Annotated in this window: 47 protein-coding genes and 1 riboswitch (1 of these 48 running past the window's edge); of the genes, 7 read left to right on the forward strand and 40 right to left on the reverse strand. The window is 42.5% G+C overall.

The window, feature by feature from the left end; all coding sequences use genetic code 11:
• Window positions 1-63: 63 nt before the first annotated feature.
• The 9 genes from KHM83_RS13150 to KHM83_RS13190 all read right to left on the reverse strand — a co-directional run bounded on the left by KHM83_RS13150 (window position 64) and on the right by KHM83_RS13190 (window position 9,334).
• Entirely contained in the window at window positions 64-282 is a 219-nt protein-coding gene (locus tag KHM83_RS13150; RefSeq protein ID WP_213237488.1) for a hypothetical protein, read from the reverse strand.
• Between the two features lie 1,231 nt (window positions 283-1,513).
• On the reverse strand, window positions 1,514-1,972 hold the full coding sequence (locus KHM83_RS13155; protein WP_213237489.1) for a DUF4279 domain-containing protein: 459 nt from the start codon (window positions 1,970-1,972) through the stop codon (window positions 1,514-1,516).
• 218 nt (window positions 1,973-2,190) lie between these two features.
• Window positions 2,191-3,501, reverse strand: coding sequence for a tyrosine-type recombinase/integrase (locus KHM83_RS13160; protein WP_213237490.1), 1,311 nt, complete (start codon window positions 3,499-3,501; stop codon window positions 2,191-2,193).
• 541 nt (window positions 3,502-4,042) lie between these two features.
• Entirely contained in the window at window positions 4,043-4,903 is an 861-nt protein-coding gene (locus tag KHM83_RS13165; protein WP_213237491.1) for an AraC family transcriptional regulator, read from the reverse strand.
• Window positions 4,904-4,923: 20 nt separating this feature from the next.
• Window positions 4,924-5,307 (reverse strand): hypothetical protein, encoded by a 384-nt coding sequence (locus tag KHM83_RS13170; RefSeq protein ID WP_213237492.1) that lies wholly within the window; start codon window positions 5,305-5,307, stop codon window positions 4,924-4,926.
• 95 nt (window positions 5,308-5,402) lie between these two features.
• Complete coding sequence (locus tag KHM83_RS13175; protein WP_213237493.1) at window positions 5,403-6,956, reverse strand: DUF4153 domain-containing protein; 1,554 nt, start codon at window positions 6,954-6,956, stop codon at window positions 5,403-5,405.
• Window positions 6,957-7,524: 568 nt separating this feature from the next.
• Entirely contained in the window at window positions 7,525-7,737 is a 213-nt protein-coding gene (locus KHM83_RS13180) for a helix-turn-helix domain-containing protein (RefSeq protein WP_213237494.1), read from the reverse strand.
• A 13-nt stretch (window positions 7,738-7,750) separates the two neighbouring features.
• Window positions 7,751-8,200, reverse strand: a complete 450-nt coding sequence (locus KHM83_RS13185) for a DUF2975 domain-containing protein (RefSeq protein ID WP_213237495.1) — start codon at window positions 8,198-8,200, stop codon at window positions 7,751-7,753.
• 513 nt (window positions 8,201-8,713) lie between these two features.
• A complete protein-coding gene (locus tag KHM83_RS13190) occupies window positions 8,714-9,334 on the reverse strand; it encodes a carboxymuconolactone decarboxylase family protein (protein ID WP_213237496.1) in 621 nt (206 codons plus the stop codon).
• Window positions 9,335-9,595: 261 nt separating this feature from the next.
• Between KHM83_RS13190 and KHM83_RS13195 the strand changes: the two genes are divergently transcribed.
• Entirely contained in the window at window positions 9,596-10,681 is a 1,086-nt protein-coding gene (locus tag KHM83_RS13195; protein ID WP_213237497.1) for a glycerol dehydrogenase, read from the forward strand.
• Window positions 10,682-11,429: 748 nt separating this feature from the next.
• Here KHM83_RS13195 and KHM83_RS13200 read toward each other — a convergent pair.
• From KHM83_RS13200 to KHM83_RS13255, 12 genes are all read right to left on the reverse strand, one after another.
• Window positions 11,430-12,686 (reverse strand): aspartate aminotransferase family protein, encoded by a 1,257-nt coding sequence (locus KHM83_RS13200; RefSeq protein ID WP_213237498.1) that lies wholly within the window; start codon window positions 12,684-12,686, stop codon window positions 11,430-11,432.
• A complete protein-coding gene (locus tag KHM83_RS13205) occupies window positions 12,683-13,429 on the reverse strand; it encodes a creatininase family protein (protein WP_213237499.1) in 747 nt (248 codons plus the stop codon). The genes KHM83_RS13200 and KHM83_RS13205 overlap by 4 nt, the downstream gene beginning before the upstream one ends.
• A gap of 753 nt (window positions 13,430-14,182) precedes the next feature.
• A complete protein-coding gene (locus KHM83_RS13210) occupies window positions 14,183-15,862 on the reverse strand; it encodes a peptide ABC transporter substrate-binding protein (protein ID WP_213237500.1) in 1,680 nt (559 codons plus the stop codon).
• Between the two features lie 571 nt (window positions 15,863-16,433).
• A complete protein-coding gene (locus tag KHM83_RS13215) occupies window positions 16,434-17,423 on the reverse strand; it encodes an ABC transporter ATP-binding protein (RefSeq protein WP_213237501.1) in 990 nt (329 codons plus the stop codon).
• Window positions 17,420-18,415 (reverse strand): ABC transporter ATP-binding protein, encoded by a 996-nt coding sequence (locus KHM83_RS13220; RefSeq protein WP_213237502.1) that lies wholly within the window; start codon window positions 18,413-18,415, stop codon window positions 17,420-17,422. Before KHM83_RS13220 ends, KHM83_RS13215 begins: the two co-directional genes overlap by 4 nt.
• Window positions 18,416-18,424: 9 nt before the next feature.
• Window positions 18,425-19,588 carry an ABC transporter permease gene (locus KHM83_RS13225; RefSeq protein WP_246543096.1) on the reverse strand — a complete coding sequence of 388 codons (1,164 nt, stop codon included), beginning with the start codon at window positions 19,586-19,588 and terminating at the stop codon, window positions 18,425-18,427.
• Window positions 19,589-19,894: 306 nt separating this feature from the next.
• Window positions 19,895-20,815, reverse strand: a complete 921-nt coding sequence (locus tag KHM83_RS13230) for an ABC transporter permease (protein ID WP_213237503.1) — start codon at window positions 20,813-20,815, stop codon at window positions 19,895-19,897.
• Between the two features lie 13 nt (window positions 20,816-20,828).
• A complete protein-coding gene (locus KHM83_RS13235) occupies window positions 20,829-21,554 on the reverse strand; it encodes a GntR family transcriptional regulator (protein WP_213237504.1) in 726 nt (241 codons plus the stop codon).
• A 968-nt stretch (window positions 21,555-22,522) separates the two neighbouring features.
• The gene (locus KHM83_RS13240; protein ID WP_213237505.1) at window positions 22,523-23,977 is read right to left on the reverse strand and encodes a MerR family transcriptional regulator; all 1,455 of its coding nucleotides are present in this window, start codon (window positions 23,975-23,977) and stop codon (window positions 22,523-22,525) included.
• 457 nt (window positions 23,978-24,434) lie between these two features.
• Window positions 24,435-25,259: a MerR family transcriptional regulator gene (locus tag KHM83_RS13245; RefSeq protein WP_213237506.1), complete on the reverse strand. Its 825-nt coding sequence runs from the start codon at window positions 25,257-25,259 to the stop codon at window positions 24,435-24,437.
• A gap of 439 nt (window positions 25,260-25,698) precedes the next feature.
• Window positions 25,699-26,169 carry a 4Fe-4S cluster-binding domain-containing protein gene (locus KHM83_RS13250; RefSeq protein WP_213237507.1) on the reverse strand — a complete coding sequence of 157 codons (471 nt, stop codon included), beginning with the start codon at window positions 26,167-26,169 and terminating at the stop codon, window positions 25,699-25,701.
• A 4-nt stretch (window positions 26,170-26,173) separates the two neighbouring features.
• Entirely contained in the window at window positions 26,174-28,306 is a 2,133-nt protein-coding gene (locus tag KHM83_RS13255; RefSeq protein WP_213237508.1) for a ribonucleoside triphosphate reductase, read from the reverse strand.
• A 111-nt stretch (window positions 28,307-28,417) separates the two neighbouring features.
• Window positions 28,418-28,587, reverse strand: a riboswitch (cobalamin riboswitch).
• A 227-nt stretch (window positions 28,588-28,814) separates the two neighbouring features.
• On the opposite strand from KHM83_RS13255, the gene KHM83_RS13260 reads away from it, so the two are divergent.
• A complete protein-coding gene (locus KHM83_RS13260) occupies window positions 28,815-30,155 on the forward strand; it encodes a carbohydrate-binding domain-containing protein (RefSeq protein WP_213237509.1) in 1,341 nt (446 codons plus the stop codon).
• A gap of 183 nt (window positions 30,156-30,338) precedes the next feature.
• Here KHM83_RS13260 and KHM83_RS13265 read toward each other — a convergent pair whose 3' ends face one another.
• Both KHM83_RS13265 and KHM83_RS13270 read right to left on the reverse strand, forming a co-directional pair.
• On the reverse strand, window positions 30,339-30,821 hold the full coding sequence (locus tag KHM83_RS13265; protein ID WP_213237510.1) for a hypothetical protein: 483 nt from the start codon (window positions 30,819-30,821) through the stop codon (window positions 30,339-30,341).
• A gap of 54 nt (window positions 30,822-30,875) precedes the next feature.
• On the reverse strand, window positions 30,876-31,637 hold the full coding sequence (locus KHM83_RS13270) for a SanA/YdcF family protein (RefSeq protein WP_213237511.1): 762 nt from the start codon (window positions 31,635-31,637) through the stop codon (window positions 30,876-30,878).
• A gap of 229 nt (window positions 31,638-31,866) precedes the next feature.
• Between KHM83_RS13270 and KHM83_RS13275 the strand changes: the two genes are divergently transcribed.
• A complete protein-coding gene (locus tag KHM83_RS13275; protein WP_213237512.1) occupies window positions 31,867-32,397 on the forward strand; it encodes a PadR family transcriptional regulator in 531 nt (176 codons plus the stop codon).
• A gap of 9 nt (window positions 32,398-32,406) precedes the next feature.
• Entirely contained in the window at window positions 32,407-33,063 is a 657-nt protein-coding gene (locus KHM83_RS13280; protein ID WP_213237513.1) for a class I SAM-dependent methyltransferase, read from the forward strand.
• A 260-nt stretch (window positions 33,064-33,323) separates the two neighbouring features.
• Here KHM83_RS13280 and KHM83_RS13285 read toward each other — a convergent pair whose 3' ends face one another.
• From KHM83_RS13285 to KHM83_RS13320, 8 genes are all read right to left on the reverse strand, one after another.
• The gene (locus KHM83_RS13285; protein ID WP_213237514.1) at window positions 33,324-35,264 is read right to left on the reverse strand and encodes a GGDEF domain-containing protein; all 1,941 of its coding nucleotides are present in this window, start codon (window positions 35,262-35,264) and stop codon (window positions 33,324-33,326) included.
• A 302-nt stretch (window positions 35,265-35,566) separates the two neighbouring features.
• Window positions 35,567-36,301, reverse strand: a complete 735-nt coding sequence (locus KHM83_RS13290; protein WP_213237515.1) for a gamma-glutamyl-gamma-aminobutyrate hydrolase family protein — start codon at window positions 36,299-36,301, stop codon at window positions 35,567-35,569.
• Between the two features lie 180 nt (window positions 36,302-36,481).
• Window positions 36,482-37,444, reverse strand: coding sequence for an ABC transporter ATP-binding protein (locus KHM83_RS13295; RefSeq protein WP_213237516.1), 963 nt, complete (start codon window positions 37,442-37,444; stop codon window positions 36,482-36,484).
• Window position 37,445: 1 nt separating this feature from the next.
• Window positions 37,446-38,432 carry an ABC transporter ATP-binding protein gene (locus KHM83_RS13300; protein WP_213237517.1) on the reverse strand — a complete coding sequence of 329 codons (987 nt, stop codon included), beginning with the start codon at window positions 38,430-38,432 and terminating at the stop codon, window positions 37,446-37,448.
• Window positions 38,433-38,446: 14 nt separating this feature from the next.
• Entirely contained in the window at window positions 38,447-39,331 is an 885-nt protein-coding gene (gene nikC, locus KHM83_RS13305; protein ID WP_213237518.1) for a nickel transporter permease, read from the reverse strand.
• Entirely contained in the window at window positions 39,328-40,311 is a 984-nt protein-coding gene (gene nikB / locus KHM83_RS13310) for a nickel ABC transporter permease (protein WP_213237519.1), read from the reverse strand. Before nikB ends, nikC begins: the two co-directional genes overlap by 4 nt.
• A 100-nt stretch (window positions 40,312-40,411) precedes the next feature.
• Window positions 40,412-41,974, reverse strand: coding sequence for an ABC transporter substrate-binding protein (locus tag KHM83_RS13315; protein ID WP_213237520.1), 1,563 nt, complete (start codon window positions 41,972-41,974; stop codon window positions 40,412-40,414).
• A gap of 13 nt (window positions 41,975-41,987) precedes the next feature.
• Window positions 41,988-43,166, reverse strand: a complete 1,179-nt coding sequence (locus KHM83_RS13320) for a MalY/PatB family protein (RefSeq protein ID WP_213237521.1) — start codon at window positions 43,164-43,166, stop codon at window positions 41,988-41,990.
• A gap of 254 nt (window positions 43,167-43,420) precedes the next feature.
• On the opposite strand from KHM83_RS13320, the gene KHM83_RS13325 reads away from it, so the two are divergent.
• Both KHM83_RS13325 and KHM83_RS13330 read left to right on the forward strand, forming a co-directional pair.
• Window positions 43,421-43,939, forward strand: a complete 519-nt coding sequence (locus KHM83_RS13325) for a MarR family winged helix-turn-helix transcriptional regulator (protein ID WP_213237522.1) — start codon at window positions 43,421-43,423, stop codon at window positions 43,937-43,939.
• Between the two features lie 38 nt (window positions 43,940-43,977).
• Window positions 43,978-45,342, forward strand: a complete 1,365-nt coding sequence (locus KHM83_RS13330; RefSeq protein WP_213237523.1) for a Sapep family Mn(2+)-dependent dipeptidase — start codon at window positions 43,978-43,980, stop codon at window positions 45,340-45,342.
• 427 nt (window positions 45,343-45,769) lie between these two features.
• Here the strand turns inward: KHM83_RS13330 and KHM83_RS13335 are convergent, their stop codons facing one another.
• Window positions 45,770-46,171, reverse strand: a complete 402-nt coding sequence (locus tag KHM83_RS13335) for a hypothetical protein (RefSeq protein WP_213237524.1) — start codon at window positions 46,169-46,171, stop codon at window positions 45,770-45,772.
• A 301-nt stretch (window positions 46,172-46,472) separates the two neighbouring features.
• On the opposite strand from KHM83_RS13335, the gene KHM83_RS13340 reads away from it, so the two are divergent.
• Complete coding sequence (locus KHM83_RS13340) at window positions 46,473-47,204, forward strand: DUF554 domain-containing protein (RefSeq protein ID WP_213237525.1); 732 nt, start codon at window positions 46,473-46,475, stop codon at window positions 47,202-47,204.
• A 237-nt stretch (window positions 47,205-47,441) separates the two neighbouring features.
• Here the strand turns inward: KHM83_RS13340 and KHM83_RS13345 are convergent, their stop codons facing one another.
• From KHM83_RS13345 to KHM83_RS13380, 8 genes are all read right to left on the reverse strand, one after another.
• Window positions 47,442-49,463: an FAD-dependent oxidoreductase gene (locus tag KHM83_RS13345; RefSeq protein WP_213237526.1), complete on the reverse strand. Its 2,022-nt coding sequence runs from the start codon at window positions 49,461-49,463 to the stop codon at window positions 47,442-47,444.
• A 268-nt stretch (window positions 49,464-49,731) separates the two neighbouring features.
• Window positions 49,732-50,418, reverse strand: coding sequence for a hypothetical protein (locus tag KHM83_RS13350; RefSeq protein ID WP_213237527.1), 687 nt, complete (start codon window positions 50,416-50,418; stop codon window positions 49,732-49,734).
• Between the two features lie 33 nt (window positions 50,419-50,451).
• On the reverse strand, window positions 50,452-51,228 hold the full coding sequence (locus tag KHM83_RS13355) for an enoyl-CoA hydratase/isomerase family protein (protein WP_213237528.1): 777 nt from the start codon (window positions 51,226-51,228) through the stop codon (window positions 50,452-50,454).
• Between the two features lie 122 nt (window positions 51,229-51,350).
• Complete coding sequence (locus tag KHM83_RS13360) at window positions 51,351-53,990, reverse strand: ATP-binding cassette domain-containing protein (protein ID WP_213237529.1); 2,640 nt, start codon at window positions 53,988-53,990, stop codon at window positions 51,351-51,353.
• Window positions 53,972-54,859, reverse strand: a complete 888-nt coding sequence (locus KHM83_RS13365) for an energy-coupling factor transporter transmembrane component T (protein ID WP_213237530.1) — start codon at window positions 54,857-54,859, stop codon at window positions 53,972-53,974. Before KHM83_RS13365 ends, KHM83_RS13360 begins: the two co-directional genes overlap by 19 nt.
• The gene (locus KHM83_RS13370; protein ID WP_213237531.1) at window positions 54,860-55,675 is read right to left on the reverse strand and encodes a DUF4430 domain-containing protein; all 816 of its coding nucleotides are present in this window, start codon (window positions 55,673-55,675) and stop codon (window positions 54,860-54,862) included.
• A gap of 4 nt (window positions 55,676-55,679) precedes the next feature.
• Window positions 55,680-57,329 (reverse strand): S-layer homology domain-containing protein, encoded by a 1,650-nt coding sequence (locus KHM83_RS13375; RefSeq protein ID WP_213237532.1) that lies wholly within the window; start codon window positions 57,327-57,329, stop codon window positions 55,680-55,682.
• A 144-nt stretch (window positions 57,330-57,473) separates the two neighbouring features.
• A protein-coding gene (locus tag KHM83_RS13380; protein WP_343213155.1) for a leucine-rich repeat protein crosses the window boundary here: on the reverse strand, window positions 57,474-57,671 show its end. It continues 8,925 nt past the right edge of the window; the window shows 198 of its 9,123 coding nt (coding positions 8,926-9,123); the start codon falls outside the window, past its right edge; it ends in the stop codon at window positions 57,474-57,476.

Here is a 57,671-nt window from a genome sequence, read left to right on the forward strand (position 1 = left end):
TCACTTGCTTCTCTTCAACAAAGAGAGCTACAGAAAGCGGTATGCATTAACCAAGTAAAGTCGTTATCTGGCAATTGTATTTTTAATTGCCATTTCATGTATTTTATTATTGCCAAATACAAACCATCCTTTTACATCGCCATCGACATTAACTAATTTAGATTTTATTAAAATATTTGAATAAATTTTAGAAATTTCAAATATCTCTTTAATTCCAATTCCAATGGATGTAATGTAATCAATATGTTCCTTAGTCATTTTATTAATAAAATTTTCGTACATATTGTCTCCTCTCTTTTGATGATAATTTTACCTAACGTTCCCGCGATTCCCGATGTTCCTCTCTTTTAACGCCTCAGCGGAAAAAGTGGCGTATGACTTGCCTCGCAAGGCATGTGACATCGAGAGGAATGTTGGGAATCGGCGTGTTAACTGACGTGCACATGTTTTATCAAATTTTTCAGAACGACTCCATGTTGAACCAAACCTTTTTTAGACGACACTCAGCGATTGTCACTGCGCTTCTAATTGTGAGCTGAGTGGCGGCGACACCCTAGACTCTAAACCAAAACTTCCGGCATCGCACAGCTCAACCAATTCTGGTAAACAATCTGCTAATGACTCCATTATTTCTCAAGAGAAAAACAAATTCGCTTTTCTATTTCTATGTATATATTCGCGAATCACTTCGGGAATCCGCCTGATTATTGATATTTTCATCATATTAACCCCGCATGTTAGTTAACGTTCCCGCGATTCCCGATGTTCCTTCCTTTTAACGCCTCAGCGGAAAAAGTGGCGCGGTGCTTGCCTCGCAAGCGACGTGTCATCGGAAGGAATGTTGGGAATCGGCGTGTTATATGATGGACAAAGTGCATTATTCATTTTTTCTCCAATACAATTTAAATATTGATAATATAAAAATTGTTAGCGATGATATGGATAACACATCTATATTATTCAACAAATAGCCATTCATCCATTGTATAATTACCGGAAAAATTTCAACTAAATAATACTGCAATCTTAATGTACCAAAAAAGAATGATGGAACTAATATTAGTACTATAATCTTATATGAATTAGTATTTCTTTCAATTAACTTTGACAATATTATCCACATACTTGAATATAAGAATATTAAAATTACACATAAAAACTCATAACCCAGTCCTCGTATCAAATTTGGGATTTTATGAGTTGCATAAAAAAATAATGCTGCCAAAGAATAAAAAACTACATTCCAAATTAATAGCTCTATTATGTCCTTTTGATTTTTCATATCCTTGTCCTATTCTATGTATTAATTAATTTTCCATATCAGGAATACAGTTATGTAGGGCCCAACTGACTTTGTCTTTCATATAACGTTCCCGCGATTCCCGATGTTCCTTCCTTTTAACGCCTCAGCGGAAAAAGTGGCGCGGTGCTTGCCTCGCAAGCGACGTGTCATCAGAAGGAATGTTGGGAATCGGCGTGTTAGCTGAAGTGCTACCTTATACAAAATATATTGTCATCCTTTATCGTCCTCTTTGAAGATATACATATCCATATTTATCGTTGTTCCAGTGATATAACAGAATTCTATAATTTCCTTATTGAAATAAATAATAGGTTGCTCTTCTCCGTAAATATATGGAACTACAACAATTACATAATTTACATCAAACTTCTCTTTGATTTCTTTTAAAATTTCAATTTTCCCTTTCAAATTTTTAATAGTGTCCATACATTGAGCTTCCACATCAAGCCTATTGATTTCTGATCTTTCAGCATCCCATGATGAAAACATGTATTGAGTTCTATTTTTTCTAAAATCACCTTTTTTCCAGAATTTGAACGGTTTTATTCCAAGTCGCTCTGTAATGTAATCAGGATCAAAGTCTCCATTTTCATTTGCCACTAATCCACGGTTGCCAATCACTCCATTACTTTCGATGCCAAAATAAGTATATGTCTTTGTTTTCTCCATATTATACCTCTTTTTTACTAACTAGTTTTTAATATCATTAGAAGCGAAGTTCCCATTAGGTAGCATTTTAGCTAACTCCCATATTCCCGAATCACTTTTTAATGAATCCAATATCCAGTGGAAGTACGATGTAGTTCGGGAAAAACCCATGTGTAAGTATTCGACAAAAAAAGACAAACTCCTTCCACATCCTGTAACTTTCTGAATTTTATGCAAATTTATAAATCATCTAGTGGATTGGCAATTTTCTGTATGGTTTGTGTCGTTACATGTGTATAAATCTCAGTCGTTTTGCTGCTAGCATGCCCTAAGAGTTCTTGAATTATGCGAATATCAACGCCTGTATCCAATAAGTGTGTCGCAAAGCTGTGTCTTAAACTGTGAAAAGTAGCTTCGTGTGTTATTCCAGCTTTTTCTTTTGCATCATTGAATACCGTCTGTAAAGTTCTCGATGTAATCCCACCAGAGCGGTTTTGATTTTCAAAAAGCCACTCATATGGATGATATTTTTCTTCGTAACGTTCTAACTGTACCGCCATCTTTTTCGACAGCGGCACAATACGATCTTTCCTTCCCTTTGACTGTCTTATGGTAATAATCCCGCGCTCCCGATGAATATCTGAAACTTTTAAATTGGCAACTTCACTAACACGCATGCCGCATGAATAGCCTAACATCAGTACGGTTTGATGCTTAATGTTTTCAGTCACATCAATGATTGCTTTGACCTCCTCCTTGCTCAAAACCTTTGGTAACTTAAATTCTCTTTTCGGCCGTACAAGCTCCAAATAGCCGTCACTTAGCAAACCTTGCTGTTTAGCAAATAATTTCAAGGCATTAATTGCTTGGTTGCAATATGCATGGCTACACTTTCTGTTTTCAAGCAATTCAATCATATATGTATTGACTAACGTCACATTCATTTGACCTTTACTGAATGCTAGAAAACGATCGACATTCGTCACATAATTTTTTATGGTTTGCCGGCTATATCCTGCCTGCATCATATAACGCCGCATTTGCGTCAGCGACTTTACAATGCGTATTTCAAGCGTGGTATCTTTGTCCATTTCACGATTAGGATGATAGGCATGCCCCCTCTTACTCAATGATTTCTCTGCATAACCATTCCCGCCACGGTTTTTCATCTTCTGCTGCTCAGTAAAATGATCTTCAGAAACACGATTATCATTACGGCTAATTTTATTATTCATATGATGTGCTTTGTTCATATTTGGGATATCATCATCCCCAGAATCAATCGTTCGATAAGCACGTAAATAGCTATCTGAATTTTCATTCTGATAATATCCATCTGAATGCAACGATTTCACACTTCGCATGCCTATGCGATCTCCATTGACCTCTGATTGGAGCGCCTTTAATACACTAAACTTTTTCATTGGAAATGTCCAAACACACCTTATGGCATCCCAACGCCCGCCTCCAATTTCCCTTAATGCATCAACGACATCAGCCTGATAAGGAAATTTAACAACAACTAAATTTTTCTCTTTCCAAATATCCATAACAATAATCCTTTCATCATCAAAATATCGAACAAAACCTCACAATCTATCGCTATTGCGAATTGAAACACAGACAAATTGCAAATCAACAAATGCTTTTCCATATTATACCATTTATTTCTTTTTGATTCTATTTAATCAATGCGTTAATCAATACATTTAGATATATTTCAACACTATTTCATGTTCAACACATTTCAAGTTCAACACTATTTCAAATGCGTTAGACAATTGCATTATAATTATAAGTTAATCCTTTGCCGCAAAATTTTGAATTAGCGTCTATAATAGGATCTACATATCAGGGCAAAAATATTAGAATTTGAATGACATATAACACCTCACATAGCCTTTGAAGCATTGTTACTTTAGAAGCCAATGTTCATACACATGAATCCAAATAGCATCTTTGGACATCACTTCATACGCGAGCACCAACGATTAACTAAGAATCAAAAAAATAGATCATCGTAACACGATGGCCTATTTCTTAACACTATGTTATTTTGTTTTATTTTTAATCTGATTTTTTTCGTTTGGTTTATTTTTCGTCAGGTTTCTTCATAACGGGAATCCAAACTTCATAAAGTGCATTCTCCGGGTCAGCATTAAAGTAGACTTCAATGTCAGGGGCATTAGCATATTCGTATCCGGAAGTCGGAAGCCATTCTGTTACAATGCGTTTTTCAAGCATCTGTATAGACTGTGCATTGCCTTTTCCCGGAAAAATTGCCCACGTCGCTTCCGGTACCGTATAAGCCTCATATGCGTCGCCAATGTCTGCGGAACTCGCAACGCCGATATAGTATCGCCAAGCTTCCAGTTCATTGCAAACACTTACACCTAATACCGCTTTTGGTTCAGCATCCATCAATGTGACTAAGTGGCCGACGGTTCCGTCCATTGCCATTTTCTGCCACATCCCCGGCACAATTTCAAAATTCTCTTCAATATTGCTCAAAAGTGGGTGCGAAATGCCAATCATTCTAAATGGTTCTTTCTTTTCAATCCTATACGTCATTTCAGCTTCTCCTTTAATGATTATTTTGAAGCTGATCGCTGGGAATGCTTTAATCTCAACGCCCTCGTCCCTTGCTTTTGACGGTGTGATCCCGTGAATATTCTGAAAGGCACGCGTAAATGCCGTCGGCGATTCATAACCGTATTTCAGCGCAACATCCAAAACGCGCACTTCCCGATTTTTCAAATCCACTGCAGCCAGAGACATCCTGCGTCGCCGTATGTACTCAGAAAGAGGCATGCCAGCCATGTAAGAAAACATCCGCTGAAAATGATATACTGAACAGCACGCTTTTTGTGCAAGCACCTCATATGCAATTTCACCTGTCAAATGTGCTTCGAGATACGCCATCGCATCATTTAATCGATCAATCCATTCCATCTCATCAACTCCTGTACTCATCATACTAAAAGGCCATGTCTATGTCCTCTCAATCCATGCACCAAAATGCGCGTTTGCCGTATAGATTCTAACATAATAATCATTTTAGAATACTTAAGCTCACTTAGATCACTTAGATCACTTAGATCACTTAGATCACTTAGATCACTTAGATCACTTAGATCACTTAGATCACTTAGATCACTTAAATCACTTAGATCACCAGATCGCCTAGATCGCCAGATCGCCAGATCGCCAGATCGCCAGATCGCCAGATCGCCTAGATCGCCAGATCGCCAGATCGCCAGATCGCCAGATCGCCAGATCGCCAGATCGCCAGATCGCCAGATCGCCAGATCGCTTAGATCACCTAGATTGTTTTGATCCGTAAGACCCTCGATCACTTTTTGATAGTTTTAGACTATTTTATCATTTTTGCAGGTTTACAGGTATTGCTTCTGATGATTTACAATTTAAATGGGAGTGATCGCTTTTAATCTCACGGCGTTTTTTTAACTGCCAGCAGCTTTTGCCTTGCCATAACGTTTTCTAGCGTATCTTGAAGTGTCCCTTCTGTGCTGGATAACACATTACTCTGGTCAAAGAGATAGGTTGACAGTTCATTTTTCAGCCTGATATCATCAGTTGCATCACGGAGTGTCATCGCTGTCGAAATACCGCCTGCACGTGCGCGATAAAGCATTTCTACATCAAACTTATTAAGGGTTCCCGCTAAATAGCGATTGGCATTATATTGAACCACTAGACTGTCAGGATTGGCAACCAACAGCGCACAAAACATCAGAACACCTGAGATCACACCAATTCTAAATAGATCAAATGATCGCCTCTGATAGATAATAATACCAATAAAGATACCCACCATCCAAAACATCAGAACACATGGCAAAAGTCGTTTCATCGAAAGACCATAAGCATTAATATACAAAATCATTTTGCTCAAAGCAGTAATGATAAAAACGAGTGTCATTACCGCCATCAGTGCATTTAGCCATTTTAAAACATTTTTTTTAACTTGTTCCACCGCTGATAGAGCGTTGGCAAAACCCAAAATTATCAAATTGATCATAGCAATTTTAACGAGTTCAAAAAAACCTTTGCGCGCATATTCAGAGTAGATTTCCATACCATCCGGTAGTTTCCCTGAAAAGGCAGAAAAATAATAGGGCAACTGACTGCCAATGAAAACAGCATAAAGCAATACAACCATCCCAAGTGTCAAAAAAACAGTCATCTGCGGAATCATTCTGAAATCTTTGTAATTAGACTCAAGCTTTTCAAGCTTAAGCATTTCAGCATCACGCCAATAATAGCTGCCCGCCAGTAACCCGAAAAAATAAAACGAAACTGGAACCGCCAAGATCAAGTTAAGTACATTGCCCATTGCGTCATCTTCGAACCATGAAAACTGATCGATCACGCCACCAACAATCTTTGCAAAACCACCACTATCAGCTGATAATAACAGAGGTACCACAATGATAAAAATTAAACCCGTTATCGCAATTGCCAATACAAAAGATCCCAGCTGTTTGTGATTTGTCTTTGTTTTCCCTGAAAACTGTGTTAAAGTCCGCATCTGCAAATCCATATGCCGAAATGGCGTTCGCACCAAACTCTGCACACCATCTGTTAAAAACCATGAACCCGTTTGTCCCGTTACAAGCCTTCCCGCAGCAGCCGTTACAGCATACGCCGCACTGCATATAAGAAAAAATCCGGACCACGGTCTCAATCCCGGATTGCCATAAACGCCAAAACTCATTCCCGTGAGCAAAACGACGCCAATCCAAAATAGACCGGGCTTCATTTGAAAAATGTCTTTTTTAATAAAATATACCATCATCGTTATACAAAAAAGGATTGTAAACAGTGAAACACCAAACCCTCGCCATTCAAAAAATACCCAGCGAATAAATAAAAAGCCTAAAATAGCGACTGCCAATGCTAATTTAAGATCCACTGAATCCGCCGTAAATTGTACTTGCTTCTTTATTGTTAATTGCCTATTGTCCATCATATCAACTGCCATCTGATGCCCCTTTCAAACTTATTCTTGAACACGATCGTTTCTCAGTAGTAGTATAGCATCAGAAATAATGATATGCAATATATATTTATTGTTTTTCGATATATTTATATCCTTTATCATGTTGTTGTGATATGTTTATCCTTTTGATCTTTGCCCTTATCGCCTTTTCTTACACCTAATTTGCGCCTATTTCGTATCTGTCATACACCTAACTTGCACTGCACCTTCTCACGCCTGTCTTACACCTGACTTGCGCTGCACCTTTCTCGCGACTGTCTTACACCTAACTTGTGCTGCACCTTTCTCGCGACTGTCTTACACCTAACTTGCGCTGCACCTTTCTCGCGACTGTCTTACACCTTTCATTTTGCACTTAAAAGATATTTAATCCCTTTTGAACTGTGAACTGCAGTTACAGATCCTAATACGCATACCTGAACCTTTTAAATTTTTAAACACAAAAAACAGGTGTCTTCAATAACACCTGTTCTACCGTCTATCATATCATTCAAATCGCTTTTACCCTTCTCACTGCCAAAACAATTTGGAATATAACACCGCTTCGTCGCTATACGTCTGGCGGCTGGTATTCCAAAATATCACCAGGCTGGCAGTCCAACGCTTTGCAAATGGCTTCCAAAGTTGAAAAGCGAACCGCTTTTGCCTTGCCGGTTTTTAATATAGATAGGTTTGCCTGACTAATGCCCACCTTTTCTGCCAATTCACCAGAGGACATTTTTCGTTTGGCCATCATCACATCAAGATTTACGATAATCGGCATCAATGCCCTCCTTTTAGATAGTAAAATCAACCTCTTCTTTTAGTGCAACCGCCTCGGCCACAACATTTTTAACAACACGTACGATCAATCCCATGAATGCCGCTGCAATGGCAATAAAAATCCATGGTAAATAGTAGCTGGCAGCAATCAAAGCGATTATAGCACCTGTAAAGCAGCTCCAAGAAATACGTCTGAGATCTATTACATTGTTGCTGGTAAAAACCACACCGCGTTGAATGCGGTTCAGCATGCGAAATAAACTGTACAGCAATATGCCAACCGGCAAACTGCCAATGTAAATAGTCGCAATAAAATACATTTCTGTTCCAATTAAATCCGCTCTCGAAAAATCAATGAAAAAACGCGTGAGAAGTGGTGCGCTCGCTAAGATCAGCACCAGCAAAACCATAAATAAAACCACACATATTCGACTGAGTAATATTGATTTATGACTATTCCACATATGGCCTCCCCATTATTTCACATACTAATTCGTATATCAATTCGCATATGAATTTATATACAGTTCATATACAATCTCATATATGAATAGTATAGCACGACTTCATCATAACTTCACCTTGAAAGCGGTTTTTTATATTGTTTTTCAATAAAAAAGGACTGTTTTTCATAAAATATCGGACATAAAAAAGGACCTCCATTATGATGTTTTCATCTGCATCGCTGATGATCATCAACACAAAGATCCTTCATGCGCAAGCAAACATGATGTTTAGCGCAATCTTTTCACTGAAAGTATATTAATTTGACACATTATTGCACGTATTTTCAATCAAACTATTCAACAGAGCTCTTTAACACAGCTCTTAAACAGTGCTCCTGAACACAACTCCTGAACACAACTCTCTAACACAGCTTTTCAGTACATCCCTTTTTAACATCACTCCAACACATCTTTCAATACACCTTAACGATGCTCTATATAGAATACATTTAAAACGCAATGCCTTTGTCACTATTTAAACTGAATGATTGGCGCTTTCATGATATTGGCGACAATCATTTGAATAAGCGCGACGGGCAAGTAGACGATCAAACTTAAGATCATGGTGAGTTCATAAGATAAACGCATCTTTTCTTCGCCAAACAGATTGCCCTTAACGATTGGTTTGCCTTTGAGCCGACTGCGGAAAGCACTTAAAGCAATGCCATAGGCATTGCCGACCATAATCATTCGAATGGCACCTAATATCCCTAATGCCTTTGCCTCGCCATAATAGGCGACAATCTTTTCCCATGCTTCTTCCGATGGAACACCGCGTGTATCCGCGTAATGCTGCGCAAAGACAATTGCGGGGACTTGCTCCAGCGGCAACTCACTGGTATCGCCTGTCAGCAGTTTTTTAATTTCTTCCTCATCCATACCAACTTCTAAAGCCATCTTCGTGTGTCCATATGAACAAATTTCACAGCCATTCACTTCTGTCACCGCGAGCATAATCCGTTCGATAAAGGGATCATCCAACATCCCGTCCTTCTTTGCACGCTGCATGAAGCGAACCGTTCTCAGCCCGTTAAACAGAATAGGATAAAATGCTGACACCGAATAAACTTTCTTGTATAACACTTGTTCCATAAAACTTTCAACCTCCAATTCAGTCAAATGCCATTGTGCTGCTCGAACCCTTTTTTATTCTCTAGTCCTTATTTTACCCCTACGATATGAACGAATTATGAATGTTCACACATTTTGTCAAATTTTGTACACACTGTTAAAAAATTATCTAGAATACACAAATATTGACCCGATGTTGAGAAATAATCACCTGATCTTTCATGGTATACTGAGCATGATAAAGTTAAAAAAATAACAATTTCAAAGATTGGAGTGATTGACATGATAAAAACCATTATCGCACCCGGCAAGTATGTACAAGGTGAGCAGCTCCTCGCCAGCATCAGCGACTACACCAAGGAATTCGGCAGCAAATTGTTGTTTATCGCCAGTGCAAACGGTATCAAACGCACGGAACAAACCATTGAAAACAGCTACAAAGCACTTGATGTAACCCTTGGCTTCGAAGCCTTTAATGGCGAATGCTGTGACAAAGAAATCAATCGCATTAAAACCATCATTGAAAATGAAAAGTATACGGCCATTATCGGCATTGGCGGCGGCAAAATCTTTGATACGGTCAAGGCCGTTGCCTATGAAGCAGCCATCCCCGTTGGTATCGTTCCAACCATTGCTTCCACTGATGCGCCATGCAGTGCTCTTTCAGTCATCTATACGGAAAGCGGTGTCTTCGACCGCTACCTAGTATTGCCAAGCAATCCTGAACTCGTCCTCGTCGATACGACGATTATTGCCAACGCACCTTCACGGCTGCTCGTCGCAGGTATGGGAGATGCTCTGGCTACCTATTTTGAAGCACGTGCCTGTGAACGTTCCTGCGCACCCAATATGACGGGCACACAGTCAACGCTCTCTGCCAACGCACTTGCAAAACTCTGCTATGAAACATTGCTGAAAGACGGCTTTATGGCCAAATGCTCCGTTGACAAAAAAGTCTGCACCAAAGCACTCGAAAACATTATTGAAGCCAACACCTTATTGAGCGGCATTGGCTTTGAAAGCGGCGGACTTGCAGCAGCACATGCCATCCACAACGGCTTTACCGTCATGGAAGCGTGTCATCATCTATACCATGGTGAAAAAGTCGCTTTTGGCACCATTGTTCAACTCGTTTTGGAACACGCAGATGCAGATGAAATCAATACCGTCATCGCATTCTGCAAAAAAGTGGGCTTGCCTGTAACATTAAAAGCCATGGGCGTTGAAAATATCGTCGAAAGCGAAATCAGAGCCGTTGCAGAAGCAGCCTGTGCAGAAGGTGAAACGATTTACAATATGCCTTTCTGCGTTACAGCCGATATGGTCTACAGCGCCATTATGCTGGCTGATGCACTTGGAAATGCCTAGTCCGAACTTTGGGCACTCCTACATTGTGAAATACTTGAACAAGGATTCATTAAGCAATGACATTAATGAATATCATCGTATTATCTGAAATTGATTGGCTATTGACTATTGAAATCATTAATTGAACTCATTACTCGAGAACATTAATCAAATGCTTTAATCAACAAGCCAATCTGCTAAACAATACGTAAATTCCGCTAAAAACGCTATCAAAAAGCGCCTTAAAAAGCTTCTCGACAACAAAAAAGAAAACGTCTTCTATTGACAGAAACAGCGATATGACCTCCCATTCCGTATGTTAACAAACGGCGTCATATTACTGCTAATAAGCTGTCGATAAGGCGTTTTCTTTTTATATAAGACAATCGCATCATTACCCTTAATGGGCGCCTTCACTTCAATAGTTTGAACTTCGTATGATGAAAATAGTACGTATTGTCATGAAAGGATTAGGATTAGAATAATACAATTTCCTCATTTAAATATTACTTGAAGACATATTTTCTGTGATATAGCTTTCTGCGACATTGCTTTCTTGTAACATTGCTCTCTGTGACATTGCTTTCTGCGACATTGCTCTCTGCGACATTGCTCTCTGTGGCATTGCTTTCTGCGACATTGCTTTCTGCAACATTGCTTTCTGCAACATATTTTTCTGTTATTTGGTTTCAAGACGAACTGTTTCGTGGATGACTTTATGAATTCGTGCATGGAATGCGTTATCCTTCATTGCCAAATTATTGCTGATCTATTGCCAGGACGCGAAAATTCCCTCGACGACTTCAATAAAATGGCGTGCTTCACCCTCGGTGACACAGATTGGCGGTCTAAAGAACAGGATATTACCGCTTCTGCCGAGCAGCAGCCCCTTCTCTTTCGCTCCCTTAACAATGATATCAGTTAATGCTGCATTTGGTTTTCTGCTGCCATCACTCGTTACGAACTCAATACCATATACGGCACCCATGCCGCGGAAATTATCGACAACATCGTACATGTGGCACCATCGTTCAAATTCCGGCACTAGATACGCTTCAATTTTTTTTACGTGTTCTAACCATTGTTCTGATTCCAGTATGTCAATAACGGCATTGGCAGCTGCAATGGTAATGGGATTCGATCCCGTACCACCTGCGAGAACGGTTCCATTAAACTGATCCATAATATGTGTTTTGGTCATCAGTGCTGCGATGTGAAAACCGTTTCCCAGCCCCTTGCCCAAGACGAGCATATCAGGCGTCACTCCTTCCCGCTGATACATAAACATATCGCCAGTCTTACCAAATGCCGTTTGGATTTCGTCGAAGATCAGTAAAACATCATGACGGTCTGCCCATGTGCGAAGCTTTTTCAGGTAACCCTTTGGCGGCGTTACCATCCCTGTTGATCCCGTAAACGGCTCAATCAGTATTGCAGCCGGCAGTTCAGAAGCCTGATAGTCCAGCTGCCTGTCAATATCGTTGGCACAGGCACTGCCGCAGGTTGCTGAATCGAGATTTAGATAACATCTTTGACACGTTGGGTAAGGGATGTGAATGATGCCTGGCGCCTGAACACCAAGTCCTTTTTTGCGGCGGTCAATGCCTGAAAGGCAGGCTGCCATATACGTGCGCCCATGAAGGCTGCCCGAATAGGCAATGACTTCGTTTCTGCCCGTATAGTGCCGTGCGATTCGCACTGCCCACTCAATGGCTTCACTGCCACTGGTGCTTAAAAATATTTTTGGGAAATCGTTATTCGTGAGCCGCAATAGCTTTTGAAATAGCGCCACCTTATCAGATTCATAACCTTTGACCGGCGTATAAATCCCACATTGCATTGCTTCGACCATTCTTTCTACAAACACTTTATGATTTTGCCCAAGCATACTGGTAATTTCATTGTAGTTCGCATAGATGCGCTTATCGCACGTCATAAGTCGAATACCTTCCGCCGATACGACTTCTTCCTCAAAGGAGCCTGTGAAAGCAATATCGTGTTCACGTAGAAAATCTGTCCCCATCATGATACCTCATAGCTCTCTAGATTCTCGAGAAAGCGCACAATATCATCCACTTTAGCTTCCATGATCTGTCGCCCTTTTTCTGCAGTCGCCAACGTTGCATTGCCGTGAATACCATGCGGCGTCGTCATTTTACCCGCTACGTGCACTTTCTTCACACCATTGTAAAAAGCGCCTTTGATACCCGTTCGATATTCTTCCACTGCTTCGTCCATATGTACCAAGTCGGGTTTAATGTACAGCATGCACGATGTTTCGCTTTCATCTGCATGTCCGCCCTTTTCCTGTTCGAGAAGCTTCGCTTCAACTTCACTGCCGAGGCCGATAATGTCCGTCACGCCCACAGTAATGCCATAAGCATTGTGAAGATCGCTGGCCAAAACTTTTAATGGATTATGCGTTGAAACACCGCCATCGACAATCAGAAATTTTTTAACGCCAAACTTTGCAAAACTTACGATGATATCGCGCGTATGATGCATAAACACTTCGGATGAAATTGACACACTTCCAATAAAATCGACAAAGGCCGGGTAATACGCATATGAAACAATTGGCAATGCCACAATATTGCAGCGTTCCACCAATCGATCGACAATCCAGTCGACGACGTACATATCCGTCCCGAGTGGCAAATGATAGCCATGTTCCTTTGTCCCGCCTGAAATTGGCAGCACGATAATTGTCTCTTCATTTAATAATGTCTTTGCTTCTTTATAAGTTATTTCTGACAGTCTGATGCCCATTGATCTCACTTCCCTTTTATCGTCATATGTTGGCAGAAGACACACCCTCTATGCCGCTTGTTTCCAAATCCGGCAAGCTGCGTCTCCAATTTTCGTTTTTATATTTTTTTACTTCATCATGTTTTAGCTTTATCGCGATTTTACTTCATCACGTTTTTGATTTGTGACGTCTTCACTTTATTACTTCTTTATTTGTCATTTCTTTGCATTATCATTTTATTACTTTGTCATTGCTTTGATTTACCACTGCTTTGATTTACCGCTTCTTTCATTTACCACTGCTTTGATTTACCGCTTCTTTCATTTACCGCTTCTTTCATTTACCGCTTCTTTCATTTACCGCTTCTTTCATTTACCGCTTCTTTCATTTACTGCTTCCTTCATTTGCTGCTTATTTGATTTTCCATTTATTTGATTTATCATCTCTTTACTTTGTGATTGCTTTGATTTGTCGCTTCTTTGATTTGTTGTGTTTTGACTCGTCACTTCTTTTACCTTTTCAGGGTTTTGTGATGTCAATATAACAATTTGTCGATTTCCTAATTGATTAATTGAGGCAACTAATTGAGGCAACTAATTGAGGCAACTAATTGATGCCATTAATTGCATCGTTCAAATTTTGATCCTTTCGCCATAATAAATATCCCACCTTTAAAAGAAGGCCATTCAACCTATTATGGCGAAGGATCAATTTAAGCAACACGACGTTAATACAGTCATCATTTGTCGATCAGATCGCTCTGTTCGCGTCGTTTATTCTGTAAATGCCGCATCTCTAAAGAACAAGTATCCAAGTTGTGATTGATGCCATCCTTCGAGTTTTGGATTGACCAAAATTGGTGATGTCGCATAGTAAAGCGGTGCGATTGGCATATCATCCATGAAAATCGTTTCTGCTTCATGCATGTATGCAACGCGTTTCGCTTCATCCTGTTCACTTTGTGCCTTTTCAAGCGCCTCTAAATACGCATCGTTGTGCCAATGAGAGAAGTTAACCCCACTGTTGTCCGTATACATATTCAAATAATCTGTCGGATAACCGTAGTCACCTGTCCAGCCCCCGCGTGAAACCGTATAATCGCCTGACTTGACTTCTTTGAGGTAAACGCCAAATTCCTTTTCTTCAATGGTTACTTTGATATTCAGGTTTTCTTCCCACATTTCTTTAACAGCTTCAATGTAATCCTTGCCGTTGTCTTTGATCATGAGTTCCGGGAAACCCTCGCCGTTCGGATAACCTGCATCCGCTAGGAATGCTTGTGCTTTTTCAACATCTCCCGATGCCGGCATCCCGTAGTCACCGCCAACTTCTCTAAAATCTTCACCATTGACGACCATGCCAAATGGTACGAGACCTGAAGCCGGCACTTGACCTGCCTGTAAGATTTGTGTGCAAATCGCATCGCGATCAATGGCATAGGCTAACGCCTTGCGAACATTGACATCATCATAAGGTGCCATTTGGGTATTAAAGTTAATCCAAATATGTTGGATGTACGGCATTAAATAAAAACCTTCCACTTCCATGCGAAGCCTTGGAATGTCTGCACTCGATACGACTTCTGACCCATCGACTGCACCTGATTCGAATGCAGCCAGTGCATTGGCGGCATCTGTTAAGAAATCCAGTCTGATGGTTTCAATCGCCACATCATCTGCACCGTAGTAATATGGATTTTTTACGAGCGTAACCGATTCGCCTGCCGCATAATCTGACATCATATAAGGCCCGTTACAAATAAAGGTCGATGGATCTTTAAACCAGTTTTCGCCTTGGGCAACAATGTCTTCTCTTAATGGGAAGAGTGTCCACGTCGCCGTTAAATTTAAGAAATAAGGTGTTGGATTCGCCAGCGTCACTTTAAAGGTTTTATCGTCCACAGCTTCAAATCCAACCGCGTCCATGTCAACTTCGCCGTCAAAGTACGCTTGTGCATTGGCAATGTGTTCAAGTATAAAATAGCCGAATCCCGAAGCGGTTTCAGGCGTAATCACGCGCTGCCATTCATAGTAGAAATCATTTGCCGTCACAGGCTGTCCGTCACTCCAAAAAATATCATCTTTTAAATAGAACGTATACACGAGGCTGTCTTCGCTGATTTCCCAGTGATCGGCCATTGCCGGAATTGGTTTGTCATTTTCATCGAGTGTCGTCAAGCCCTCAAATGTATTGGACATAACTGTCGCAGGCGTACTGTCTGATGCCAGTCCCGGATCAAGCGACGTCGGTTCATCTCCAATGATAAAGACCATGTCCTTTTTCACTTCCGGTGCCGCCTCGCTTGGTGTTTCAGCGGCAGTTGTCTGCTCTGTGTTTTCAGCAGCCGGTGTACTTTCTGCCTCTGTACTGCTTGTTGATGCATTGCCGCCACAGCCGGACAGCATAAGTGCCAACAGGGCAATCGTCAACAATAAAGCCGTTAATTTTCTCATTTTTTCCCCCTTCTGGTGCGCATGTTTTCATGCAGGTAATGCCTTGAGCATTTGTCATCTTTCCGGCGAGCATCGTATGTCATTTGTGTCGCCATCCTATGACAGTCGTACATTAAAATCTGATAACGCCGAGATGGCACGATCATCACCGATTAGCAATTGGCTGAGATATAGTTTACCAATCATGTGATAACCGTGTCCTCGTCATGCATTTAACACCCATCACGCCTACTTTGATCGAATTAAGATCAGAATTAAGCTCACGTAATCATCTCGTACTGTATAGTAGACAGATTTCTTCCAAGTCGTGTACAAGACCTTATATAAAAGACCTAAAATCCAAGACTTATATACAAGCGGTATATACAAAACGTATCGATGATATCTGCAAACAAAGTACATATCGCGCTTAACATACATCCATCAAGCTTTCATGACGTTTAAAAAATGCATTGGTGGTACAATATTCTATTTATTTAAGGCAATGGCATCATCATTCGTTGATCCTTCACGACAATAGGTAGCATTTTCGTCTTACGAAAAAATACATCTTGCGATAAAAGGATAACCATTATAATGATGCAATTTCCTCATTTATTAAATGGCAAGCCACATAATAATCCGGTTCAATTGCCTTGAGTTCAGGCACCTTTTCTGCACATATATTCATGGCATAACGACAGCGCGAGCGGAAACTGCATCCGCTGGGTTTATCAATAGGACTCGGTATGTCACCTTGGAGCGCCACGGTTTGCCGCGCATCTGATGCCGCGGGATCTGGTATTGGAATAGCGGCCAGCAATGCCTGTGTATAAGGATGGCACTGCTTTTGAAAAATTAAATCACTGCTGCCCATTTCAACAATATTGCCCAAATACATAATGCCAATGCGATCCGAAATATATTTGACCATTGAAAGGTCGTGCGCAATGAATAAATAGGTTAGGCCAAACTCTTTTTGCAAATCGATAAGCATGTTGATAATTTGCGCCTGTATCGAAACATCCAGTGCCGAAATCGGTTCATCACAAATGATAAATTTCGGTTTAATCGCCAGCGCGCGTGCAATGCCAATGCGCTGACGCTGGCCACCTGAGAATTCATGGGCGTAGCGGGCTGCATGGCCCTTGTTAAGCCCAACCTTCTCCAGCAGTTCACCTACTGCCGCCGTTATCGCCTCAGCATCATTCATGCCAAAAGCGCGCAGCGGCTCTGCAATAATTTCACGGACGGTCATCCTCGGGTTTAAAGAAGCATAAGGATCTTGAAATATCATCTGCATTTCCTGACAAAGCATGCGTTTAGCTTCGCCCTTTAGCATTGTAATGTCTTCACCGTTAAAGTAGATATTTCCCGCTGTTCGCTTGTGCAGGCCTATAATGCTGCGCGCCGTCGTCGATTTACCGCAGCCGCTCTCGCCTACCAAGCCAAAGATCTCACCTTTGTCGATGTGAAAACTAATATCGTCAACGGCCTTTACATAGTGATGAACCCTTCCCAAGATACCTTTTCGCACTGGGAAATACTGTTTTAAATTTTCCACGCGAAGCAGTTCACTCATTGGTCTTCATATCCTTTCATCTTTTTAACCTGCGGATCCAGCAGCCAGCATCTCGCCTTATGGCCTTCATGGTCTTCGTAAAAATGCGGCAAATGGTTAAGGCAGATTTTCATTGCCTGCTGGCATCGCGACGCAAACGGACAGCCCTTTGGCGGATTGACCAGTGCCGGCGGCGAGCCCGGTATCGCTTCCAGTCGCGCCTTGCTGTCAAGCTTTGGCATGGCATTTAAGAGGCCAACCGTATAAGGATGCTTAGGTGCATAGAAAATGTCTTCGCGCGTCCCCGATTCAACGATAAGGCCGCCGTACATCACCAGCACGCGCTGGCACATCTGTGCCACAACGCCAAGATCATGCGTTATCAGGATAACCGACTTCGACTGTTTTTTCTGCAAGTCCTTTAGCAGTTTCAATATTTGATCCTGAATGGTTACATCCAGCGCCGTCGTCGGTTCATCGGCAATGAGAATATCCGGATCATTTGCAAGTGCAATGGCAATGACCACGCGTTGGCGCATGCCGCCGCTAAATTCATGCGGGTACTGCTTGAGTCTCAATTCGGGCGAATTGATTTGAACGGCCCGCAGCAGTGCAATGGCTCGTTGTTCGCGTTCAGATTTTGAAAGCTTGGTATGAGCTTTCATCGTCTCCATTAACTGACTGCCAATGGTCAACACGGGATTGAGCGACGTCATCGGGTCTTGAAAAATCATGGCAATATCGTTGCCTTTGATTTCTCGAATACGATGCTTTGACAAATTTAATAAATCTTCATCTTTATATTTTATTTCACCTGCCACGACGCGACCGGGCGGTTTGATGATGTTCATAATGGATTTGACCGTTACACTTTTGCCGCAGCCGCTCTCGCCGACAATGCCAAGAATTTCACCGCTTTGGAGTTCAAAACTAACGCCTCTAACAGCTTCGACTTCGCCTGACGATGTAAAAAATGATGTTTTCAGTTGATTGACTTGTAAAATTGGATTCATCAGGACTCCTTAATGCTTTAATCTAGGATCAATGGCATCTCTTAAGCCATCGCCTAAAAAGTTAAAAGCAAACATGGTGATCGAAATGGCTATTGCCGGTGCAATCAGCTGGTACGGGTACATGCTCAGCGTTTGAACCGCATCGTTGCAAAGGGTTCCCCACGACGCCATCGGCCTCGGCACTCCCAGCCCAATGTAGCTTAAAAATGCTTCGACGAAAATGGCCTGCGGGATCAGCATGGTCATGTTGACGATAATCGGCCCAATGGCATTTGGCAGCAAATGCTTTAGCAGAATCGTGCGATTGCGCGTGCCCAGCGTTCGAGCCGCTAGTACAAATTCCTGCTGTTTAATTGAAAGCACTTGTCCTCTGACGAGTCTGGCCATGCCAACCCAGTACACTGAACTAAGCGCCAGAATAATACTCTTAATGCCGGCGCCAACGACAACCATAATGAGAATGACGTAGAGCGTCAGGGGAATCGTGCTGATAATATCCACAAAACGCATCATCAGGTTATCCACCTGTCCACCCGAAAAACCGGAAATACCGCCGTAAAGGGTGCCGATAAACAGATTGACAACGGTTGCCACAAAAGCGACGAGCAGTGATATGCGCGCCCCATAGACCACCCGAATAAACAAATCTCTGCCAAAAGCATCTGTTCCAAAGAGATTATCTTGATTCCAGAAGGTCTTCCCCTTCACGAGTTCATTGCCGTCGGCATCATAGTAGCGAATATTCTTTTTATCACTGTAGTCCAGCATCACAGCATTGTCCTCGCCGTAATATGTCAGCGCATGCATCATATCTTCTTTATTGGCTGTGAGCAATGCTTCTATATGGCCGTCCTGTACGCGATAAATACGATAATCTTTATTGATAAAATACGTGTTGCCCTGCGAATCCGCAACGGTCTGCAAAATCGGCGGCATGTTCACACGATCCAGATTGTCATCCGAATAATCAACTGCCGAAAAAAAAGGTATAAAAACGGCACAAATCAGTAAGAGAATGATGACAATCATGCCAAAAACGGCTGTTTTTATTTGTTTTAAGCGATTCCATACTTCTCGCCAGTAAGGCTGCTGCGCCGTGCCAATATAATCCAGCACGCGGTCAGCGTCATCAATTGGCTGCAGCATCGATTCTTCAATTATCAGATCACTCATATTCTCTCCCTTAGGTGTATGCTCATGATGGCTTAAAACAGCGCGATCATTTAAGCTTTTCATCATTCCTATCGTTTTCTATCGTACGCTAAGTGCGCGATAGTGCTCATCGTTTTCTATCACTTATCGTTTGCTGTCGTTTTCTATAGCGCTCTATCGTTTCCCGTCATACGCCGTCTTTCTCTATTATCACGCTTTCGTTCTCCATGGTTCTCCATGGTTCTCCATGGTTCTCCATGGTTCTCCATAGTCTTCTATAGTCTTTCATGATCTTTCATAGCCTTCTGTCGTTTGCCATACCAAGCACTATGCCTTCACATCAATTCTCGGGTCAATGAGCACGTAGAGAATGTCCACCACTAAAACCATTACGGATAAAAACAAGGCATAAAACAAGGTAATCCCCATGATGACACTGTAATCGCGGTTACTGATTCCATCGACAAAATAGCGTCCAATCCCCGGCAGGCCAAATATTTTTTCAATAACAAAAGTGCCCGTCAAAAGACTTGCCACAGAAGGCCCCAGCACCGTTACCACTGGAATCATGGCATTTTTTAACACGTGTTTAAAGATAATCGTCGACTTGCGAAGGCCTTTGGCATCTGCCATGGTAATATAATCCTGTCCCATGACATCCAGTACAGAAGACCGCGTCAGCCTTGCAAAGTAAGCGATGGAAAATCCCGCCAGTGAAACCGAAGGCAAAATATAACCCTTGGAATCTTGAATGCCATAAAACGGCAGCCATTGCAGTTTAACCGCAAAGATATACAGCAATATCGTCGCAACGACAAAAGAGGGAATCACCACGCCAATGGTGGAAATCACCATAATCATTCGATCCGTCAGCGTTCCAGATTTGAACCCTGCCGCCAACCCCGCCGGGATGCCAATGAGAAAGAGCAGTAAAATGGCAATGCCACCGACACGTGCCGACACCGGAAATCTTGAAACGATCATATCACCGACCATTTCGCCCTGATTTTTAAAAGACGGGCCCAAATCAAGCCGCAAGAGATCCATCATATAATTGATATACTGCTGATGTAGCGGCAAATGTAAGTCATACTTTTCCATAAGTGCCTGTTCGATCTCAGGCGGCATTTTTCGATCTGTTGTAAATGGCCCACCCGGCACGGCATGCATCATAAAGAATGTAATGCTCGCAAGGATAAACAGCGTGATAAACAGTGAAACAATGCGTTTTAAAATATATTGAAACATTTGAAGCCTCCTGTCAGATCTTCAACTTCATATTGATGTTCATTTCAAATTTACTGTATTCATAATAAATCTTAATGTATTCAAAAGGTATGCCTGATGCATCATAGGCACACCGCTCAATTTGAAGCACCGGACTGCCGACCATTACATTTAAATGCTTTGCGACTAAGCTGTTTGCTTTGTTTGCACGTATCGTCTGCATACCGTTGCCAAGAATCAAATGGCCATATTTCACAAAGATTTCATAGGTCGTCGTCATTTCAATACGTTCTGCTGTAAAGAGATCTGCATACTTAACAGGAATAAAGATTTCAGAAAGCGTCGTCGGTTCACCGGCGTTCTCATGCAGCCGTAAAACATAGAGGCATTCAGATCCAAGCGCTTCGAGAATTTCCGGCTTTACCATGTTGTCAACGCGCATCCGCTTCATGTGCAGAACGCGTACAGTCGTCCCCTCACCTTTTGAAACAATGCCGCTCACCGTTTTGAGCTCACTTAAATTATCGCGATAAACCTTGCCGACGCTAAACGTGCCCTTGCCTGCTTTACGAACAATGCGCCCTTCTTCTTCCAAGACTTGAAGCGCCTTGCGAACGGTGATCAGACTTACGTCAAAGCGGTCAACGAGTTCTTTCTGCGGTGCAATGGGGATGCTCTCATCCTTGTGACGCTCTATTTCATCTCTTAAAATTTCAGCAATTTGTATGTACATGGGTACATCGCTCATTCGATTGACCATAGATCCTCCTCGTTCTGTTCATGTCTATAGATGTCTTGCTGCTATACAGTCGCTATTCGTTGTTAGCCGGTTATTCTTTATCTGCTATCATTTGTTCATTATTAGTCTTTATTAGTTAGTCTTTATTAGTTAGTCTTTATTAGTTGGTCTTTATTAGTTGGTCTTTATTAGTTGGTCTTTATCGAGTACTTTTTATCAGGTACTTTCTATCGGGTATTTTCTCTCGGGTATTTTATTATTCTTTTATTCTTTATTTTCTTTATTCATTATTCTCTGCACCTCAGCATATTGTCTCTTGCCAAAACTGCTTTATGGTTTTTGCACTGCTTGTTTAAGATAATTGCTTCATAGCCTCACGTTCATCATTCATCACAATAGGTGGTTCCCCTCCTACGAAGGTCATATCTATGATGGCGAGAAGATTACTATTTAAATACTTCAATTGTTTTATCTATCTTTTTTAATCCGATGTCTTCGGAGAAATTTTTGCATATGGTTTTTCGCTCTGTCCCTTGGCATATGTTGCTTACCGAATATTCTCTTTGTGTATGCTTTTTACGCAATATCCCTTTGATATGCCTTCTTACCGGGTGTTCGCTTTGCGTATGCGCTTTGCATTCTGTTTTCTGCATAACGCCTAATGTTAAGTGATTAGTATAGGTTCGCATGATTAAAACAAGCGTCTCATCATGTTTTTGGGGATTACTCGATATAATATTATATAATATTATACGCATAACCTTTCTGGAGTTCAACCTATTTATTACAAAATCGTCATGAATAATTTCTATACATCGGCGCAAATCGTTATTCAGCATTAAAAAAATTGGCGCCATATGCTCTAGGCTCTTTGATCTAATGATGCAAATATCACCAAAAACAAAAACCGATACGCATCCTTCTCGTCAAAGGGCAGCATATCGGTCTATTCATCTTAATCAATCATTTTATATGCACGATTATTCGTATTATTCGTTATTGCTTCGAATTTCATACAGCAGATCGTAGGTGAAACTACTCGCACCATCCATTGGGATTAAAACACCGCTGTCGAAATCATTGTACCCGGCATAGGTCACGTCTGCACGCATTTGAATGCCATCCTGTGAGAATTCAAAGCTCTCAAACGTATGACTATCAATGGCATTAACCAGTTCCTGCGATAATTTTGAATACAGTCCCACCGTCTTCTGACCATTGGCAAATGCCAGTCCTGATAATACCATGTACTGATCATTCGAACCAACCCACCGCTCTTCACCAACAATATGCGTTTCGAAACCGACGGCAACGAGTGTGCCATTGACAACTTCATACGTGAAGACCGGTCTTTCTGAAAAACCGATGCCAAGATAGACCGTACTGCCATTCTGTTCCTGCTCTGCCCATTGCCCGTTATCATCCAAATAATACTGATCCGAATCCATTTGAAAATACTTTAAATAGTAATTGTAATTTTCGGCGAAATCGGCAACTGTAAGGTCACCACGATTTGGCGGCAGAAGTTTCATCGCCGTCGCTGTATAGAGCATGAAGATGAGCAACGCAATGCCGCCAATATAGGTTACATAACGGTATTTTTTTGAATCTTTCAGTGTGTATGCAATGTCTTCATCCCACGGCAACGTCTCGAGGTCGCTGCACATTCTATAGCTCTTCCAAATCCGATACAGATTATAAAAGGGAATATTGTAACCAAGGCCTTTGCCAATGATTCCCCATGTTCGCGCTACCCCTTGCCCATAGGTCAAACGACCGCCATCATCACTTTCAACCTTCAAACCAAGCAGTGCCTTCCCGGGTGTCGTCCCAAAGAAATGCAACCATACCGGTTCGACAAACAACATAATCATCAAGACGATAAATCCTTCAATAATACTGCTGGCATCTGACTGAAGTGAAGGATTCTGATTAAAAAACAGCATCATGGACGCACTCCAAAGCGAACTGTACAGCATCATATCAAAAAATCTTGCAAAAAAACGACGCCAAGGCTGATGCACTTGTGGTAGTTCATCCCCTTTAACTTCAAAATAATCACTTCTGCGTTCACGGGCACCCGTTTCAATGGTCATCAAATACTGCATGGCATTGAGTTCTGAAAAGGCCACGTGATCCGCCAGCATGGTTTCACAGACTGAAGCTGCCAGTGACATATCTTCCTGAGCCTGCTGCAATGTTTGCAGCTGTACTTCAAGTACTTCGTCAAGCAATCGATTGCCTCTGACAATTGCCTTGATATCGGATAGTGAAATTTGCAGACGCCTAAGTAATTTGATTTTCAGCAATTTATGTACATCGCGTTCTGAATAGTCTCGGTAACCGTTTGGCAAACGACTGGGCGCTATCAGCCCTTCGTTTTCATAAAAGCGTATATTCGCTCGCGTCATCCCCGTTCGTGTTTCCAATTCTTTGATCGTCATGGTTTCCGTCCTTTCACATTTGTCATTCGAATAAAGCTTGTTCGTCACGATTATAAGCTGTAAAGTGACTTTACAGTCAAGATTTTTAATGGTTTTACGCTAAATTTCAAATCAAAAGACTATTTTGAGCAATACAGCTCCTCAAACAGCCTTTAATTCATCTTAGCATATTCTATGGGGACTAAAACAGCTGCGGCATTTTTGTAAGCGAAATGTCATAAAAAAGCGATAGAGGTCTCCCCCAAATAATAGAAGTAGACGTTCTAGTGCTATCCTGTTCGAACTCATCTCGTTGAAATATTTGTTGAAGTATTTTACATAGCGTGTTCATCTTAACAAGCAAGCTCATCCATCCTTTCAAAGGAAAAAGCCGCCTATTTTTTAACAGACGGCTTTTGATCTTAAATTGTGGATGGTGTTCTTTAAATAATGTATACGCCTTAAGCTTGCATTGCCACTAAAGGGCCGGTTTCCGCACCGGATAACATACTTCCGTCACCCAGTCATCTGGATTTTGCGATTCATTGGGGCTGACGTGATAGATACAGAAGGATGCACCGTCAAAGGCGTAGCCGTTGTCGCTCACCCAATTGGCAACGGCCTCATTCACCACGCTGATGCTGTCGTATGAACCATTGAAGGTCGCCGACGCCATGAGAATCGGCGCTTCTTTCTTAAAGACCACATTGGCTGTATTCGCATATTCACCCACCACCGCTAATTGAATCTCGACATCTACATCTGATTCTTTATAAGCTTCATCGTGAAAAATCGCCAGTGAATAGCATGGATTGTTCATTTGTAGATTTAGAGGTCCTGCTTCTGTCATCATTTTTTGCCACAGCATCCCTTCTTGATCGTAAGTTGGAATCACTTCTCGTACACTTGCTACATAACGTTCCGGCAGTGTTTTTAAGGTTACTTGATAACTCATAACGGTTCCGTCCTTTCTCAGTCTCTCAATGGTTGTTTCAAGACGTCGCAAACGGCGTTCGATGACTGCTGCCTCGGCTTTGACTTCACTCTCTTTGACGGTCAAAAAGTCAATGAGTCTTTCCGGATCACTGTAGGTTGTCAAAATATCGCCAATCGTGGCAAGCCCAAAGCCCATCTCTCTCAATGCCGATATCCGATTTGTCACCGTAAGCTGATCTTCACCATAATATCGATAACCGCTCCCGGCATCAATATGCTTTGGTTTCAGCAGTCCAATCTCATCATAATGCCGTAGCATCCGAATGCTAATCCTTGAAAGTTTTGAAAAATCACCTATTTTTAACATTTTTACACCTCGCGAATGTGTATGGTTGAGCTCAATTTTAGTATAGAGTATCACATAGTGAGAGGGTCAAGGCAAAAAAATAATTTTTTCAACAAAAAAATCACGCCTAAAAGGCACAAAAAACGACCTTCCGAAACAATGTCATGCCATTCAAGACATTGTCTCCAAAAGATCGTTTAATCATCGTTATTTTATTGATCTACCCCTTTATCATTTGAATCTTCACAATTTACATTTTCATGGTCTACAATTTCATGGTCTATAATTTCATAATTTGTATCTTCTTGAGCTGCACCTTCATGATTTGTATCTTCACGATCTGTATCTTCACGATTTGCATCTTTTTTGATCTACATTTTAATGTTCAGTATCTTTATGATCTGCTAGCTTCATGAGCCGTCTTTTGCGAATCGTATGTTTACCAACACATCATCCGGCATCAATCATCAGCCGACCCTAAATAACGAATGTACTGATTCGTCGTCGCCAGTTTCACCGTGTGTGAATAATGATTATCACTTTTAAGTGCTGCATCGTAAAGGCCAAACTTCACGTAAATTGGCAGCTTCGCCAGTTCTGGAGCGATCTTAAAAAACGCCGCTTCATCATGATGAGTATAGATAATGACTTCCAGTTTTGCAGCCAACGCTGCCTGAACCAAAGCAATCATTTCGCCTGACTGCTCTGTCCATTCAAGGCCCGAGAGAATAATTCCCTGATTGAGTCCATTGCGTCTAACCGACCGAATAATCGCTTCCGGCGAAGCCATCATCGTCAGTGAATCATCCTTTAAGTGCTCATTGATACAGTCGGGACACGGCATGCTGCAACCGTTGGCAATAATCACGGCGCCAATAAAGGGCGCATCATTTAATATGTTGTGAACAATGCCTTTGTAACGGATTTCCATCTTTTTATGGCCTCACTTTCACACGCGCCGTATCATTTGTCTTAATCGTATGTGTCCGTGACGGCTCTGCATCTTTTACGCGATCGGTTCGCGTGTCAAGTCGTCCGGAAACGGCATCAATTTGTTTGCGGTCTTTAAACTCCGCTTTCTTGCCGTCATTGAAGCGGCTAACCGGTCTAATATAACCTGTAACGCGCTGATAGCTCTCCACTGGCGCGCCGCAGTGCGGACATGTTTCTTGGTTGCCGTGAATAAAGCCATGTGTTTCACAGATGCTGTAGACAGGCGATAACGACGTGTATGGCGCTTCAAAATTTTCGGTTACATACTTGATAATCGCCTTTGCTTTATCTCCGGAAATTGATGTTTCAAGGTAATTGTGAATAACCGTACCGCCAGTGTGAAGTGCTTGCAGTTTATGCTGATGATCATATAAGCTGTGGATGTCTTTCACTTTTTTCACAGGCATGTGACAGCTGTTGGTGTAGTAAGGCACTGATTCGCCTTGAGTTTTAATATCCTTGTAAATTTTGCGGTCTGTAGTCGCCAGTTTATACGCCGTGCTTTCAGCAGGTGTCGCCTCTAAATTGAAAAGGTCACCGGTTTCCTCCTGAAAATCGCGCATGCGATCACGCATATATTCCAGCACTTCATACGTAAAGGCATAGCCCGCCTCGGTATCAATGCCTTCACCAAGTAAATTCTCACACATCTCATTGGCACCGACATAACCAATGGTGCTGAAGTGATTATCCAGCGTGCCTACATATTCCATAAAAGCCGGCAAAAGGCCACGATCAAGCTGCTGCTTTAAAAATTTGCGTTTGATCACCAGCGATTCTTTTGCAAGCAGCATGTTTCGGTCTAGTATTTCAAAAAAAGCTTCCTTTGTTTTCGCTTCATAAGCATACCGCGGCAAATTGAGCGTCACAACACCGATTGAACCCGTTTTTTCCCCTGAGCCGAAGAGTCCGCCGTTGCGTTTCACGAGTTCCCGCTTATCCAATCTCAGACGACAGCACATGCTTCTGGCATCTTCCGGCTTCATGTCCGAATTAATGAAGTTCGCAAAATATGGAATACCGTATTTCCCCGTCATTTCCCAGAGCAGTTTTTCGTTTTCACGATCCCAGTCAAAGGCTTTATGAATGTTGTATGTTGGAATCGGATAGCTGTGAACGGCACCATTGGCGTCGCCTTCCAGCATTACTTCATAAAAGGCTTTGTTAATCATGTCCATTTCAGCCTGACAGGCATCATAATTGTAATCAAGCGGTTTACCGGCGATGATAGCAGGGGTATTGGCCATGTCACTTGGTACCATGAGGTCAAATGTCAGGTTTGAGAAAGCGGGCTCCGCACCACCTCTGCTGTTGGAATTAATTTGGAAGATAAAGCTCTGCATCTCCTGTTTCACTTCTGTATAAGAAAGATTATCTTCTTTGACAAAAGGCGCCGTCAGGGTATCAAAAGAACTAAACGCCACAGCGCCGGCGATCTCATTTTGATAAATGGTCGTCAGATTGGCAACTTGCGCCAGCAGACTGCCAAAGTGCTTTGCGGGCTTTGAACTAGGGATATTGCTAATACCCTTAACGCCTTTACGAATAATATCCATCAACGAATAACCACAGCAGTAAACCGTGAGGGCACCGAGGTCATGAATATGAAAATCACCGCTCTTATAAGCATTGGCAATATGTGAAGGATAGACGCGATGCAACCAGTAATCCCGCGACTGCATTTCTGAAATGTATTTGTTCAGCGCACCGTAACTGTAATGCGCATTGGAATTTTCTGTGACCCGCCAGTCGATTTTATCCATGTATTCATCTATTTTATTAATGTAGTGATCAATGCCCAGACGGCTTTTGGCATGCTCTTCGCGATATAGAATGTACGCTTTTGCCACAGCATAGTAGCCATAAGCCATCAGCGTCTGTTCAACGGCATCCTGGATCGCTTCAATGTGGACAATTGGCTTATCCAAGCGTTTTACCGTTTCAGCAACGAGAAACGACAAAGTGTGTGTCGGCGTTACCCCCGTCTCACGAAAGGCCTTTGCCATTGCACCCTCTATCTTATTGGCATTGTAAACTTCATTTTGGCCTTCTCTCTTAATCACTTGCAAAATCATATGTTGACCCCTTTCCTTTCTGTGTGAGCCTATAGAATGACATAAAAAACACTGCGCGCTGGCAGTGTCTGTGTTTAAACGAATCACACAAAGCATTCTTCCCACCGAAGATTAACGCTGCGTCTGCAGGCAGGTCTCCTGACTCGTGGTCCCCTTACTCGCTGCCCTTCCCGTCTCGCAACAGTGGCACACAGCTTTCATCACACTTACAGTAGCGGGGGCTGTGGAAGATTTTCACTTCCTTCCCTTTTAACATTTCGACCTGCAAACTCAATATAATGTATGAATCTATTGTACTCACACTATATGTAGTTGTCAATGGGCATTCACTAGGTCCATTGTCACAAATGGCAGCATTTCGCCTGTAACCGTTTAAAAAACTGCTAAAAATAACGCCAATTGATAAAATTTTAGGTTATTTTAAGGTTTACAGGATATGCTAATGAAAACAGGCGTTAACCGCAAGTTAATCTTCAGACAAAATAGAGTCTACTAAAAAGGAGTCCCTATGAAAGCTTTAAAATCGAAAAAACTGATTATGGTATTCATCCTAATGCTATCTCTTGCAGGATGCAGTGCCGCTGAAACAGTGAACTCAACCAGTCCAATTGATGACACGCAAGCCGGCAATACCGAACAGACAGGCTCTGAATTCCTTCCGGAATCTCAGAATGCCAATTCGGACGATAATCTAAATAACCATGTCGGTGAAACGACTGGCAGCGCTGAAGCCGTCCTCGATCTCGACAATATGTTTTCAGATCGCGACCTTGAACAGACCGCGGATACGAGCAAAGCCGTTGCCATTGCACTAACAGATGGCAACGATGTCAATATATTCGAAGAAGGCGTCTACGTGCTCAGTGGTGATGTTGAGAACGTCACCGTGACTGTTCAAGCAGACGACGAGGCAAAAGTACAGTTGGTACTGGATGGCGTCAGTATTACAAATGAAAATACGGCACCTATTAATATCGAATCCGCCGACAAAGTGTTCATCGCCCTCGTATCGGACGAAAACACCCTCTCTGTCACAGGTGAATATGTCAATACGACCGATACCAACATCGACGCCGTTATCTTTTCAAAATCCGATTTGGTGCTAAACGGTACCGGCAGCGTTACAATCAGTTCTGCCACAGCAAACGGCATCACCTCAAAAGATGACCTCAAGATAACAGGCGGTACCTACACCATTGCCGCTGCCCTCGACGCCGTGGAAGCAAATGATTCCATTCGCATCTATGACGGCATCTTTATCATTGACACAGGCAAAGATGCCTTTCACAGTGAAAACGATGACGACCTCAATCTCGGTTATATGTATATCAAAAACGGCAATTTTACCATCAGTGCTGCCGATGACGGCATGCAGGCCAACAGCATCATGCAGATAGACGGCGGCGATATTGACATCATCACGTCAACAGAAGGAATCGAAGCAACTTTTGTTCGGATCAATGGCGGCAACATTGATATCTACGCAACTGATGACGGAATCAATGCCTCTGACAACAGCGATTATACAGTTGCCATAGAGGTCAACGGCGGCAATATCAATGTCGAAGTAGGCCCCGGCGATACCGATGGTTTTGATGCAAACGGTACGATCACCATCAATGGCGGCACCATTGCTGTAACCGCTAATTCAGCATTTGACGCCGATGTGTCGGCAACCCTGAACGGCGGTGACGTCACTGTCAATGGCGAAACCGTCACTGAACTGCCGACTGCTCAGCGCGGCGGTGGCGGTGGCGGCAAAGGTACTCGTCCTGAAGGCGCCCCTACCGATGCCCCTACCGATGGTCGCTCTCGTACACCAATGGCGCCACCATCCAATACGCTTTAACCAAAAGCATTATCAACCCTTATCATTTTGCGGATGAGGCCAACTGATAAGTGCTACAATGATATTTGCAGATGAAATTTGTAGCACCATTCCAATATTGTCAGTCGATTTTAAAACCCGGCTGCAAGGTAAAACATACCTATGCAGCCGGGTTTTTATGTCATCAATCATCTTTATTACACGTTACTGCCGTACCTTATAAATAATGCCGGCAATTTCATAGGCCTTCCAAAAGACGATGATCCCAAGGCATACCATGATGCCGCGAACGCAAATAAGTCCATAAGCCAGCGAAACCATGTCCCCCATTGAACCCATTTCAAGAAATGACGGAATTGCACTCGCTTGTGCCATTATTATTTGAAGATTACTGGTAATAAGCAGCAAACTGAGCATTTTTAGAATCAACTGCCCAACTGCCAAATGATCGAATTGATGATTAAATAGTTCATCAGCACATTTTATATGCTTCATCACGACAGTGGGTTTCACCACGAGCACCAAGCCCAGTGCGAACATCAGTATATTTGGCACTGTTGTAAACCAATTTAAGTCAAAACTGTCCTTAATAAAGACAGCGCTTATATGCAGTATGCCTTCGACAAACCCTCGATAAAGGTAATACAGCCCAAGTGTCACAATTGACAGTTGCATTATTTTTTTCATTGTCATCATGCCTCCTCAAATGCCTAATCACCATTGAATATTAACGTTGGTGCATTATTGCTGATCCCACGTCACATGTCCATCGCCAGAAATGGGAATCGGATCACCCTCATATTTCGGCAATGCCCCTGTCTCCACATCCATCACGGCTTTAACACGCGACAAGCATTCACGAAGTTGCCATTTTGCACGTAAAATCCACTTATATTTCGTTTCATCCACAGCATAGCCTACCGCATCAATGCCCAGCGATTTGGCGATGTAAACTGCCCTGCTAATATGAAATGACTGCGTCACAATAATTGCCTGATCGACGCCGAAGATATGTTTTGCCCTGTAGAGGCTGTCATAAGTGTCAAACCCCGCATGATCCATAAAAATGGCCCTGTCATCCACCTCTGGTGCATTGGCCAGTATATATTTGCGCATTGCATTTACTTCATCGTAATATTTTTCTCCGTGATCGCCGGAGAGCAAGAGCTTTGCGTCATCATCCATCTGATATAGCGCTATACCCGCAAGCGTCCTGTCTTCAAGTACCATGGACAGCCGATCACCGTGAACAGATGCCCCTAAAATAATGATCGCTTGTGTATTGGGCACATCATCCACGCCTGTGTAAATTTGATCTGCCGCACTAGCCAGTACGAGCAGATTGCAACCAGAAACCAAAATGACCAATAGCATCAAAACTAAAAAAACGGTCTTAAACAAACGCCTTTTCATAGGTTTGCTTTTATGGCTCACTTCTGTAACATCTATTAAAAGTTCTTCTTTCGTCGATTGATTATCTGTTTTTAAAAATTTTTTCTTCAATTTAAACCTTCATCCTTACGTTGTTTTTTATGCGGTTAAGCATCACCTGAGCAAAGCAATTTTGCATCACCATCATTATACCGTATTTTATAATGATTGCCATGCGTTCAAAGCCCTGTTTTTTGAATCATACTGTTGTTAAATGATTGTAAAGCTACTTGACATATACTCAGCACTGAGTATAATTATAGTCAGCACTGAGTATAATTCATTAGAAAGGATGACTATAATGATCCCACTCTATATTCTTGGGTTACTACAGCGATTTGGCCCGCAGCACGGTTATCAGCTCAAAAAATTAATCGCTGAACAACTCGCTGATTTCACACAAATCAAGCTCCCGACACTCTATTATCACTTGGAAAAAATGGCAAAGGACGGCCTGATCGTCGGCAAATCCGAAAAGTCTGACAGCCGACCTGCCAAAACAGTTTACACGATTACAGATGAAGGCATTGCTGCGTTTAAGGCACAGCTCCATACACTGCTGGATTTTCAATATCGACCAACATTTGAATCAGACGGTTTATTATATTTCTCTGATTATATGGATGAGACATTGATTGCATCGCAATTGGCGACTTATATTGATACATTGTCATCAACGCTCCATTACTTGCGTCACCATCGGGATGAGACATTAACTTATGTTCCGGAATCATTTTCTGCAATGGTCACTATTATTTTTAGTCATCACATTCATCATTATGAAGCTGAGCTGAATTGGGCTCGTGAAACCCAAAAGACTTTAACACTATAGGAGGCATTTATGGCAAAGCCAAGAATCATCGAAACCAATGAAGGCATACAGGGCGAAGTCACCGTTGAAATTTATGATCAATTTGCAAAGACAATGCGCGACAGAGGTTGGCATGAAATCGACAACCTATTAAAGATCGGCATGACAAAAGGACACGCCCTTGAAATTGGACCCGGTCCGGGTTATGTCGGTTTAGAATGGCTCAAAAAAACCGATGACACCATGGTCACCGGCTGTGAAATCAGTCCTGATATGCTGAAACTTGCTCAAAAAAACGCTGCCGAATACGGCTTTGAAACGCGAACTGCTTATGTTAAGGGCACCGGCATGACAATGCCCTTTGAAGCTGAGACTTTTGACAACGTCTTTTCAAACGGCTCACTTCACGAATGGGAAGATCCAATTGCCGTTTTTAACGAAATCGCCCGTGTCTTAAAGCCCGGCGGAAAATTCTGCATTTCTGATATGCGGCGTGATGTCAATCCACTTCTGAAATGGGGCATTTACGCCATTACAAAACCTAAAGCCATACGGCCAGGCTATCTCACTTCATTAAATGCCGCATATACCACGGATGAATTAGAATCACTTTTATCCAAATCAACGCTTAAGCATTTTTCTGTCCAAAAGGCTTTCTTCGGACTTACCGTTACTGGCTGGCAATAAGTTGATCAAATGAATCGCCCCACTTATTCGAGTACATTTTTCAGTTGACACACTTTCCTTATACAATGTCTTTAGGTTTTAAAGGACGACCTATAACCTTTAAAGCTATCAGCAATTATACATTTACATGTATAATTAATTTATTAGATGGAGTGATGTCTGTAGCTTCCTTGAATCTTGACTTCGTTATTGAAAGACTAACAGCTCTATTTTATAGCATTCATTATATGTCTGTTTGACATAACTTTATCTTGCATTGCCTATTCGGCATCATCAGTTGCAAACGCATACTGATTCTTGCCGTTTTTTTTCGCTTGATACATGGCTTGATCAGCCCTTTTTACCAGCATAATCCGCGTCTTGCCATCACTTGGAAAAGAAGCCACCCCAATGCTAACACCCGTTGTCATACTGTTGCCGTCGGCTTCAATCGGTTTAGCGACACCAGCCAAAATCTTATCACAGATATGCGCAACCGCCACTTTATCTTCAGTCTGATTAATTAACATAACGAATTCATCGCCGCCGAGTCTGGCAACAAAATCACCGCCGCGTACCATTATTTGCAAGCGTTCGGCAACCGCTTGAAGCATTTTGTCGCCATTATCGTGTCCAAAGGTGTCATTAATCCACTTAAAACCATCAAGATCTAAAAAGAGAAGCGTAAAGACAGACTGATACCGAAGCGCATTGGCTATCACTTTATCTATATAGTCGTAAAAATAGCGCCTGTTCGGAATGCCTGTCAATTGATCGTAGAACGCCAGTTTTTCGATTTTAGCTTCATTTAATTGCCGCTGTTCAATTTCAATCAACAATTGTGCGTTCGCTTTTGTCAGATCTTGTGTTCGTTCCTGAACAACGATTTCCAAGTGTTCATAAGCCGCCAATATCTCATTGCGATGCACTTCTAGCTCATCGTTGGTAACTTGAAGGGTCATTTCTGTTTCCTGCAACGTTAAATGCGCTTTATAAACCCTTACGGCAATGAGAACGAACCATGTGAGGCCATAAACTGCCGCAGCAGCCATGGCGAGATTCATGTTCTTCTTATAGCCCAGTGTAAACATTAGTACATCCAGATTGTAAACATTGCTTAAGAATAAAATGACAATCACTAAGACGAGCTCACCAGAATCGATATTTAAATGATCATCTAATAAAAAACGCGTGACGACACTTAGGAGTACGATCGGCAGAACAATCGCCGTCAACGCACTAATGAAAGTCCAGATAAAGGGATAAGTCATCGTATTAAAGAGCATGACGACACCTAAAATCGCATAAACTCCCGTTAAAAGAAGTGTTGCATTTTTCGAAAGCAATTTCGCATCCAATAAATGAATCACCGTAAAGAGTGATATAAACAGTAGGCTGATGGCAATATATTCGATTCTAATCAATAGTTCTGTCGAAAGATTACCAAAGAAAATCATCAAAAGCCGCTCACTCAGTGTACCATTGACTATTGCAAACGTCACTACCGCCACAGGTAATAGATAACCCGCCGGTTCCCTTTTTCGAAAGTCTTTAAAAGAAATCACGAGCACTGACAAAACGATGCCAATGACATTAAGCGCTGTAAAAATCGCCATTTCAAAAATAACGCTCTGTCGATGCATTTGTACAATTGTATCCAGATGCCCGAATTGAAGTGATTCAACAATCCCGCCGCTGTAGTATTTGAAATTTGAGACCTGAATAATGATTTCAGCCGTCGATTGTTTTGGTTTAAAGTAAATGACTTCCGGAACATTACCCATTATTTCATTTTCCCAATTTGTTGCCGGCATGCCGTCTGTCATTGCCAGTTCACCGTCAATATAGATCTTGGAGGCCATGCGAATATTCTTTTTAATCAATCCATAACGCTGTGCTGTATCAAGGTTTCGAAGGATTAGACGATAAGTACCATAGCCGTGTACATCCAGATCATTCTGTTTTCCCCATGTTCCGGGAACTCGAATACTAACCGCTTGTTTATCGCGGTCTTCTTTAAAATCACTCGGCGTCAATAGTGCCTGCCAGTAAAAGTGCCACTGACCATCCAGCACAATGATCGTCTCATCTGTCAAAGCTTTCTGAACATCAATCACGCCATCGACAACATACGTTTCATGTTCGATTGATGCATAATAAAACCCAATCATGATGCTGGCAACCACTAGCCCCAACATTGTGAAAATACGTATTCTCTTCATTCAATGCCGCCACCTTTTAACGCAATGCAACCCCATTGACGAAATAATAGCCTTTTGCCTCTCGCCATTTTTTAATAATATTCTTTAAGCCGCATGAAAGCACACGCTAGCCATATTTATATATATACACCTGTTGCCTGAAAATAAGCATGTACATCTGGTAAAAGCACGCAAGAAGCCGTTTAGATAATAGTATCTTTTTTAAGCAGCAAAAAAACCAGTCTCCTACTTCGTTAACCTAAATAAGGGATACTGGTTTTTTTATGCTGATTTGGCATTATGCTGTTTTACAAAAAATTTTATTACTTACGGGTACACATGGCAATAAAATGTTCAAAAAATGGTTTTGAATCCGGGCCCAATACTGGATAACGATCCTCGCCACACATTCTCTCAGCGTGAAATTGAACGCCGAGCATCGGCAGTGTCTTGTGTTCAATCGCTTCAATCACACCATCCGGTGAATAGCCTGTTACGCGCCATTCATCACTGACAGAAGCAACTTTCGCATAATGGAAACTGTTAATCATGAATTTTGTACCAAAGACTTTGCCCAAAACAGAATCCTGCTCAACTTCGATTTCATGGGTAACACCACCTTGATGCTCGACGCCGTCATTCTTTGCAAAGTTGAGTTTAACCTTTCCACCCGTGCAAACGCTAATCAATTGATGGCCTCTGCATATGCCGAGAACCGGTTTTTTTAACTTGATAAAGGCTTCTAAAATAGCAATTTCCATTTCATCACGTGCAGGATTGAATTCTGAGCTCATCACACGCATATTCTTAAGATCATTTTCGGCCATTGAAGAAACTGTTTCGCCATAATATCGCGGATGTGGCCCTTCACCGCCTGTAATAATCAGGCCGTCTGCCATTTCAGCATAAGCTTCCGCCAATTTCGCAGTACCGGCGAGTACGGGAATACCACCGCCTGCGACAACCGCTTCCATATAATCCTTCCCCACGATATAAGCCGGTTTATTGTTCCATGGATGCGGCAGCCATGTAGAGGTTACTAAGATGACTGGTTTCATATTCTAATCCTCCTATTTTCGTTCGTCATTGTATGCGTTTTACGCCATTTCGTCATGCGTTATTTCGTCATGCGTTATTTCATCATGTGCTATTTTAATTTCATGATGTGCTAATTCGTCTTGCACACTTTCATCACTTCATGCCTATTTCGTCATGCTCCGTTTGACATCGCACGCGTCTTACAGCTGATTAATTTCACGTGTTAAATGGCATGCGACAAAATGTTTTGGCAGTACTTCCTCAAGTTCCGGTTCCACTTCAAAACACTGCTGCTTTGCATAAGGACACCTTACGGCAAAGCGGCACCCCGGTTTAGGATTGATCGGTGACGTCAATTCGCCTTTCAGCAAAATACGCTTCCTCCTATTGTCAATGGACGGATCTGGAATAGCCGAGAGCAAAGCCTTTGAATAAGGATGTAGTGTATTGTTGAACAAATCCTCTGCCTCACTTTTTTCCATCATCTTACCAAGGTACATCACCAAGATATCATTGGAAATATGCTTGACGACCGAGAGGTTATGCGTGATAAAAATATACGTTAACCCCTTTTCAGCTTGAATATCCTGCATTAAGTTTAGAATTTGAGCTTGTATTGACACATCCAGCGCAGAAACCGGCTCATCACACACGATAAATTTCGGATCCAGTGCCAGTGCACGCGCAATGCCGATCCGTTGACGTCTGCCGCCGTCCAGTTCATGGGGATACGTATTGTAAAGCCGTGCTGCCAATCCAACCGTATCCATAAGCGACTCGACTTTTTTTATGCGTTCGCTTTTGCTCTTGTAAATTTTAAACGTTTCAAGCGGTTCAGAGATCAGTTCAGAAACCGTCATTCTCGGATCAAGTGAAGAAAACGGATCCTGAAAGATGATTTGAATATTTCTGCGAAGCTGCATCAGTTTATCGCGCTTGACGCCAACAATGGGTTCATCTTCAAAATAGATTTCGCCATCTGTTGCAGGCAGCAGGTTGAGAATAACACGCCCAAGCGTCGACTTGCCACACCCGGATTCACCGACGACCCCCAGTGTTTCACCGGGCAAGATATTAAAGGTAACATCATCAACGGCATGAAGCTGACCAGCGGGTGTCGAAAAGTACTTTTTTAAATTTTTAACTTCCAATAATGGCTTCATGCTATTTCACCTCCCTGCAATCATCCGCATCCTCGGCATATAGATGGCATCGCACGATATGCCCCGGACTGATCTCATGGTTTTGAGGCGGTTCAATATCACATCGATCGCATTTGTTTAAACAACGTGGTGCAAAGCTGCATCCCTGCGGCAAATCAGTTGGATCCGGCATAATACCCGGAATAGGGTTGAGTCGATTGACCATAATATCTAAGCGCGGCAATGAGCCGAAGAGCCCCTTTGTATAAGGATGTGCCGTTTCATTATAGATATGCGTAAGATTGCCGTATTCGACGATTTCGCCTGCATAGATGATGGCAACTTTATCACAAATATCTGCGACAACACCTAAATCATGTGTAATCAGCAGCATGGACGTCCCGATTTTCGCTCGAAGATCACGAATCATGTCAATAACTTGCGCCTGAATGGTAACATCCAGTGCCGTCGTCGGTTCATCGGCAATCAACAGCGTCGGATTGCAGGCTAGTGCAATGGCGATAACAACCCGTTGTTTCATCCCACCAGAAAACTGATGCGGATATTCGTTAATGCGTTCTGCTGGAATACCAACCATCTCCAGCATTTGGCAGGCACGTGCCGTCGCCTCTGCAATGGGGATATTCTGGTGGAGTTTAATGACCTCACTAATTTGGTCTCCTACCGTCAACACAGGATTCAGTGCTGTCATGGGATCCTGAAACACCATTGAGATCTTTTCACCTCTTATTTTCCGCATCTGTCCAGCAGATTTGGTGAGCAGATTTTCCTCTTCAAAGATAATCTCACCGCTAATCACTTTACCCGGAGGATCTGGGATCAATCCGAGAATACCAAGTGCCGTTGTCGTCTTGCCGGCACCCGTCTCGCCTACCAAGCCAAGTGCCTCTCCTTTTTCAAGTGCCAGATCAATATGGTTGACTGCTTCAACCGTATCTTCGTCCAGCACATAATGTATTGTCAAATCTTTGATTTCTAGCAGTTTCATTCTTTTCTCCTTTACTATCTCTTCAGTCTTGGGTCAAGCGCATCGCGCAAACCATCCCCAACTAAGTTTAAAGAAAAGATAGTCATCATAATGGCAATTCCGGGGAATAAAACCAGATGCGGCTGATTACGTACATACGTACGGCCTGCTGAGAGCATGCCGCCCCATTCGGCCGTTGGCGGTTGAACGCCAAGTCCAATAAAGCTCATACTTGCTGCTGAAAGAATCGCACCTGCTACGCCAAGTGACGCTTGAACAATAATCGGTGCTAAGCAGTTTGGCAAAATGTGTTTCAGAATAATACGAACATTACTTGAACCCGTTGCATGTGCTGCTTCAATAAACTCTTGTTGTTTTACCGTTAAAACGGCCGATCGAACAACCCTCGCATAATTTGGAACCGTACTGAAGCCCACGGCAATCATGGTGTTCAACATGCCTGGTCCAAGTGCTGCGCAGATCGCAATCGCGAGAATCATACTGGGAATCGCCATCATCATGTCAAAGACACGCATGATAATATTATCGCTTCTGCCGCCAAAATAGCCGGCAATGGCACCGAGGCCGCCGCCAATGGCAAGACCAATGCCGACGGAAATAAAACCGACGACAAGTGATATGCGCGATCCGTAAACAATGCGGCTAAACACATCCCTGCCGAGATTATCGGTTCCCATGATGTGTTCAGCACTCGGTGTCTGCAGCGTATTGCGAAGATTTTGCTCATCCTCGCCATAAGGTGCAATCTGATTACTGAAAATAGCAACCAGTGCCAATAAAATCAGTACAATTAAGCCGATAACAGCAAGTCTATTCTTGGCGAAGAGCCTGGAAGTTTCTGCAAAACGACTTTTCTTTTTTGGTATTTTTTTCGCTGCACTAACGCTCATCGTGCTCATTTAGCAGTCCCTCCTGTCACTTCGCTGGCTTGTAGCGCCTTTTTCTTTTTGCCTGACTGATACTGAGAACTCAGCCGTGGATCAATGTAAGCATATAGAATATCGACCAAAAGATTGACAACACTGGTCGCCACTGCGATAAACAGGACGCCGCCCTGTACGACCGGATAGTTTCTGGCACTGATTGCCTCGACCATCATCTTGCCAAGTCCCGGAATAGCAAAAATCTGTTCCGTGACAATTGCACCGCCCAATGACCGTCCAAAGTTGATGCCCACAACTGTAATAATTGGAATCAGTGCATTTTTCAATGCATGTTTGACGACGATTTTATATTCTGTTTGACCTTTGGCACGGGCTGTTCGAATATAATCCTGTCGAATAACTTCAAGCATTGATGAGCGCGTCATTCGCATAATATAAGCAGAAGAGTTCATGCCGATTGTCATTGCCGGCAAAATCCAGTATTGAGGTCCATAAAACCCCGATGCCGGAAGCCAGTCAAGACGAACGGAAAAAAGTAAAATCAGCATAAGTCCTAACCAGAATGTCGGCATGGAAACACCTAATAGTGCAAATGTCGTCGCCGCATTGTCGAAGATGGAATATTGTTTTGTCGCCGATATAATGCCAAGTGGGATGCCTATAATCATTGATACAATGGTACAAAGCAATGCATAGACAAATGTCGTTGGAAATCTTGAAAAAATCTCTGTTGCAACAGGTAATCGCGTCGTGTAGGAAATGCCTAAGTCTCCATGTAATGCACCGATGACAAAATTAGCATAGCGCACACCAAAGGAATCGTTTAGACCTAACTCTTCTCGCAACGCTTCAACGGCTTCCGGACTGGCATCCGGTCCTAAAATTTGCCTTGCCGGATCTCCAGGCGTAATATATAAAAGCGTAAAAATAATGAGCGATACACCAAGCAGTACTGGAATCATCATGAGTACCCGCTTGAAAATATATTTATGCATATCAATAGCTCCTTCCCTTGCAATTGATAAGCCATTGCCGCCGAATTATACAGCGGCAATGGCTGTGTACGTTTCATTCAGTCATTGAAAGGATTCTTGCCTATTCAAAATGGATCTTTGTTAAATCCAGAACATTACCTGAATCCGGAATAAATCCTTTTACATTTGAACGAATACCAAACGTTGAATCAGTGAATGCAATTGGAACTAAGCCATAGTAGTCAATACATACTTCTTGAAGTTCTGCGTAGATTTTCGCACGATCATCATCTTTATATGTTTGTTTTCCTTTTTCCAAAAGCTCTGTAATCAGCGGATCATTATGAACCCCCGCCTCTGTCCAAGTCCAGTTGTAGAAGCCATGATCCGGGTCACCAGAAGATGCATTTGAATCAAGGATAATAACCGGCAAACCAGGATCAGCCATCGTCTGACTAAAAACAGCCCAGTCGAGAATGCTTGTTTCAACACTTAAGCCGATAGATTCCCACATATTTTGAACAATTTCACTAATGGCAACCGCTGATGCAGAACCCATTGTGACGAGTTTTATCGGCTGACTAAAATCGAAACCCGCTTCTTCCAGTAATGCTTTGGCTGCTTCTGGATCATATGAAACGATTTCATTTGACGTATGGTATGGAATTACTGAGGAATAGACAGAATCTGCAACAGTAGCTGATCCATGGTAAACCGCTTCGACAATCCCTTCTCGATCGAGTGCCATTGCCAGCGCCTTACGGACGCGAACATCTTGAAGATAATCAAATTTAACTGAGTTAAAGGCCACGCTAACCGTCGCATAACTTGGTACACTGATAACTTCTGTTTCCGGATTGCTTTCCAGCGAGCTGATATCTTGCTGTGCAATATAGAGCGAAATATCGGCGCCGCCACTCTCTAGTTCAATGGCACGGCTTGCATCTTCACCAATGACGCGGAAAATGAGATCTTTATACGCAACCTTGTCACCCCAGTAATCATCATTGCGCGCTAACTCTATATGGTCGCCTGCAACCCATTCTGTGAACTTAAGCGGGCCGCTGCCAATCGGATTCCTGCCGTATGCATCTGAACCCATGCTTTCCATCGCAGAAGCACAGACGATGCTGCCCCTTGCAGATGAAAGATAATTGAAAACTGGTGCAAACGGTTCGTAGACTTTGATGTCAATCGTTGTATCATCGATGACTTCTGTGTTGGCACCGTCAAAAAACTTGAAGAATGTACGGCTGCCTGCTTCTTTTTCAGCACGGGCAATCGAGTATTTAACATCCTCCGCTGTCAGTTTTTCACCATTGTGGAAATAGATATCGTCTCTTAAGTGAAAACGAATAGTCGTATCATCGACAATTTCCCATTCAGTGGCTGCACACGGTACAATAAAACCGTTTTCATCTTTGTCGACCAATCTGTCATAAATGGCTCTTTCAACCATAAACGAAGACAGTGACGTGTTGTTGTGCGGATCAAGGTTTGTCGCTTCACTTCTCGTGACGACAACCAGCGTATCCTTTGCAGGTGCAGATGCATCTGCATTTGAACTTGATCCTGTTGAAGCTGTGTTTGTTTCTGCTTCTTTTCCATTGCCGCAAGCTGTGATTGACAGTATCATTGCAACTGTCAGTACCAGTGCCAGCAATCTACGCAATTTCTTCATCATTTTATCCTCCCTTTTATTTATCCGCTACCACAGCATCTCTAATGCGATACATACAGTCCTCAATAACACTTTTCGGACTTGCGACATTAATGCGTTCGAAGCATTCCCCTCCATTGCCGAAGATAAAACCTTCGTCTAGAATTACTTTCGCTTTGTATCGAACTAGATTTTCTAATTCTTTATAATCGCTGCAATATGCGTTTAAATCGATCCAGACCAAATAGGTACCCTCAGGGTAAATGACATGTGCTTTTGGCATTTCCCTTTTCACAAAATCAATGACGAAATCAATATTTGAATCTAAATAACCCCTTAACTGATCAAGCCAGTCTTCACATTCATTGTAAGCCGTTGTAAAAGCGACCATACTAAACGGATTGCCCGGAATAATTTCCATGCCGTCTTTATATTTCACTTTCCACTGCTCCCGTAAATCTGCATTTGGTATGATAATCCCAGAAAGTTGCATGCCAGCAAGATTAAAGGACTTGCTTGGCGCTACGCAGGCTACTATGTTTTCCGCATAATCCGGGCACGCTTTTAAAATCGGTGTATGTGTAACCCCCACACGCGTTAAGTCACAGTGTATTTCATCACATATAATCCACTTATTGTATTTTTTACACACAGAAACCAACTGTTTCAGTTCATCTTCCCGCCACACGCGCCCAACGGGATTATGCGGACTGCAAAAGATGATCCCCTTATTTTTGGGGTCTGCCAGTTTACGATCTAGATCTTCAAAATCAATTTCGTAGCGCCCTTCCGCATACAACAATTGATTATAGACAATCCGTCGACCATTTTTTTCGATTTTTGAATAAAACGGATAATACACGGGATTTTGAACAATAATCCCATCATCCGGTTCTGTCATAAGATTAATGAGTAACCCAATTGCCGATACGACCCCTGGTGAAAAAATAATGTCATCACTGTTGATACGCCATTGATATCTGCGATCAAACCACCCTATCAGCGCCTCTTTGCAGACACCGCTAATGCGTGTATAACCGAATATCTTTCGGTCAATTCTCTGATGCAGCGCTTCAATAATTGGTTCTGCACACGAAAAATCCATATCAGCAACCCACAGCGACAACGCGCCGTCCCGTATTTCTTCCTCGTGGAGATCAATTTTTACTGCATTGGTGTCATGTCTGGAAATGAGTTGATCAAAGTTGTACTTCATATTTTGTTACCTCACTATTCATTGATAGTTAAGCCGCTTAACTTATAAACTAAATATACTGCTTCAAAAACAGGATGTCAATAATAAATTCCGAATTTTATTACAATTGCTTAAAATATCATTCAGTTCCATTTTGAAAAAAAACACTTTGGCAATTTTCAATTATTTACATCTTAGATATTGACATTCCTATGATAACATGAAATGATTAGCATATAGAATATTTGATAAAACAAGAATAAGGGGTGTTACATTTGAACACAAATTTAACTTCAATTCACATTAGCGTTGATGATTTAGTAGCTAAATCGGAAATCCTATATCGGTTCGTCGATCTGTTTTCCGATTACGAGGATACGCCTCGCGACTATGGGACAGGCGCCGTCATCTCCATGACGGAAGTACATACACTAGCCGCAATTGACGCAAACCCCGGCATAACGACGACGGGTCTGGCTGAAATGTTTAATTACACTAAAAGTGCTATCTCACAAACGGTTTCTAAACTGGTAGCCGATGAATACGTTCTACGTGTAACGGACAAACAATCACCAAGGCAAAAACAGATATTTGTCACCATGAAGGGCAAACAGCTCTGTAATGCACATCAGGCATTCGATGTTAATGCACTTACCAAAACCTATAATTATTTGCTGCGCGATTGCACGGAAGATGAAATCGAATCATTTTATAAAGTACTGGCCGTCTATAACAACATCATGGAAGCTGGCCGAAAAAAGCGTATGCGCAACAACAAAAATAGCGACAAATAATGCAATGTATTTATTGACAAAAAGATGGAGGTAACTTTATGAACGTGTTACAGACAGCAATTGAGAATTATTTAGATGACATGGTCCAATTCACCTCAGAACTCGTACGCATCCCAAGTGTTCGTACAGATGCCAAGCCCGGCATGCCCTTTGGCGAAGGCATTGCCGACTGCCTCGCCTTTACACTTGACAAGGCAAAATCACTCGGTTTTCGAACAGAAAATATTGATAACTACGTCGGCTATGCAGAAGTTGGCGAAGGTGAAGAGATGATCGGCATTCTCGTGCATCTCGATGTCGTTCCCGTCGGAGACGGCTGGACAGTCGCACCTTTTGGCGGTGAAATAAAAAACGGCCGTATTTGGGGTCGCGGCACATGCGATGATAAATACGCTGCTGCAATCATTCTCTATACAATCCGTGCCTTGATGGATCAAGGGATTCAGTGGCAAAAAAGAGTTCGCGTCATCTTTGGCTGCGACGAAGAGACAACATGGGAAAGCATTGCTTATTATAAGGAAAAATGTGAATGGCCTACATTTGGGTTTGTTCCCGATGCTGCCTTTCCGCTCATTCGTGCTGAAAAGGGACTCCTTCAATTTGAGATCAACGTCCCGGCTGGCATGGACGATGCAAAACTGCTTTCCCTTAAAGGCGGAGACCGTGCCAATGTCGTGTTGGCACAAAGTATTGCCGTTCTTCCAGAATCCGTGGCATTAACACCTAGCAACAACCCCGATATCACGATCACTAAAAATGAAAAATCAGTCAGTGTAACGTGTACTGGCCTCGCAGCGCATGGTGCAAGTCCTAAACTTGGACGCAACGCAGGGATCCATTTAATGCAATTTCTTCGTCAAAATGCTCTAAAAGGCAATTGCATTGATTTGGTTTGTGACCTCTTTGGCGATTCGCTGACGGGTGAAGGTTTCGGGATTGACTATACTGATGTCGAATCTGGTTCATTGTCGTTAAATCTAGGCGTTTTAGAAAAATTAGAAGACGGTTCTTTTAGAATCGTTACTGATATTCGATATCCCGTCACAGCCGACGGCGAGCAGCTGATTAAACAAATTGCAGCCAAACTGGCTCTTTATAATGCGACAATGACCATTAGCAGCCATAAACTGCCGCTCAATTACGCTGAAGATCATCCACTCGTCAAGACCCTAATGGCTTCTTACGAAAAGAGTACTGGCAGAACTGATAAAACCATGTCTATTGGCGGTAGCACCTATGCACGCTCGATGCCAAATTTCGTCGCATTCGGGCCACAGCTTGCCGGCGAGATGATCGACCATGGGTGTCACAAAGAAAATGAATATATTGAAATCGAAGAAATCCGACAAGCTTCAAAAATATATATTGACGTTATCGAAGCCCTTCAAAACTGCACTTTATAATTTCGTCTTTCATCGAATTGGTCAGTGAAAGAAAGCTTTACATCGTTTCCCCTTCTAGTGTGTCAAGCCTTTCATCATTCATGTTCATGAACTTTCCTGTACCCATTCAATATCTGATTGTTTGTCGTCAAAAGCGGACACGGTTTCCGCCGTGTCCGCTAAGACGATACATAGTCAGTCAAAAGTATTCACGCACAAAAAAACACCTTAGCTTCCGCGTCAAATAGGAGACGTTTCGCTAGGGTGTTTCTCAATTGCAGCCTTTTTTTGGGGGGTTCTCTAATTTTATATTCTTGATTCTAATTCGTTTTTTAGTTTGAACCGTCTGTTTCTCATTGTTTTATAAAAATCGCATTGTGAATATAGCGCCTGTACTTATGACCATGTACTCATAATATCGCTTTTATAAAAAGGCACTGTTTCTTTCTTATTGACGAATGCGATTGCCCAGTCTGCCAAGTGCATCGCTAGCATCCCCTCTACACAAATAACCAACACCATTAATACCGATATAGGGATTGACAGCATTGATATTAAGAATCGTGCCATCGGTCATCGTTATCGTGTAGATTACAGACTGACCAACCAATTCAAAATAGGTATCATCTTCACGGCCAATCTCAACGGTATGCAGCAATTCGACTAACGTATTGACCACCTCTTCATCCAATGTCAGTGTAACATCCGGCGGTATCAACTGAACCGTTGCAGATTCTATATCTGCCGCCTCAATATCTTTAAATGGCTTTTGATACCAAGGTTGAATCGTCAAGAGTATAATCGTCAGTAATAATATGCCGGCTAAAAAAAACATTATTTTTTTTGACATGATCATCACTCCTTTACGTCGAGCATCATGCATTTCACAGTTCACTCTCAGTATAGCATAGCCTGCCTTGATTTAGAAGCGTACCCAATGTTTGATGAGCCGCTTGCGATCAAGTTATTGGACGGCCTTTTTAATTGGCACCTTGGTCAATGCCGCGCATATTTTTATTTATTTTTCGTTCCTTCTTGGAACATTTGTTGATTTAGTTTATACTTTATAAGGAATGTGAATTGTTTAAATACCCACAAAAGGGACATTATCAATTGACATTTTATATTTTTAAAACGAGAGGAGACGCTATATGCCAATAGGAATTATTATCAATGTCTTATCTGTATTGATTGGCGGCGTTGTCGGAACACTTGCGGGAAAGCGATTTTCTAGCGAATTTAAAGCAATGCTGACATTAGTTTTTGGTGTCTGTGCCATGGGAATGGGCATTAGCGCCATTGTCTTGATGACACAAATGCCAGCCGTTATTCTTTCCGTCGTTCTTGGTACGGCAATCGGCTTAAAATTCAGACTTGGAAAATGGATTCATCAAGGTGCAGTTCTCATGCAAAAACCTATCACGCGCTTATTTGAAGGACATCATTCAGATTTAAGCCATGAAGCATTTATGTCAACACTGGTAACGGTAATCGTTCTGTTCTGCGCCAGCAGTACGGGAATCTACGGTTCGATTGATGCTGGTATGACAGGTGATAGCACTATTTTAATTTCTAAATCAATTTTAGACTTTTTTACTGCAGCTATTTTTGCATGCAATCTTGGTTGGGTGGTTTCATTTATTGCCATTCCCCAACTCATTATTTTTGGTGCTTTAAGCCTTAGTGCCCAGATGATCTTTCCACTCACTACACCTGATATGATTTTAAATTTTAAAGCATGCGGTGGTTTTTTGCTCATTGCGACAGGTTTTCGAATGGCAAATATTAAAGATTTCCCCATTGCAGATATGATACCGGCCATGATTATCATCATGCCGATCACATGGCTTTGGACAGATTTTGTCATGCCGCTGCTCGGTTAACTGAAATTTTATTCGTCAGCCGCTTGCCACCATTAGCACTATTCAAGAAACAGTTTAAATGAAGCGGTCAGATCAATATCGCAAAATGACCCCTAACACCTTTTTTGCTTTCTCTTTTCGATACGGCAAAAACGATTGCTAGAGGCCATTTTTACTTTTCCTTTATTATCACTTTTCATTCACAATTTCAAGCACAATTCAGTAGGGGGATTCTTAGAAATATGGATTGTTTCTAAACTAACTTGCTGAACGTCGATAGCTTGCCATCATTCTCGCGAGTCCACCACCATTTTCTACATTTTTATAACCGTATGCCTTGAGTATTTGCAATCCATAGGCACTGCGCGCACCAGTTGCACAGTAGAGCACGATTTTCTGATCTTTATCTTCCAGCTCACTGACGCGATCTTCTAATTCATCCAGCGGAATGTTAACGGCGCCTGGATAAGCACCATAAGCAAATTCATCTTCTGTCCGAACGTCAATGACAATCGGTCCTGCTGCTATTTCCTTTTTCACGGTTTCTTTTGCAACGGTTTCTTTAGCGGCATCCTCTTTTTCACCAAGTGTTTTGGCTTCTGGCGCCGGTAAATTCAAAACAAAATTTTTAGGTTCAATCGCTCTTCTGTAATTCGATAGACTGATAAACCCGCCGCTGACATTTATGACGCTGGTAAAGCCTGCACCCACCAACGTCCGCAAAGCTTGATGACCCTTTTTGCCCGTTGCATCATAAACGAAGATCAACTGATTTTTCGGTAATTGATGAAGCGTTGACGGCAGCATTTCAAGCGGAATATTGACAGCACCTTCAACATGCGATTTTTCAAAAGAGAACACATCTCTGACGTCTATCCAGAGTGCTTCTTTACCTTCTAAGTACGCATCGAGTTCTGGAATGGTCAGCGCCGGTGAAAAACCGGAGATTCTATTTTCTGCAACATAAGCTGCCATGTTAATGGCATCATTCGCATTGCCGAGCGGCGGCGAATACGCAAAGTCCATATCCGTTAGATCTGATACGGTCAGTTTTGCTGCGACTGCGGTCGCCAAGACATCCAATCTTCGATCTGCACCGTCGTAGCCTGCTGTTTGACCGCCGAGAACGACACCGGTTGCCTTGTCATAAACCACTTGAACCGCAACGAGCTCAGCCCCAGGATAATAAGAGGTATGGTTTTCTTTGTGAATGACAATGGCATCTGCATCAATGCCTTCAGCCCTTGCCGCCTTAAGAGAAATACCCGTAATGCCTGCAACTGCTTCAAAAACTCTAACAATGGATGTACCAATGGAACCCTTATATGGATGATTCTTGCCCATGGCATTTTCCGCAGCAATTCTGCCTTGGCGATTTGCAGGTCCTGCCAGTGGGATTCGCACTTTTTTGCCGAGTACGCGATGTTCCAGTTCGATCATATCGCCGGCAGCAAAAATGGCATCGTCACTGGTTTTCAATGTTGAATCAACTAATATACCACCGGCTTCACCCATTGCGAGCCCGGCTTCCTGTGCCAGTTTCAACGTTGGGCGAACACCAATTGAAAGCAATACCATATCGGCATCAACGGTTGTACCATCTTTCATTTTTACATTATTGCCGCCGATTTCCGAAACTGCTTTACTCGTATATAAATCAACGCCGTACGATGTTAATTCTTCTTGGATAAAGCCTGCAATCTCCGCCTCCATAATGCCCATCACATGCGGCATCATTTCAACAACGGATACTTTCATGCCTCTTTTTACAAGTGCTTCTGTCATTTCCAGACCGATAAATCCACCGCCGACGACAACAGCTGTCTTTGGTTTCTGATCTGTAATATAACGGTTGATCTTATCCATATCGCTTAGTGTCCAAAGCTGAAAAACATGCGCCTGATCTGCACCCGGCAGTGGCGGTGCAATTGGTTTGCCCCCCTGTGCCAAGATAAGTTTTGTATATTCAAACTGCTTTTTCTCGCCTGTTCTTGAATCCGCAGTATAAACGACCTTGTTTTCACGGTCAATTGCCGTCGCTGTTGTGTGGATATGTACAGCTGTTTGATACTGATCGTTAAAGCTTTCCGGACTTTGAAGGATCAGCTTAGAACGGCTCTTGATATCGCCGCCAATATAATATGGTAGTCCACAGTTTGCAAAGGAAATGTCAGCCCCTGCTTCAAGTATGGTTATTTGTGCATCAGCTGATAGTCTTCTCACTTTTGCCGCAGCGGTAGCGCCTGCTGCAACCCCGCCGATAATGACGATCTTTTCCATTTTAATCACCTCATCTAATGTATTTTTTAAAAGCAATCAAGGCTATTGGCCTCGACATATATCATATACTTTTTCATTTTACCCCCCCCTACACCGGGGGTGTAATTACATTCTATCGGTAAACTCTACTGATGTCAACCATCATAAAAAAAGTTTACAATTGGTTCATGATGACAAATAGGTTTAAACCAAAATGGAACCGCCTATTATCAGGCCGTTCCATTTTTATTATCTTGATTATCTTGATGAACTTTTATTGAATCTCCATTCACTTGTTTCTTTCATATCTCCAGATTAAGTGGTCTATATTTCTACAATTAATCCCTAAATACTTTTCTTGCAGCGTCGTTACCGCTTGTTCAATCATGTTTGTTGCTTGAATGTCATTAATACTTGACCCACAAAAGCTTTTAAGATAATTTTTAATATGACGATCGGGCTTAATGCTATCTTCATCTCCTGATAGCATATAGAAATATGACAATGATTTTCCGCTGCTTTGTCCCTTAATACTTAGAATTTGATCTTCAACTATTTGATTTTTCATCATTTTTTCAACGTCTCTAAATGCCTCAATGCCATTGGTCTTTAAAATAAGCGCAAATGCTCGTACTGCACGCGATTTTAGAATACCATTTCTTGATGAAGTTCTTTGCTTGTTTTTAAAGATCTCATCAGCTAATGCGTCGTCACTGTATCGCTCAATATCCTTTAAAAAATCACTAACTGTATACTCGTTCACTATTGAACTGTATGTCGTTCCATAATCCCTGAATAAAGCAACCTTACAATGCTTACTATAGCGTGTTACGGTATTTAATGTACTGGAATATCTAACACCAATTGAAAAGACTGCATCAATGATACAAAACACGATACTATTATAATAAAATGATTTCGAAAGGCTCAAGTCATTAAGATCAAGGGTTTGTTCCATATATTCTGATAAAACCATAAAACGATCACCTCATCGCATAAATTGTGCACATCACTTCTTCTGCCAAACCGGTTCTCGCTTATTTAAAAATGCATTGACGCCTTCATGTGCATCTTCTGTTGTGCAGAGTGTTGCAAAATGATTATTGGTTAAATCCAAAGCGGCGGTATAGTTGAGGTCTTCCATTTTATAAAAAGACTGTTTCCCCAGCTGAAGCGCCAAAGGACTTTTCTTCGCCAATTTAGCGGCAAAGGCCATGGTTTCCTCTGCCAGTTTTTCTGTAGGAACGACTTTATTGACAAGGCCAATGCGCTGCGCTTCATGGGCATCAATGAGTTCACCTGTCATAATCAGTTCAAGGGTTTTCTTTCTGCCTAAACTCTTTAATAAAGGCACCGCCGGCCCCATGCAAAATAAACCAACGTTGACAGCTGTTGCACCAAATTTTGCATTTTCAGCTGCAATTGCCAAATCACAGGCTGCAACGAGACCAATGCCGTTCGCCACGGCTATTTTATGTACTGACGCGATAACCGGTTTGCCCATTGAAGCAATGGTCACATTCATTTGTTCCATAAGCGTTACCCATTCTAAGTATTCTTTATTGCTTTTGCCTTCCAAATCATTGACGTCAATCCCCGTACAGAAATTGGCACCATTGGCATTAATAACGATGACATTGACCGCTTGATCACTTTCCAGTTCGATCAATGCTTGATTAAGTTCCGTCGCCAGCGGCACATTAAACGTATTATGCTGCTCAGGTCGATTTAATGTAACGATGCCGATATTGTCTTTTTTGCTAACGATCACACTTGAATACTGCATATAGACACTCCTTTTTCAAATAATCAAGGCATTTGCCTCAACCTTCACTTCTAAAAAACGTCATCAAAAGCTATCTTGCCTATCATTATCATACTATTTATCAATTAGATGAGCTACATCATTTACGAAATAAGGCCATATTTCACTTTAATTCGATCAAGTTTTTCCAGCATCGGCATCCCTCCAAACCATAGAAAGAGAACCGTTGACGCAGCGTGAATTAAATCCATCGGCATGCCCGTTAAATAGTACGTCAAAATAATGTTCACATTCAATTCATTTGCCCACATTAAAGCGCTGGCTGGATTCATAATACCGCCGTAGATGACAAATGCACAGAATGCGCCGAATACACAAAGCGATCCTCTCGTTCTGCGTAGAACCCCTTTTCTAAACAGTATACCCGCTGTAAACCCGATCATTCCCATTGCAAACATCTGCCACGGCGTCCACGGTCCCTGTCCTGCTAAGACGTTGGAAGCAACCATTGTCATCGCACCGACTAAAAAACCCGTTTCACCGCCAAATGCTACCGCAGAAATAATGACAATTGCAATTACAGGCGAAAAATTCGGCAATATCAAAAATGCGGCTCTGCCCGCAACGCCAATGGCGCATAATGAAGCAATGACGACGAGCTCCCTCGCTTGCGGCTTGCGTCCCTCGAATACAAGCGCAAACGGCAGCATGGTTTCAATTAAAATCATCAATGCAATAAAATAATATTTTTTCCCATTGAGATAGTAGATTCCAATAAACAGTGTTATTGGTATCAGCAGCAGCATAAGGACTGCCGCAGCAACCGTTCTCTTTGACAATTTGCGCTGATCTCGGCTGACCTGTATGGGGGAGATGGGTTTTGGTGATTTGCGTGCAATTGCTAACGCAAAAATGGCCAGAGAGGCAATGAGCAGTACCGCACTTTTCAACTGATTTTCAGCCATATTGCCTTGTCTGACGAGCACTGTTAAATCGGCGATTCGTATTGCCTGTATAAAAATAATAACGGCAATTAGTGCAGACAGTCCAGCAATTACTTTTCGCCAAAGCGGCAGCGGTTTTTCAATTGAACTTGCTTCTATCTCCTTCGTCACGATTGATGCAGGCGTTGACGCATCGATTGCCGGCTCTGGTTTTACCGTTCCGCCGCAGGCTAAGATGACATCCTCCGCCGTTATGGCATCCGGAAGCTTCGCTCTTGCCATGCGATTAGCAGCCGTGGTATAAAAACTATTGCCGGCAAAAAACTTTCGCGGTACTGCCGCCGTTACAATCGCACCATCAAAGAATAAGGCACATCGATGTGCATACTTTGCACAAAATTCGATATCGTGACTCACCATAAAGACCGTTACGCCCCTTGCGATTAAAGTTCGTATGATCACGGCAAAAACAGCCTTGAACGCTGCATCCAAACCTTTTGTCGGTTCATCCAATAATAGGATTTCCGGCTCAAGCAACAGGACTTTTGCCAAAGCAGCCCGCTGTTGCTCGCCGCCTGACAAATCATAGGGGTGTCGGTCTATGAGCGTCTCTAACTGGCAAAGCTTTATCATCTTCTCTATCTTTTCTGTTCGTACAGCCTTTGACATCTTCTTTCCCTTAAAGATTTCCTGCAAATCTTCCTGAACCGTTTTTTTAACGAACAGCGTCTGAGGGTTCTGGGGCAACATGCCCACACTGCCATTTACTGCCACATTACCGCGATACGCCTTTCGCAGCCCTCCGACAATGGAAAGCGTCGTCGTTTTACCGGTGCCGTTCCCTCCGAGTAGTGCCAAAAACTCACCTTTTTTAACCGTCAAAGAAACGCCCTTGACGACATCGCCGGCTTCTCTTTCATATTTAAACCAAACTTCATCTAATACAATCGCATTTTCTTCGCGATCACACCTTTCAAAACTTGGCCAATCGCTAAGTTTGACTGTATTTTTCATTGCAAATTCATTTAGCCAGTCCCTGCCTTCGCGAACCGTAATCGGACATGACGATACATTCGGCACTGCTGCCCATATGCGCATTGGCGTCGGCATCGCCATAAACATTGCATGATCAGACGTGTTGAGCTTTTCGCCGACAACATGCGGATTATCATCGGCAATGAGCCTGCCGCCATCCATGACCATGACACGATCTGCCATTGGAAACACTTCTTCTAAACGATGCTCCGTCATCATGATTGTCGTCCCCAGTTCACGATTGATTTTACCAACTGTCGCTAAAAAGTCTGATGCCGCAATCGGGTCAAGCTGGCTGGTCGGTTCATCTAAAATCAATACGGACGGGTGCATAACCATTATGGACGCTAAATTTAAAAGCTGTTTCTGACCACCTGACAGTTCCGCAACACTTTTGTGAAACCATGTTTGTATGCCGAAAAAACTTGCCATTTCAGCAACGCGTCCGCGAATCGTCTGTGTGTCATAGCCCAAACTTTCCAATCCGAAAGCCAGTTCGTGCCAAACCTTATCTGTGACAATCTGATTATCGGGCGACTGAAATACAAATCCGATCTTCTGCGATTGCTCACGTTCATCAATCGTGTCTAGCAACTTCCCTTCAAAGCATATTTTCCCGCACCTTGCGCCATGGGGTGTCAACACTGTCTTCAATTGCCTTAACAGCGTAGACTTACCACTGCCCGATGTGCCGCAGAGAACAACGAATTGTCCTTCCATAATATCGAAAGACAGTGTATCAATTGCCTTATGCTTCTGTTCGGGGTAGTAAAATGTCAGTTTTTCTATCGTGAAGGTTTCCATTTTATGTCCTCATAAATATTAATCAGTATCGGAGTGGCGCACAAAGCAAAATAGATGACCATAAAGCTAATTGAGAATGGTGAAAAATCTGCGCCTTTCATCACTGGAAAATAACGGAAGTATAAAGCGTTTAAAAGCCACCCCATTGCTATATAAGCCGTACAATAAATAAGCCAAATCAACGCCATTTTATCACGACTGTCAAAACGGTAGATTGCAAAAGCCGTCCTTCCGGTCAGACCGTACCCCCGCGACTTCATGCTGTCTGCTGTTTCAATGGCATTCTCAAGACTCCACGTTATCATAATCGATATGATGGTAATGCCATTTTTTAACCTTTGTATCAGGCTGCCATTTGACACATCTCTTCCGATACAACGCTGCGCTTCAGAAACCACTTTAATTTGCGTCAGAAACTTTGGTACAAATCGCAGCGTCATAGACAATATCAGTGATAGTGCCGGCATGATTCGTCCAAATAAGTACACGAACTTATCTGATGTCATTACGGCATTATAACAGGCAAACCATATGACAACTGCTGCAAGCATTGCCGCAGCAGCAATGCCATAGGTGATACTCTCTAAAGTCAAGGGATTGCCGTTTGGCAGGTACATTAAAATCGTTACCCCCTCATGGTTAAACGCAGGGTTTAAAAGTGCTGCGAGCAGCATCATTGGCAAAATGAAAACAAGGTTAAAGCGCCTCGACTTTTGACGGTTAAGGTATAAATTGTATCCAATCCCTGTTAAAAGTGATATTGCAAGCATGATCGGGTGCATCAAGCACATGGTAAATACGAATATCAATATGAAATACAGACAATTGATCAAGGGATGAAAACTGCTAAAAGCGTCAATATTTCGCATCTAATCACCTACTGCCTCACTGCCGCCGATGTCCTCTCCAAGATTGCAAGTATATTGCCATTCGATGCTATCGCCGTCTTGGAGGCCGTACCGACTGCAACCATAATTGGGAAACCAACCGTTTACACTGTACATCCAACCCGACTGCTCACCACAGTCAAACTCATAGAGATTGTGGATTCCTTCAATATAAGCTGAGTTGTAAATTGGCGTATTTTGGTACTCCATGTGGATCTTGAGTTGTTTACAAGTCCGCAGCAGGACATTAAAAACACTTTCCCCTTCATAAAAAGTTACTTCCATTGGCGCTAGTATCCAACCGTCATCCGGCACGAGGGAGACTTTTTCATCCTCGAGCCATGCCATATTCTCCAAAATAGTCGAACATGAAATTGACAGAGTGGCGGTGTACTGTGTATCGCTTATGACAACTGATTCAGGTTCAACAGGTATGGGCATACCTTCGGGAACCGGAGCCGTTTGGTATTGATCCAGCCCGGTCTCTTCATTGATAATCATGCCCCGAAGTGAGGAATCGGAAAAATCCGACGGAGTCGTATCTGTTTCGATATCACCAAGCCCCACTTCCGTATTTTCAACTTCGTCAGTACTTTCAACCTTGTCAGTACTCTCAACCTCATCTATACTTTCTGAATTGTATTCATTATATGAAATTTTATCATGATCACGCGTTGCATCAGTTGTATGCCAACCCCTTAAACCGGGTGCATTCCCGCCGTACCAAAATGCAAACGTCAGTACAACTACCATGATGACGAGCATCATAACTTGTTTTTTTTTATTTTTAAACCACATTGTTTTACCCCTCGATGAGATTAGAAAGTTTTAACAGCCGATAGACCATCTGAGCAATCTCACCGCGAAGCGCCGGTGCATTCGGGTCAATTGTCATTGCCGAATCCTCTAAAATACCCGCATCATAGCAATATGCCACAGCTTCCCTTGCCCATTCTGAAACCGTTGGATAATCTGTGAAGCCAGCCAGAATGTCTCTCTGTGCCATTGGCGTAAGTGATGTCTCTAAACCGCAGAGTTTTGCTGCTCTCGCCATCATTACAGCCGTCTGCTCACGGGTTAAGAGACTATTCGGATTAAAGGCGACGTCATCATTATCGCTGATAATCCCATATTGGCTTGCCGTTTCAACATATTTGGCATACCATTCACCCGTTGTCATATGATCAGAATCCATCACTTCTGTCAGCGGCAACCCTAAAGCAATGGTAAGCATCGCGGCACCTTCGCTTCCCTTCATTGGATTTTGAGGTCTGAACGACTGATCAGCTGTATAGCCGTTGATAATCGCTCGCGCTGCTAATGCGTAAATCGCATCTGTATTTGCCAACCCATCAATATCCGTAAAGTACACCGCTGATTTGGTAATCGGCACTGCCTTTACATCTTTATGTTTATACCGGAGGCCTTCACCCGCAGGAAGCATTTTGCTGATCACGCCATCACTGATCGAAAGGGCATCTGACATCCTATACAAACTGTTTTCGCCATTTGCAGCGCGTTTTGCTGCCACCAGTCCATAAAGCCCTTGCTCCGATGCCATTTGACTGCTGCCGCCGCCGCTGTGCGTATGACTAAAACTGCCATCTGTTTGTTTAAAAGTAAGTATATTATCAAGCAGCGAATGGCCATTTTTAACAAAGCGACTGTCTTCAAGATCGATTCCGAGTTCACACATTGCTACCAGTACTTGGACGCATGCCTCGACATTTTCTTCGCCCCATGACGTGTAGCCGCCATTTTGATTTTGCCCTTCTGAAAGACATTTAAGCGCTTTTTCCGTTGCCACCTTGACCCGATCATTTTCCTGATAGTCGGCGAGTGCTTGAAGCGCCATGCCAGTGAGATCGGGATCTGCGTTGCCGCTGCCGCCTTTTGCGTTTAATTGCCAGCCGCCATTATCGAGCTGACGGGATAAAATTTCATTCACATAAAGCATTCGCGTTGCCTGTCTCTCAGCATCGGCATTCACCGGCATTGGGTAATTGCCGCTGTCTAACGCGATTAACGCCCAAATCGGACCATTGATTCCCTGCCAAACCGTCTTTTCAAAATCACCCAAAGGGCGCGTTAAATCATAGCCTGCAACTTCTCTGGCATCAATCCCTATCGCTGTAAGCGCTAAAATAACACGGGCATACTCTGTGTACTTTCGTTCATCCAAGATACCATTATGTGCCTCTAAGTAAGCTTGCACTGAATCGGTATAATCTGCAACATATGCCTGTGATAGAGGGTACCCGCTTCGCGCCAATCCAATAATCGCCCATTCGCCGCCTATGCTGCCGATTTGGGGCTTTTTCACTTTTTCGTACATATATTTTGCAGAACTGTTCACTGCGGTGTCGAGAATCGAATCACTCGCGGCAAATGCTATGGGAAGCGAGGTCATCATTGCGATTAACAAAACGAATGCCGCCATTGTTTTTTTCATACACATCCCCCTCCTTTTTAAGCGAATATGCCCGCTGCTCAAATCAAGTGAACAGCGGGTCTCTATGTCGCTTTTATACTACACTCTGTAGCCGTTTATTACCTTCTTAAAAAGGCTTTTATGTCATAACGAGGTGCATTCGTATTAATCAACCAGCAGATTATAGAAAATCTGTGCCATTTGTGCACGCGTTATGTTCGCTTGCGGCATGAGCTTATGATCATATCCGCTAATCTTGCCTGCTTCGACAAATGTTTGCATGGCCTCTCTTGCATACGATGCCACTTCATCGGAATCAGTGAAGTCTGAGAGCGCTTTGCCCCCTGTGTTTGCTTCAGGAAG

Source organism: Fusibacter paucivorans (genome assembly GCF_018390735.1).
GTDB lineage: Bacteria > Bacillota > Clostridia > Peptostreptococcales > Acidaminobacteraceae > Fusibacter > Fusibacter paucivorans.

Bases quoted from the DNA above. Each gene is read 5' to 3' on its own strand.
- KHM83_RS13320 (WP_213237521.1), bottom strand. From the start codon at position 43,166: ATGAAGTACAACTTTGATCAACTCATTTCCAGACATGACACCAATGCA.
- KHM83_RS13155 (WP_213237489.1), bottom strand. From the start codon at position 1,972: ATGGAGAAAACAAAGACATATACTTATTTTGGCATCGAAAGTAATGGA.
- KHM83_RS13370 (WP_213237531.1), bottom strand. From the start codon at position 55,675: ATGTGGTTTAAAAATAAAAAAAAACAAGTTATGATGCTCGTCATCATG.
- KHM83_RS13210 (WP_213237500.1), bottom strand. From the start codon at position 15,862: ATGAGAAAATTAACGGCTTTATTGTTGACGATTGCCCTGTTGGCACTT.
- KHM83_RS13175 (WP_213237493.1), bottom strand. From the start codon at position 6,956: ATGGCAGTTGATATGATGGACAATAGGCAATTAACAATAAAGAAGCAA.
- KHM83_RS13360 (WP_213237529.1), bottom strand. From the start codon at position 53,990: ATGGAAACCTTCACGATAGAAAAACTGACATTTTACTACCCCGAACAG.
- KHM83_RS13225 (WP_246543096.1), bottom strand. From the start codon at position 19,588: ATGAGTGATCTGATAATTGAAGAATCGATGCTGCAGCCAATTGATGAC.
- nikB (WP_213237519.1), bottom strand. From the start codon at position 40,311: ATGCATAAATATATTTTCAAGCGGGTACTCATGATGATTCCAGTACTG.
- KHM83_RS13330 (WP_213237523.1), top strand. From the start codon at position 43,978: ATGAACGTGTTACAGACAGCAATTGAGAATTATTTAGATGACATGGTC.
- KHM83_RS13150 (WP_213237488.1), bottom strand. From the start codon at position 282: ATGTACGAAAATTTTATTAATAAAATGACTAAGGAACATATTGATTAC.
- KHM83_RS13230 (WP_213237503.1), bottom strand. From the start codon at position 20,815: ATGTTTCAATATATTTTAAAACGCATTGTTTCACTGTTTATCACGCTG.
- KHM83_RS13375 (WP_213237532.1), bottom strand. From the start codon at position 57,329: ATGAAAAAAACAATGGCGGCATTCGTTTTGTTAATCGCAATGATGACC.
- KHM83_RS13340 (WP_213237525.1), top strand. From the start codon at position 46,473: ATGCCAATAGGAATTATTATCAATGTCTTATCTGTATTGATTGGCGGC.
- KHM83_RS13345 (WP_213237526.1), bottom strand. From the start codon at position 49,463: ATGGAAAAGATCGTCATTATCGGCGGGGTTGCAGCAGGCGCTACCGCT.
- KHM83_RS13265 (WP_213237510.1), bottom strand. From the start codon at position 30,821: ATGAAAAAAATAATGCAACTGTCAATTGTGACACTTGGGCTGTATTAC.
- KHM83_RS13190 (WP_213237496.1), bottom strand. From the start codon at position 9,334: ATGGAACAAGTGTTATACAAGAAAGTTTATTCGGTGTCAGCATTTTAT.
- KHM83_RS13200 (WP_213237498.1), bottom strand. From the start codon at position 12,686: ATGATGGGGACAGATTTTCTACGTGAACACGATATTGCTTTCACAGGC.
- nikC (WP_213237518.1), bottom strand. From the start codon at position 39,331: ATGAGCACGATGAGCGTTAGTGCAGCGAAAAAAATACCAAAAAAGAAA.
- KHM83_RS13300 (WP_213237517.1), bottom strand. From the start codon at position 38,432: ATGAAACTGCTAGAAATCAAAGATTTGACAATACATTATGTGCTGGAC.
- KHM83_RS13160 (WP_213237490.1), bottom strand. From the start codon at position 3,501: ATGGATATTTGGAAAGAGAAAAATTTAGTTGTTGTTAAATTTCCTTAT.
- KHM83_RS13180 (WP_213237494.1), bottom strand. From the start codon at position 7,737: ATGCCGATTATCGTAAATCTTGATGTGATGATGGCCAAACGAAAAATG.
- KHM83_RS13195 (WP_213237497.1), top strand. From the start codon at position 9,596: ATGATAAAAACCATTATCGCACCCGGCAAGTATGTACAAGGTGAGCAG.
- KHM83_RS13290 (WP_213237515.1), bottom strand. From the start codon at position 36,301: ATGAAACCAGTCATCTTAGTAACCTCTACATGGCTGCCGCATCCATGG.
- KHM83_RS13245 (WP_213237506.1), bottom strand. From the start codon at position 25,259: ATGTTAAAAATAGGTGATTTTTCAAAACTTTCAAGGATTAGCATTCGG.
- KHM83_RS13280 (WP_213237513.1), top strand. From the start codon at position 32,407: ATGGCAAAGCCAAGAATCATCGAAACCAATGAAGGCATACAGGGCGAA.
- KHM83_RS13215 (WP_213237501.1), bottom strand. From the start codon at position 17,423: ATGAGTGAACTGCTTCGCGTGGAAAATTTAAAACAGTATTTCCCAGTG.
- KHM83_RS13285 (WP_213237514.1), bottom strand. From the start codon at position 35,264: ATGAAGAGAATACGTATTTTCACAATGTTGGGGCTAGTGGTTGCCAGC.
- KHM83_RS13335 (WP_213237524.1), bottom strand. From the start codon at position 46,171: ATGTCAAAAAAAATAATGTTTTTTTTAGCCGGCATATTATTACTGACG.
- KHM83_RS13275 (WP_213237512.1), top strand. From the start codon at position 31,867: ATGATCCCACTCTATATTCTTGGGTTACTACAGCGATTTGGCCCGCAG.
- KHM83_RS13365 (WP_213237530.1), bottom strand. From the start codon at position 54,859: ATGCGAAATATTGACGCTTTTAGCAGTTTTCATCCCTTGATCAATTGT.
- KHM83_RS13165 (WP_213237491.1), bottom strand. From the start codon at position 4,903: ATGGAATGGATTGATCGATTAAATGATGCGATGGCGTATCTCGAAGCA.
- KHM83_RS13240 (WP_213237505.1), bottom strand. From the start codon at position 23,977: ATGACGATCAAAGAATTGGAAACACGAACGGGGATGACGCGAGCGAAT.
- KHM83_RS13205 (WP_213237499.1), bottom strand. From the start codon at position 13,429: ATGGGCATCAGACTGTCAGAAATAACTTATAAAGAAGCAAAGACATTA.
- KHM83_RS13220 (WP_213237502.1), bottom strand. From the start codon at position 18,415: ATGAATCCAATTTTACAAGTCAATCAACTGAAAACATCATTTTTTACA.
- KHM83_RS13295 (WP_213237516.1), bottom strand. From the start codon at position 37,444: ATGAAGCCATTATTGGAAGTTAAAAATTTAAAAAAGTACTTTTCGACA.
- KHM83_RS13235 (WP_213237504.1), bottom strand. From the start codon at position 21,554: ATGGTCAATCGAATGAGCGATGTACCCATGTACATACAAATTGCTGAA.
- KHM83_RS13350 (WP_213237527.1), bottom strand. From the start codon at position 50,418: ATGGTTTTATCAGAATATATGGAACAAACCCTTGATCTTAATGACTTG.
- KHM83_RS13315 (WP_213237520.1), bottom strand. From the start codon at position 41,974: ATGATGAAGAAATTGCGTAGATTGCTGGCACTGGTACTGACAGTTGCA.
- KHM83_RS13355 (WP_213237528.1), bottom strand. From the start codon at position 51,228: ATGCAGTATTCAAGTGTGATCGTTAGCAAAAAAGACAATATCGGCATC.
- KHM83_RS13250 (WP_213237507.1), bottom strand. From the start codon at position 26,169: ATGGAAATCCGTTACAAAGGCATTGTTCACAACATATTAAATGATGCG.
- KHM83_RS13255 (WP_213237508.1), bottom strand. From the start codon at position 28,306: ATGATTTTGCAAGTGATTAAGAGAGAAGGCCAAAATGAAGTTTACAAT.
- KHM83_RS13185 (WP_213237495.1), bottom strand. From the start codon at position 8,200: ATGTGGAATAGTCATAAATCAATATTACTCAGTCGAATATGTGTGGTT.
- KHM83_RS13260 (WP_213237509.1), top strand. From the start codon at position 28,815: ATGAAAGCTTTAAAATCGAAAAAACTGATTATGGTATTCATCCTAATG.